A 46,244-nucleotide genomic window follows, 5' to 3' on the forward strand; every position below is an offset into this window, starting at 1 on the left:
CCGCCGATCGACGCCGCAAGGGTGCGCACCTGGGCGGGAGTCTTGGTCTGGGCCAGCTCGCGCGCCGACGGACTGTCGATACCGAGCGACGACAGTCGCGACACGCGGCCACCCTCCTGGTCGACGGTCACCATCAGCGGGAAGGGCTGCGAACGTGACAGTCGGGCGGCGGCGCCGCTGGTCAGGATCGACTTGTCGGTCCAACTCCCGACGAAGATGCCGCCGATGTGCTCACGTTGCACCACCTGCGTGGCGTCGGCGGTTCCCGTGACGCCGACGACGATGAGCTGAGCCAGTTTCTGTCGCAACGTCATTCGTGACAGCTCCGGCGCCCCACACGCATTGGGTGCCACTGCAGGCGACGCCGCGGACGACGCGGGCACGCTCTGTGATGTGGGAGTCGACGCATACGCCGACGTCGCCGACGATCCGCCACCGGACGAACTGGTCTGGCATGCCGTCAGCGTTGCGGCGACAGCGAGCACGACGCCAACCGTCCGGACACGTGTGAAACGTCGTCGATCAAGGCCCATGTACCGAGTCTGGCATGTACGATTCCCCCATGGCTGCGGGGTCGTCACCCTCCCCCACCGGCCCACTTGGCCCCGGTGGCGCTGACCAGCGCGAAAAGATCCAACGTTCCCGTTCCGGCCAGACCCTTCTGATCGCCTACGACGGCTCTCCGAACGCCGATCGCGCCATCCGATACGCAGCACGCTTCCTCCAGGCCCGCGTGGCGCACGTCGTCACCGCGTGGGAGCCCGGTGCGATGAGCGCTCCCCGCGTCTCCTCGTTGGCGGCAGGAATGCAGCCGTACCTGGACACGAGGGCAGAAATCGAAGTCGACGAGGCGCTCGAGCGCGAGGCGACCGAGACCAACGCGCGCGGCGTTGCACTCGCGACCGAGTGGGGCCTGGAGGCCACGGGAACCCTGGTCGAAGCCGATTCGACGGTGTGGGCGGCACTCATCGCGGCCGCCGACTCGCTGGATGCCGACCTGTTGGTGACAGGTACCCGGGGCGCCACCGGCTTCAAAGCGCTCCTTCGCTCATCCGTCGCAGAACGGGTACTCAAGCACTGTCACCGTCCGGTCTTCATCGTCCCCGCCAAGTGCGAGTCCGAGCCACGCCCAGAGATCACCATCTGAGGTTGACCGGCGAAATGGTAGTTTCGTCCGCATGCGCAACAACCGACTGATCGCCGGAGCCGTGGCTGGTATCGCCGGCATCATCGTCGGCCTGGGTGCGGTATTCCTCGGCGGAGCGATCGCGTCGGAGAACAGCCCGTCGACAGACGTCAACAACATCAACCCCAACAGCGGGTTCGTGCAGGGGTCCGTCGACTACGGCTCACGCCAGAACGCCGACGACAAGTGAGCGCACCTCGCATCGGACTTTCTCGCATCGAATCACGCAGCATCTGAGGCTCCGCGACCGCTCAGTTCGTCAGATGCATTCAGCCGGTCAGACGCGCTCTGACGGCCACGCCCTGAGTCGACGCGGCGTCGGCGTCGTCTTCCTCGTGGCGCTGATCGTCAGCCTGCTGCAGTCGCCGGGCCGCATCTCCGCCGACACCAAACTCGACCTCACCGCAGACCCGCTCGGCTTCTTGGCCAGAGCCGCTCACCTGTGGACACCGACCGCTCCGATGGGGCAGGTACAGAATCAGGCGTACGGCTACTTCTTCCCGCACGGCGCGTTCTTTGCCGTCGGCGAGTTGGCGCACATTCCGCCGTGGATCACCCAGCGTCTGTGGTGGGCCATCCTGCTGACCGTCGGATTCGTGGGAATCGTGCGTCTCGCCGAACTGCTGCGGATCGGTTCACCGGGTTCCCGGCTTCTGGCGGCGCTGGTCTTTGTGTTGAGCCCACGAGTGTTGACGACGCTGGGCTCGATCTCGTCGGAGACACTGCCGATGATGCTCGCACCGTGGGTGTTGATCCCGGTGGTGCGGGCGCTCGACGCCGATCGGCCGTCGCCGTATCCGCTGTGGCGCGACGCGTGCCGGTCGGCGGTCGCGGTGGCGCTGATGGGCGCGGTGAACGCCGTGGCCACCCTCGCCGCACTCGGCGTCGCCGCGGTGTGGTGGGTGATTTCGACAAGCTCAATCAGCGGGCGGGGCTCAATCAGCGGGCTGGCCCACCCGCTGGTCGAGCCGGGCGCGAGCGCAGCGAGCACCCGAGTCGAGACCACCCGCCGAGGCCTGCGCTTCGGCGTCGCATGGGCGGGCGCGCTGGTGCTCGCGTGCGCGTGGTGGGTGGTGCCGCTGCTGATCCTGTCGCGCGTGTCGCCCCCGTTCCTCGACTTCATCGAATCCTCGCGTGTGACAACGGAATGGACGTCGCTCACGGAGGTGCTGCGCGGGACCAGCTCGTGGACGCCGTTCGTCTCGCCCGAGCGCGTCGCGGGAGCCGTGCTGACGACGCAACCCGCGGCGGTGCTCGCCACCGGGACACTCGCGGCAGCGGGACTCGCCGGACTCTGCATGCGCCGCATGCCGTTTCGCGGACGCTGGGTCACCATTCTCGTCGTCGGTCTCGTGCTGATGTGCGTGGGCTACGCGGGCGGCCTGGGGTCGCCGATCGCCGAACCGATCCGCGTCTTTCTCGACGGCCCCGGCGCTTTCCTCCGCAACATCCACAAGTTCGAGCCGTTCATCAGAATCCCGTTGGTCCTCGGATTCGCGCATCTGCTCGCCCGAGTTCCTCTTCCGGGCACGGCGTCGGCGCGAGAAACGTTCTCCGCGTTCGCACACCCCGAGCGTTCGCGCCCGGTCGCCGCGACCATGGTCCTCGTCGTCGCCCTGATCGGTGCGGGTTCGCTGGTGTGGACCGGGCAGTTGGCCCCGGACGGTACCTACCGCGCGATCCCCGGGTACTGGCAGCAAACCGCCGACTGGCTGCGCGACCATGCCGACGGAGATGACCCAGACGACAACAACCCCGACGACAACAACGCAGCACATCCCGGTCGGGCGCTCGTCGTGCCCGGTGCCCCGTTCGCCGATCAGCTCTGGGGACTCACCCGCGACGAACCGCTCCAACCACTCTCGACGACGCCGTGGGCGGTGCGTGACGCCATACCGCTGACCCCGCCGGGCGCGATCCGCGCCATGGACTCCGTGCAACGCGACATCGCTGCCGGACGCCCCTCACCAGGACTCTCCGCGACTCTCGCGGGCCAGGGAATCGACTTCGTCGTCCTACGAGCCGATCTCGACCCGGAGACGTCACGGTCGGCCCGCCCCCTGCTTGCCCAGCAGACGCTCACCGGCTCACCCGGTCTTCGTCGTGTTGCGACGTTCGGCCCGCGCGTCGGCCCGCCATCGGCGCGAGGTGTGGTGCGGGACAACGGGTTACGCCCCGACATGCCCGCCATCCAGATCTTCGCGGTCGACCACGGCGGCAACTCCGACGCCGCGTCGTTCCCGGGGACCGGCCCGATGCTGACGGACACCGCGTCGGCAGCCCGCATCTCGGGCGGCCCGGAATCGATTGCCGCGGTGCAGGATCTGCGTGCACGACTCGGCATGGCCCCGCTCGGCCCCTCGATTCTCGAGTCCGACGCCGCGCGCGCCGGTCTCGAAAACGCCCCGCTCGTGGTCACCGACACCCCCGCCGACCGCGAAACCGACTTCGGCCGCGTCGACGACCACAGCTCGGCGATCCGGGCACCCGGCGATGCACGCCGAACCCAGAATGCCGCGCCCGACTACCCGGTCGACGGCCAGCCCCTCGTCGAGGGACAGTGGCTTCTCGACAATGCGCCCGGCGAGGTATCGGTCTCGACGTCGGGCTCGGCGTCGGACGCCACCCAGCCGGGCCAGACGTCGCCCGCGAGTTCACCTGCCGCCGCGTTCGACGGCGACACGTCGACGGCATGGGCGAGCAGCGGACTGTCGTCTGCGGTCGGGCAGTGGATGCGCATCGATTTCACCCGTCCGCGAAGCGATCTCGCCGTCCGCCTGACCACCGCGAAGGCGCTCGGCGAAGACGTGTCGTCGATTCTGGTCACCACCGAGGCGGGCACGACCGTCGCGCAGGGCGTCGAGCCGAACAAGCCCGTGACGGTGACCGCACCCAGTGGTCCGACCCGCTGGATTCAGATTCGTGCCATCAGTACCGAGAATGGTTCTGCCGGAAACCAGTTCGCGCTCGGTGAGGTCGCGCTCACCGATCTCTCGTCCGGCATGCCGCTCACCATCCGCCACCGCGTGGTGCTACCGACGCTGCAGGCAGATACGAAGGTGTCGAGTTGGGTTCTCTCCCAGGAACTCTCGGGTCGGTCGAGCTGTCTACTCGACAACACACCGGGCACTCCGGACACCGATGTCGTGAGATGTGCAGGTGGACTTGGTCTCTCGCCAGAGACACCCGGAGTCATGACGCGCGTGCTGTCGGTGCCGCAACCGACCATCGTCGCACCTGTGATGGTGCTCCGACCGAAACAAGGCGATGCGCTCAACGCACTGCTGGCGCGTCCGGGAGCCGTGACAGCGCGCGGGTCGTCGTCGGTGTCGGACCCGAGGGGCTCGGCACAGGCGGCGGTCGACGGCGATCCGACAACCGTGTGGACCGCCCGCGACGATGGCAAGGACGGCGACAAGAACGATGACAAGCCCGGCCGAAAGTCACGCCCCCGCCTCGACATATCGCTGCCGACGTCGCAGCGTGTCGACCGCCTGCACCTCGTGGTGCCGCACGACTATCCGGCGGCGCCGACCCGCGTGTCGGTCGACCTCGGAACCGGCCCGCAGGAACACACCGTCGGAAGCGACGGCATCGTCGACCTGAATCCCGCAGTCACTGACCATATTTCACTCACAGTACTTGCGCGACAAGACCTCATCGACGTCAACAGCCTGGGATTCACCAGCGTCGCACCCACCGGGATCGCCGAGGTGCAGGTGGAACCCGCCCCGCAGGCACCGCCGCTCGACGATGCACGCCCGATCTCTGTCGGCTGCAACGGCGGTGTGGGAATCACGGTGTCGGGCCAGGTGATCGGCATGCAGATCCAGACGACGGCCGGGGCATTGCGCAGGGGCGAGCCGGTGATCGCACAGCCCTGCACGCCGACCATAGGTCTCGGTGCCGGCGAGCAGGAACTGTCGGCGAATCCGGGCACCGCATTCACCGTCGACACGGTCGGACTCGACGCAGGCGGCGGCTATGGTACAGCAGCAGTGTCGAACGCTTCTGCCACACAACCTAATTCGACGCAGGAGCCACACGTCCTCACCTGGTCGTCGACGTCGCGTTCGGTACAGGTCGACGCCGCCGACGCCGCGCGGCTGCTCGTCGTTCCCGAGAGCGAGAATCCCGGATGGGTTGCGCGACTGGGAGGCACAGGGTCAGGAAGCACTGAGTCGGGAGGCACCGAGCTGCGGCCGGTCGTCGTCAACGGCTGGCAGCAGGGGTGGGAGGTTCCGGCCGGAGCGTCGGGAACCATCTCTCTCGAGTTCCGCTACGACACGCCCTACCGCTGGGCCCTGCTCGTCGGATTCGTCTTGCTCGCAGTGCTTTTCGTTCTTGCGCTATGGCCGATTCGCACACGACGAGACCCCGACACGGCACCCGAGCCGACCGTCGAGTCGTCGACGCCGCTCGCGGCGTGTGCGTGTGCCGGTGCCGGCTGGCTGGCGGCGTCGTGGCTGCTGGCGGGGTGGTGGGGCTTGGCGATCTCCGTCGTCGTCGGCGCAGCCGTTGCGGCGCTGAGTCCGAGAGCGCGGGTGGTACTGACTTTCGTCGCGATGCTGGCGGCGACCGTCGGACTCGCGGCGGCTCCGTGGCATGCCGAGTCCGGATACAACGGATTCGCCTGGTGGGTTCAGCTTCCCGCGTTCGTCGCGGTAGCGAGCACTGTCTGGTCGGCGCTCGTCTCGGCCCTGCCGGAGTCGTCGCGTGACGCGCTCTCCCGCTGGCTGCGCGCGGCAGGCGTCGCTCCTCGACGCCGCGCTTCCCGGGAGCGCAGCCAGTTGCGCGACGGCTCCTCCACGAAGGCGTAACTCGTTGCCGAGATCCCGATGCTGAGGATCGCCGTGATGATCCACACCACCGCGGTGTGGCCGGTGAACGGGACGATCCCGAACAGCCCGAACACCACCGCGAGCACGGCGACGTGCCAGATGAAGATGCCGTACGACCACCGCCCGAGCGCGAGCATAGCCGGCGAGGTCAGGAACGGGAACGGGCGGTCGGACACCCTGGCCAGCACCCCCGCCCGACCATCCGAGCAGATCAGCGGGGCGAGCAGTGTGAACCCGCAGATCGCGCCCAGCGCCATCTTCACGGCGAACTGCCACGGCGCGAGAACTCCCAGTCCCGTCGGGCCCGCGATAGGTGTGCACGCGAGCCCGTACGCGACGACGAACACGACGAGCATCAGCCTGCGTCGAGCGCCGACCGCGGCGACCACCCACGTGAAGCGAGTCGGCTGGCCCAGCTCGTCGGCACCCGCGACCTCGGCGAGCACCAGCCCCGCGACGAACCACGGGAGATGCCCGAGCACCCAGTTGGTCGGTTCGACGCCGTCGGGTGTCGGAAGCAATTCGGCAATCCATCCCCAGCTCAGGCTCACCGCACCGAGCGCGAGCAGCACGGGGATACGGGCCGACACGCTGCGGCCGCGCAGTGCGAACAACGCGAAGCCCAGGATCGGGAGCAGAAGATAGAACGCGACCTCGACCGACAGGCTCCACATCTGGGTCAGCCCCGCGGTCAGCGACAGCGGCACAAAGACCTGCGTGAGCGTCAGGTTGGCGAACCACACCGTCGCGTCGGCACCCTGCGCCTCGGGCAGCAGGGTCAACACGACGACCACGACGACGAGGTAGGCAGGCCAGATGCGCACCACACGGTGCCGCAGATAGCGGCGTATCGGAGGGTGCGCCGCGTGATCCGACCGACCCGCACTCGACCAGCCGTGCGCGCTCGCCACCCACGGCCGCCACAGCAGAAACCCCGACAGCGCGAAGAACAGTGCGACGGCGAGGTCGAGTCTGCCGAGGATCGGGCCGATCACCGGAAGCGCGACGGCACCCGTCTGAAAGGCGACGTGCGTGGTGAGCACCCCGAGCGCAGCCACCGCGCGCATGCCCTCGAGCTGCGGGAAGAACCTGGGCGCCGGGCGACTCGACGACGGGGCGCTCTGCGTCGTCGATGGGTCTGGCATCAGCCCAGGATACGGGCCATCGCGCGGCGCCTACCCGGCCACCAAACAGACACCCGAACCGGCACCCGAGAGGCGAACAACAGCCGAACAGTAGTGTCGTGCCCATGTCGCAGGCCCGGAACCCGAGCCGTTTCAGCACGGCCGACCTCATCGGGCCGACTCTCATCTTTCTCGGCGCCTTCTTGATCGCGGTGACCATCGCGTTGCCGACTCTGTTCGTCGACCGCCTCCGCACCATCCCGCTCAGCACCGACCAGACCACGGTGTCGACGGCAGGCATGTCCGACGACGAGCACGCGCAGATCCTCGACCGCTGCTCGCTGAACACCCCACGCGCACGTGTCCTCGACGCGACCCTCGTGCGCCAGCAACGCGTCGTGGCGGTGCGTCCCGCCGATTCGCGACGGGTCACGCTGCAGGCAGGCGCATCGGTGCAGGCCGACCGCATCTGGCTCGACGGGAAGGAATCCGAGTCCGACGCCGCGCGACCGGGCAGCGAGGTCGCGCCCGCCGAGGGTGCCGACGCGTGCACCTCGCCGACGGTGTCGGCGGTCCGGGACCGCGTCACGCTCAACCGTCACTCCGCGCTGCCCGATCTCGGGGCCGTCGGCGGAACGCGGGGCAACTCCGAGATCCAGTACGACAGCAACTCCGCACCGGTCCAGGCGCCGGATCGTCGTGGCTACACCTACGTGCTGCCGTTCGATCCGCCGACGTCGGGCGCGCGGTACTTCGACGTCACCACGCGTCGCACCGTCCCACTCGTCGACGTCGGGGAGTCACAGGTGGGCGGCCGTACCGCGATCCGGTACCGCGCCGAGATCCCCGACACCGACCTCGCCGCCATCGGCTCCGGAACCCCCTCGGGCACCCCGGCCACGCGCATCACACGACCGGCGTCGTGGTTCGGCATCTCCGACGGTGACCCGAACCGGCAGCTCACCGCGACGCTGCACCATCGGGCGACGTGGGACATCTCGGTCGACGCCGCGACGGGCGTGATCCTCGACGAACGCGTCGACGTCGAACAGACCTACCGCGTCACTGGTTCTGCCGGCGCCGGCAGCCCAGACTCGGGTGGCGCAGACTCGGGTATCGCGCTCACCAACCTGCGCGCGACATTCGGCTTCGACGCCCCGACGCAGCGCACGATGGCCGACGACGCGGCGTCGCTCGCCGGACCCGTCACCATCTGGGGGCGCGTGGTGCCGCTGATCGCGGGCATCGTCGGCGCGCTGGCGCTGATCGCGGGTGCGCTGCTCACGTTCCCTGGTCGGTGGCAGCGTTGGGTCGACGATCACCGGCCGCACCGTCGGAGGCACGACGACCAACCACACCGTCGGCGGCACGACGATCCGGAGTCCGATGCGAAAAACGAAGAGCCACAAGAGTTGTCGTGACCGCAGAGACGGTCGCCGCGACGGCGGCGATCACCGCGAGGCGTATCACGCTGTGCCCGAGGAGAAGGATCGCGGCAGCCTCCATCGCGAGGAAGAGCCAGGCGAGGACCGAGATTCGGGTGCGGTCGTGCGCGATGGCCGCGAGCAGCGCCACCTGGAGCACCGCGAACGCCGCGCCGGTGAAGGCGAACAGTCCGAGCAGGTCGGTGAGCTGGCGGTAGTCGTCGCCGATCAGTACGGGCAGTAGTGGTCCGGCGAGCGCGCCGAGCGCCGTGATCACCAACCCGATTCCGGCGACCACCCCGACCGCCTGCCGCAGTGACCGACCAGACGACGCCGGGTCAGCCAGTTGCGGATAGAACACGACTCCGACGGCTTGCGGCAGCCAGAAAGCGACTTTCGTCGCGATGGCACCGAAGGCGTAGACGCCCGCATCACGCGGGTCGAGGACGGTGCGCGAGAGCAGGACGTCGAGCGAGACCGCGACCACGAGCACCAGCTGCACCTGCGACGCCCGGACGACGGTCGACAGGCCGGCACCCGGCAGTCCGGCACCCGGCGTGCTGCTCCCCGCGGGCATGCGTGCGCCGGCGAGACCCCACACGACAGCGGCGGCCACCGCGGTCCCCACCGTGCCGGCCAGCAGTGCTCCGGTCGGTCCGGCGCCCGCGGCGAGTGCCGCGATCGTCGGAGCAGAGCGAACCACCCCAACCGCCGCGAGGACGACTCCGAGCGTTCGGAAACGTCGACGTCCCTGCAGCACACCCTGACCACCGCCGACGACGGTCAGCAGCGGCGCGGCCGCCAGTCCTGCAGCGGTGAGCGTCCACGACGTCGACGCGACCGCGGAGACCACCGGCACGGCGATGACCGCCAGCACAGCCACGGCAAGTGCACACCGTATGGTGAGAGCACGTATCCGCAGGTCATCGCGGCCGTGAACCACTTCGCGAGCAACCACCGCCTGCAGCGCGAGCGCGGGAACGGTCAGCACCAACTGTGCCGAGAGCGCGACGGCCAGCTCGCCGTACTCCGCGGGCGTCAGCCACCAGCGACCCGCACCGAGATGAACGGCGTAGGCGCAGACGTTGGCGAGCATCGAACCGACGGCAACCCACCCGACCGCATCGAAGATGCCCCCGGGTACGCGGCCGACGACGGGGGAACGCACCATATGGTCAAGTGTGCCTCTCCGATGTGAAACGATAGACAGCGATGTATGACCAGAACACGCAGACCGACGTCGAGAGCACCGACGTCGGCTTTCGCATCGACCCGGTTCTCGCGCGTAGCTGGCTGTTGGTCAACGGCGCCCAGCACAATCGATTCGCACACGCCGCGCGGTCGCGCGCCGACATCGTCGTGCTCGACATCGAGGATGCTGTCGCTCCCAAGGACAAGCTCACCGCGCGCGACAACGTCGTCGGGTGGTTGACCAGCGATCCCGGCACCGGCCCCGACGGCAACCCGCTTCCGGGCGGCGCGGGAGACTGGGTGCGTGTCAACGGCTTCGGCACCCCGTGGTGGGCCGACGACCTCGAGGCGCTCTCGAAGACCCCGATCGGCGGCGTAATGCTCGCGATGGTCGAGTCCGTCGACCACGTCACCGAGACCGCCAAGCGGCTCCCAGACGTGCCGATCGTCGCGCTGGTCGAGACGGCACGCGGACTCGAGCGCATCAGCGAGATCGCGTCGGCGAAGGGCACCTTCCGACTGGCGTTCGGCATCGGCGACTTCCGCCGCGACACTGGCTTCGGCGACAACCCGATGACCCTGGCGTACGCGCGCTCGCGGTTCACCATCGCCGCGAAGGCGGCCCACCTACCGAGCGCCATCGACGGCCCGACGGTCGGCTCGAGTGCACTCAAGCTCAGTGAGGCAACCGCCGTCAGCGTCGAATTCGGTATGACCGGCAAGATCTGTCTGACCCCCGATCAGTGCGCGCCGGTCAACGAGGGCCTCACGCCGTCGATCGACGAGATCACCTGGGCGAAAGAGTTCTTCGCGGAGTTCGAGGCCGAGGGAGGCGAGATCCGCAACGGCTCCGACCTGCCCCGCATCGCCCGCGCGACCAAGATCCTCGACCTCGCCCGCGCGTACGGGGTGACCGGCACGGAGTACGAAGTCGATCCCGGTCACGCCTCCGCGCCGTCGGACACCTACCACTACTGAGTTCGACGGACTCAGAACACCGGACTCAGAACACACGGCACGCCATGTCCCGGTTGCTGCCGACGCTCTGGGTGATCAGCGCGGCGTTGACCGCACTGATCCTCGGTCCGCTGCTGCGCCCGGGATATCTGCTCTACCGCGACGCGGTGTCGACGCCTCGGTCGTATGTCACCGACACGACGTTGGGGATCGGCGATCTACCACCGCGTGCCGTTCCACAGGATTGGGCTGTGGCACTGGGCAGTTCGGTCATCGACGGTGGATTCCTCGTCACGGCAATCCTGTTCGCGGCACTGACCGTAGGCGGTGTCGGATACGGCAGACTCGCAGCGCATCTTGTTCCCGGTGCGGGCCGGACCGGGGCCGTCGCTGCGACGATCGTCTCGCTGTGGAATCCCTTTGTCGCAGAACGACTTCTCCAGGGCCACTGGGGGCTACTCGTCGGATACGGCGCACTGGGGTGGATCACGCTGGCTGCTGCGCACTACGGTTTCACTGCCGCGTTGCGTCACTGGTTGGTGTTGGCGGCACTCCTCGGCGTCGCCGGATTCACGCCGAGCGGTTCACTTTTCGGTCTCGTCGTCGCGGTTGCCTGTGCGCTTGCGGGCGGCGGGTCGCAGGTGGCGCCGTCATCGTGGCAGGCGCGCGCGCGGCGGGTGGCCGGTGTGCTGGTGGCGTGGGCGTTGTCGGCGTTGCCGTGGCTCGTGGCCGCGCTGCTGACCTCTGCGTCGACCTCGACGGACGGCTCGGCGGGCGTGCGCGCCTTCGGGTTACGTTCGGAGCCTGCCCTCGGACCGCTCGGCACGGTGCTTGGCCTCGGCGGTATCTGGAACGCCGACGCTGTGCCCGCGAGCCGCACGTTCTGGTGGGCTGCGGTCGCGACGGTCTGCCTGATCGCAGTCGTCGGGGTCGGGTCGATCACGTTGTGGCGCAGGCGCGAACTGCTTGTCGACGCTCCACTCGTGCGAGCCCTCGCCGTACTCGGTGTGGTGGTGGTTGTTGCACTCACGATCACCGCCTTCGGACCGGGCCGCAGTGCACTCGCCGAGATCGTCAGCACGATCCCGGGCGGTGGCCTGCTGCGCGATTCGTCGAAGTTCGTGGCGTTGGTGATGCCGATCGTCACGGTGGCGAGCGCCGCGGCGGTGTGGAGGTTACGTGACCTCGTCCCTTCGGGTTTCGCGCTCGCGGCAGTGATTCTTCTCGTGGTGGCACCGCTGCCCGACCTCGCGTGGGGAATCGGCGGACGACTCTCGACGGTGCAGTATCCAGACGACTGGGCGCGCGTCGCACAACTCGTGCCGTCCGACGCGGGCGACGTCGCACTCTGGCCGCCCGGCACCGTGCGACAGTACCCCTTCATCGACTCGCCATCGCTCGACCCGGCCGCACGCATGCTGCGCGCGCCTGTCGTCGAATGGGGCGAACTCGTCGTCGACGGCGCGACTGTCGACGAGGCGACGCCGCGTGCACAGCAGGTGACCGAAGCGCTGCGCGCCGGTGGCGATCCGGCAACTCTCGCTCGGCTCGGCGTCGGTTGGGTACTCGTCGAAAACGTCTCGGGCACAGCTCAACCCGACATACCAACCGCACTGGCCGGCCGCGCGGACGTCGTTTTCCGCGGCCACGATCTCGTCCTGTTCCGCATCGACAACCCGGCCGACGTCGGCGGAGCTTCCAGTGCGGCATGGGCGACGGCCTATGCGGCACACCTTGTCTGGGCCGCACTGATCATCTGCGGCGGCGTGGCTGCGCTGTGGTCGCTGCGGCGCCGTCGGGCTCGCAGTGAGGTTCAGCCGCGCGAGGAGTGATCGAAGACCGACATGAAGCCGTCGGCCGTCGCCGACCATGAATAGCGTTGTGCCCGTGTGCGTGCGGCCACACCGAGGCGGTTGCGCTCGGCCGGATTGTCGAGGAGTTTTCGTGTCGCGGAGAGCATCTCGTCGACGCCGTCGACGAGAAGTCCTGTCTCGGCGTCGTCGATCGATTCGGCGAGTCCGGTGGCGTGGCGGTAGCCGATGGTCGGCACACCCATCTGTGCGGCTTCGATGACCGCAAGCCCCCATCCCTCCTTGCGGGACGGCATCAGGTGCACGTCGGCCTCGGCGAGGATCTGATACTTGCGATCGTTCGACACGTGACCATGAAAGGTGACAAGCCGCTCGACGCCGAGTTCTCTTGCTGCCGAACGTAATCGGGACGACCACCAGCCGTCGCCGATGACGTCGAGGTGCACCTCACGCTCGCCCGCGCGGTGCAGGTCGGCAAGAACCCGCAGTGCGTCCTCGACCTGCTTGTGCGGAACGAGGCGCGAGAGCACGCACAGCCTAGCCACGTCGTGATCGCCGGCCCGCGGCACCGCCGACTCAGGCGTCGGGTCGATTCCGTTGTGCACCACGGTGATCCGATCGTCGTCGACGCCGAGTTCGACGAGCTCACGCGCCGACGGCGCCGACACCGTCACGTACCGGTTGCGCCGATGAACCCGCGGCGACACCCGCGACTCGAGGAACCATCCCAGTCTGCCGAGGAGTCGGCCGGCCACCGGCCACTGCTCACGGTGACAGTGATGCACGAGCACGATGGTCGGCGACGACGAGACCAGTGTGGCGAAGAACGGGATGCCGTTCTGCGTGTCCACCGTGGCGACGGGTGAGACTCCCGCGAGCGGGCCCAAGCCCAACCGACCGGCGACGAGCATCGCCAGAATCGCGGGGTACACGGTGATCCGACCCCCTACCCGCACGAAGCGCATGCCGTCGCGATCCTCGGTGCGCAACGCACCCGGGTACGACGAGGTCAGGTAGGTGACGCGCATTCCGCGTCGAGAGAGTTCCGCACCGACCCGCTCGAGGTAGGTTTCGCTGCCCCCACCCTGGGGGTGGCGGGTATCGCGCCAGCACAGCAGCACGACGTCGGACGGGGTGTTCATCGCCGACAATGCTACGCAACCACCCCGGTAGCATCTCCTCTCGTGCCGCGACCGAGAACGACCACAGCCTCCTCGACGACGGGCACGACCACGACACGTGCCGACGCCGCGATGGCTCGACTCGCCACGCTCCGACGCGCGGCGGGGCTGCTCAACGACTTCCGCTACGAGCAGTCCGATCCCGCCCGCTTCTACCGCTCCCTCGCCGACGACACCGCCGACCTCGTGGGCGCCTTCGCCGAGCTCGACGGTGCTGTGGTGCTCGATGTCGGCGGCGGTCCCGGCTACTTCGCCGATGCGTTTCGCCTGCGCGGGGCGTCGTATCTGTCGGTGGAGCCCGACCCGTCCGAAATGCATGCGGGCGGTCTGGAACATCGGGGATCGGTGCGTGCGTCGGGTCAGCAGATACCGTTCGCCGACGGGTCCGTCGACATCTGCATCTCGTCGAACGTCGTCGAACACACGCCTGCGCCATGGGAGATGGCCGATGAGATGCTGCGGGTGACACGTCCCGGCGGCATCGTGATCATCAGTTACACGCTGTGGTGGGGTCCGTTCGGTGGACACGAGATGGGTCTGCGGCACTACTTCGGCGGCGCCCGAGCCGCGCGCTGGTACACGCGACGCCACGGGCATCCGCCGAAGAACCTGTTCGGCACATCGCTGTTTGCCGTGACCGCCGACGACGGTCTGCGGTGGGCTCGCTCCCGACGCGGCCGCGCACGGCTCGTCGCCGCCTTCCCGCGCTACCTGCCGAGCTGGGCGTGGTGGGTGCTGCGCGTGCCGCTGGTGCGCGAGGTGGCCGCCACGAATCTGGTGCTGGTGCTCGAGCCGCGCTGATCTGATGCCGATGCGTGCCTGGGTTCAGAGACCTGCTGCGCAGCGCAGTGTGCCGCCGTTGCTGGTCGCCGAGGCGAGCAGTTCCTCACCGCGAAGGATGTTGCAGGTCACCGGACCGCGCACGACAACGGCGGTGAGTTCGGCATTGTCGCCGGTGATGGTGGCCTGCCGCGACCAGGGAGTGCCGGTCGCCGCGACGATCTCGTAGTCGTTGCCCTTGCGGAACCGCAGTGCGACGACGTCGCCGTTGCCGGTGATCTGGTAGGTCACGGCCCCTGCTGCGGGCGCGGGCGTCGTCGTGGTGGTGGTCTCCTCGGTGGTGGTTTCCTCGGTCGTCGTCGTGGTGGGCGTGGTGGTCACCGTGGTGGTCGCGGGCGCTGTGGTCGCGACCGTGTCGCCGTCGCCTCCCGAACTGCGGATGATCGCGTAGGCAACGACGGCGATCAGCGCGATGACCGCGATGATCGCCACCACCAGGATCGCGGTGCGCTTGCCCCCGCCTGACGAGTCGGGGTCCTGTCCCGGCTGCTGCTCGTTCCCGTAGCCCTGCTGGTCGTAGCCCTGGTTGCCGTACTCCTGCTGCCCGTAGCTCTGCTGGCCGTACTCCTGCTGCCCGTAGCCCTGGTCTGGGTAGCCCCGATCGGCATAGCCCTGCTCCCCGTACCCGTACTGCTGCTGGTCCTCGTACGGCTGCTGGTCCCCGTACGGCTGGTTGGCGTAGGGATCGTGCTGTGAGTAGGCCTCGGTGCGCGCCGTCGGGTCGCCGCCGCCCGAGGGGTCCTCGTTGGGGTCAAATGCCCGGGTCTCCGGGTGCTCGGCCGGGTCGTTCGGGTCCTCGGGTGGTCGCGTCATGGCGCCGATTGTGCCAAACGCGCCGTCGCCACACGTGGGACTGGTCCAAGACCTCGCGGTGGCATAGCCGTTTGTCCCCCAGTGGTCGTCGGGCCAGGGCAGGACGACGGCCCGACCCGCACGGCAGATCGATGCGCTCCCGTACTAGAGCACTCCGCCTGTCCCAGAGAGCGGCTCCAACTCGACGCTCACGCCTCGGCGATCGCCTCGAGTGGTCGGGTGCGGGCGGCGCGGTTGGCGGGCCACAGCGCGGCGAGCACTCCGACGACGCCCGCGCCGATGAGCGTCACGACGATGAGCGTCCACGGCAGGACCGGATCGCCGAGGCCCCAGCGCGCCAGCGTGCGCACCAGCGCCCATCCGACGACCACGCCGATCACCACACCGACGAGCGCACCGTAGATGGCGATGAACACCGACTCGAGGTAGATGCTGCGTCGAACCTGACCGCGCACCATGCCGACCGCGCGGAGCATCCCGATCTCGCGGCGCCGCTCCACCACCGACAGCGCCAGCGTGTTGACGATGCCGAGGATCGCGATGACCAACGCCAACCCGAGCATCGCGTACAGGACGCCGAGCATCTGGTCGATCTGCTGCGACAGACTGCTCTTGAACTGTTCACGATCTTGCACCTGCACGGTGAGGAACGAATTGGTCGCGTTCTCGAGATCTGTTCGGAGCGTTGATGAGTCGACGCCGGGCTTGGCCTTGACGAATACTCCGAAGCTCATCCGCGCGGGCTCCGGCATCAATGACTCGTAGACCTTGCTGCCGACCAGCCACGGCTGCAACGATTCGTTGTCGGCGTACACCCCGTCGACCCGAGCGGGAACCTTGTCGCCGAGCGACGAGGTGAAAGTGACTGTGTCACCACGCTTCCAGCCCTTGTCGTTGCTCGTTCGCTGACTGACGAACATCCCGTTGTCCGGGAGTTGATCCGACGCGCCGTCGAGCATGTCGATGTTGGCGACGGTGCTGATCTGGCCGCCGAGTGGTGCGTAACCACTGGACTTGGTGTCGCCGATCCTCGCCTGCACCACACCGAGGCTCACCGAATCCTCAACGCCCTTCACACCTTTCACGGCCTCGGCGACCGCAGGCGAGATCGGCAGATTGTTGGTGCCGGTCACGATGTAGTCAGCGGTGATTCCCGTATCGACCGCGGTGTCGACGGTGCCCTTGAATGATGTTCCGAGCGTGCCGATCACGGCCACCAGGATCAGACCGAGCGTCAGCGCGAAGGCCGTCGCGGAGCTGCGTCGTGGATTGCGCATCGCGTTGGTCCGGGCCAGGTAGCCGATCGACCCGAAGGGTGCGCCGATGACTCGTCCGAGCACACCGACCACCGGCTGCAGTAGGGCTGGGCCCGCGAGCACGGCCGCCAGAATCGCGGCACCCGCGCCCACACCGACGATGATCGCACGCAGCATGCCCTCCCCCATGGCGCCCCACACGATCGCGACAACGGCGATCACACCGAACACCACTCCTGCGATCGTGCGGTTGCGCAACGACGACGCACGCTCGGCGTCGCTCGCTCGCATGGCTTCGACGGGTGGCACCCGAGCAGCACGCACGGCGGGAACCCACGCGCTGACCATCGTCACCACAACGCCGACGAACAGTGCGGCGAGCACCGCCCACACACTCACGTTGAGCGACGCCTGCGGCAGCCCCGACGTCGACGACGTGATCGCCTTGAGTGCAGCCGCGAGCCCGATGCCGACGCCGAGACCGACGAGTCCACCGATCACCCCGACGATGAACGCCTCGAACAGCACCGACCGCGACACCTGACGCTCGGTGGCACCCACCGCCCGGAGCAGTGCGAGCTCCCGATTACGTTGCGCCACAATCATCGAGAACGTGTTGTAGATGATGAAGGTGCCGACCACCAGGCCGATGGCGGCGAAGGCGAGCAGGATGCCGGTGAAGATCGTGAGGAACTGGTTGACGCGGTCCTTCTCGTCCTGGCGCACCTGATCTCCGGTACGAACCTTGAACGAATCCGACGCGAGGAGGTTCTTGACCCGATCGCGTAGTTCGGTGTCGCTGACGCCGCTGACCGCGGACATGTCGACCGTCGCGACGTGCTCACCGTCGGAGAGCAGTTGGCTTGCCGCGCTACGTTCGAACTGCACGTTCACGTACCCGCCGGTGTCGCCCTTGAGCTGACTGATACCGACGACCGTGACGTCCATCGGTTGACTCGAACCCTGTCCGACAACCACTTTCGTGGTCGACCCGACTTTGAGGTCGCCCTTCTCCGCCGCCGATTGGTTGAGCACCACCTCCTGGTAGCCGGTGGGTGCACGTCCGCCCGGCAGCAGTTTTCCGTCGTCGGGAGACAGCGACTCGTTCGGCGGAATGTACGCGGAGCCCAAGCTCGGCGCACCGCCGGTTTGCAGCGCCTTGCCGCGCGAATCGGCGATGGTCACCAAGCCCGTGTAGTTCGTCGACAGCTTGTCGACGCCGAGCTCCTTCTTCTGCGAGGTCAATTGTTCGACAACAGAATTCGGCACGCCGGCGGAGTTCGAATCCTCCGGGGTCACCTCGACGGACACACCTGGCGCCGCGTTGTCGAAGATCGAGTTGAACGCCTGCGAGATGGTCGACGTGAACACGATCGACCCCGCGACGAACGCGGTACCCAACACGATCGAGAAGACCGTCAGCGCGAGTCGCAGTTTGTGCGCACCCAGATTGCGCAGCGATACCTTCCGCATCACCGAGGAGGAGGCCATGTGTCAGCCCGCCTGCGTCGAATCCGCGTCGGACCCGGCGTCCGCAGCGTGCCGGCCGACGCCGGATTCTGGTGCGACAGAGCCGGATTCGTGCTTGCCGAGCTCTGCACCGCCAGTCGCATCAGCAGTCGCGCCAGCAGTCACACCGGCATCCGAGCCGGAATCGTCTGCGGGAAGGTCGTCGAGGTTCTTCATCATCTCGAACACGTCGTCCGCCGAAGGTCGAGGGAGCTCGCGGACGATCTTGCCGTCGGCGAGAAAGACGACGCGGTCGGCGTACGACGCCGCCCGCGGGTCGTGCGTCACGATGACGACGGTCTGACCGAACTCGTCGGTGGCCGCGCGCAGGATGGACAACACCTCGCCCGACGATCGGGAGTCGAGGTTTCCGGTCGGTTCGTCGCCGAAGATGATCGCAGGCCTGCCGACGAGTGCACGCGCACACGCGACGCGCTGTTGTTGTCCGCCGGAGAGCTCGCTGGGAAGGTGGTCGAGCCGGTCGCCGATACCGAGTCGGCTGATCACCGTGTCGTACCAGTCCTGGTCGACCTTGCGCCCCGCGATGTCCGACGGCAGCGTGATGTTCTCCGCGGCGGTCAAGGTCGGTACGAGGTTGAACGACTGGAACACGAATCCGATCCGGTCGCGTCGCAGAATGGTCATCTTCTTGTCGGACAGACCAGTCAGATCGGTGTCGCCGATGTGGACACGACCGCTGGTCGCGACGTCGAGTCCTGCGAGGCAATGCATCAGGGTCGACTTGCCCGACCCGGATGGCCCCATGATGGCGGTGAACTCGCCGGACCGAAATGACAACGTGACGCCACGCAGTGCGTGGACCTCCGTATCACCTGATCCGTAGGTTTTGACGAGGTCCTCGGCGCTCGCGCTTGCGCCCTGCTCTGATGTCATGGCTCAACGGTGCCATAGATTGATCGCATTGCCATCGGGTGATTCCCCCACTGCGACCACCCCGGCGCCCCTGAGATCTCAGGGTTGCCCCTGCGACGCGTCAGCGGGGCAGTTGGACCTCGAACGAGTGCACCCTGGTCGGCCCTGCGAAGGCGTTGTTCGTCACGACGAACAGGGTGCGCGTGCGGAAGTTCTGCCAGGGCAGATCGGGCTGCCAGTTACCCCATGCCATCGCCGACATGTTGCCCGTCGCGAGTCGGGGCGTGCCGTCGGTGTTGAAGATCGACTGCTTGGGCACCGCCTTCTCGGCACCCGAGAGGTTGGCTCGCCCGCCGACCTGATCGGCGCCACGCGTGGTGGCCCAGTAGATCGCCGTGCTGCGGCCCTTGCCACGCTCGAGCACGAGGAAGTCGGTGTTGTTGACCGCGATGACGTCGGCCGCGCTCTTACCCGGATCGGTGCGATACACGAACTCGGAGTTGGTCTTCCCGAACGTCAACAACCGCGCCGACGTTGCGGGATCCTGGCGGAGACCGCCTGCGGTGATCACACTGATCTGTCCGCGTGGCCCAACAGCGACGCCGGTGAGTCCACGCTGGCCGGCAAGCCCCGACTTCTTCGACGGCCGCCAGGCCGCGGGCAGACCGAGGTCACGAATGTACGTGCCGACCGGTCCTGCACTCTGCAGACGCACGAACTGATGGTCGCCACCACTGACGACGACGTAGCCGCCGCTGGTGGAGCGGATTCCCTCGTACTGCGCCGAACCCGGCAGCGGCGGGATGTTGCCCGGACCCAGCAGTACACCTCCGCCGTCGATTCCGGGATTCGACGTGAAGCCCGCGACGCCCGACGTGTAGCTGAACTGGCTCGTGAAGAAGCGTGCGGGACCGCCTCGACCGACGTCGGTCGAGATCATCGCGAAGCGGTTGGCGCCGATCCGATCGATACCCGAGATCGCTCCGAATGTCGGGACACCGTTGATGTAGGCCGTGTCGGTGTACCGGGCGATGAACGGCGTCGCCGAATGCGCCGTTCCGGCAGACATACCGGAGATACCGAGTAGAACGGACGTACCCAAAAGCGCAGAGACGATCGTTGCCCCCCACGAGCGAAGACTCATAGAGGGCAACGATACCTCAGTTACGGATGGGGCAGAAGGTGAGATCAGCCCAAGCGCTGCTTGAGGGCGTCGAGCTCGTCCTGCAGGCTCGTCGGGAGCTTCTCGCCGACGAACGCGAACAGTTCCTCGATCAGCGGCAGCTCGCGCCGCCACTCGTCGGGATCGACCGCGAGGGCAGCCTCGAGATCCTCTGCGGGCACGTCGAGTCCGGTGACGTCGATCTCCTCGGGCTTCGCGACGATGCCGACCGGCGTCTGCACGCCTTCGTTCTCGCCCTCGATGCGTCCGATGATCCACTTCAGGACGCGACTGTTCTCACCGAATCCCGGCCACAGGAAGCGGCCGTCGTCGCCACGACGGAACCAGTTGACGTAGAAGACCTTCGGGAGCTTCGACGCATCGGCGTTCTTGCCCAGGTTGATCCAGTGCTGGAAGTAGTCGCCGACGTGGTAGCCCATGAACGGCAGCATGGCCATCGGGTCGCGGCGGACGGTGCCCACCTTGCCCTCGGCGGCTGCGGTCTGCTCGGAGCCGACAGTGGCACCCATGAAGACGCCGTTCTGCCAGTCGCGGGCCTCGGTCACCAGGGGAACCGTGGTCTTGCGACGACCGCCGAACAGGATCGCCGAGATCGGCACACCCTGGGGGTCGTCCCACTCCTCGGCCAGCGAGGGGCACTGCGAGATCGGTGTGCAGTAGCGCGAATTCGGGTGTGCGGCAGGCTCATCCGAGTCCGGCGTCCAGCTACGTCCCAGCCAGTCGGTCAGGTGCGCAGGCTTCTCGCCTCCGATTCCCTCCCACCAGATGTCGCCGTCGTCGGTCTCGGCGACGTTGGTGTAGAGGGTGTTTCCGGCGTCGATGGTCTTCATCGCGTTCGGGTTGGAGTCCATGCTGGTGCCCGGTGCCACACCGAAGAACCCGAACTCGGGGTTGATCGCGTAGAGACGACCGTCGTCGCCGAAGCGCATCCAGGCGATGTCGTCGCCGACGGTCTCGGCCTTCCAGCCCGGGATGGTCGGCTGGATCATGGCCAGGTTGGTCTTGCCACACGCACTCGGGAACGCAGCGGCGACGAAGTAGACCTCGTTCTCCGGGCTGGTCAGCTTGAGGATCAGCATGTGCTCGGCCATCCAGCCCTCGTCACGCGCGATCACCGATGCGATCCGCAGCGCGTAGCACTTCTTGCCCAGCAGCGCGTTGCCGCCGTAACCCGATCCGTACGACAGGATCTCGCGGGTCTCGGGGAAGTGGGTGATGTACTTGTTCGGGTTGCACGGCCATGCGACATCTGCCTGACCGGGCTCCAGGGGAGCGCCGACCGAGTGCAGACCCTTGACGAAGAAGCCGTCGTCGCCGAGCAGGCGCAGCACCTCGGGACCCACGCGGGTCATGATCTTCATCGACAGCACGACGTAGGCGGAGTCGGTCAGTTCGACGCCGAGCTTCGGGTCGTCGGAGCCGAGCGGGCCCATGCAGAACGGGATGACGTACATCGTGCGGCCGCGCATGCTGCCGCGGAAGAGGGGCGTGAGGGTGGCGCGCATCTCGTCGGGTGCGACCCAGTTGTTCGTGGGGCCCGCATCCTCTTCACGCTCGGAGCAGATGAAGGTGCGCGACTCGACGCGCGCGACGTCGGCGGGATCGGACTTGGCCAGGTAGGAATTGGGCTTGTGCTCTTCGTTCAGCTTGAGCAGCGTGCCCGACTCGACGAGTTCTGCGGTGAGACGATCCCACTCCTCGTCACTGCCGTCGGACCACACCACGCGGTCGGGCTGAGTGAGCTCGGCGACCTCGGCCACCCATGCCAACAGCGCTTCGTGTTTTGTCGGAGCGGTGCCGGGTTCCAGGCCCGGAATCGTGGCGGCGGTCATATTTCCTCCTCCGAGGTGGCGACCCGCATTGGCCGCCCCGTGTGGGTTGCTTATCCCCAGGATACTGTGACCGAGCGTGCGCTAGGGCCTGGGGCTACGAGATGCGGTATAGGCCACATTCGCACACGTCAGAGGAGGGTTGCAAGGTGACCCATGTCGGATTTCCGAGGACGTGCAACCCACCACCACCAGGACTTTCTGCTCTATGCGAACCCACTCACTCGAGTCGGCCGGAGTCCGTGGCAACCCAGATGCCGGTGTCGCGGTCGAGTGTCTGGGAGGCAAACGAGCCGTCGGAGCCGACCTGTGTGATGCGATCGACCTGACCGTCGTGGTCACTGTCGGTGTACACCGTCAGGCCTTCTGGACCACTGCGAGTCAACGAATCGGCGACTCCGTCGGCGTCGGTGTCGACGTCGGCGGGGCCGAGATCCCAGATGCGGCCGTCGTCGTGCATCAGCAGGTTGTCGGCGGGCGAACCGGGCTGCGCACCCGGCTCTGTGGGGTCGCCCCAGTCCCGGTGCTCCTCACCGGATACGTCTCCGACGTCGAACGAGTCGATATTCACTGCCTACCCCCACTGACTGCCCCGCCTGCTGCGCGGAGCTGTTTGAGACGTTGATCGATCTCGGCGATCTCATCGGCGATTCGACGAGCCTGGCGATCGTATGCGCGCAGCACCTGGCCGCCGATGCGTGATTCCGCCTCGGTGAGCTGCATGGCGACGCGACGCTCGACCCGGGCGCGAACGTCGGCGAGCACGTCGTTGACCCAGGTACGCACCTGCGCGCGCATGGTTGCCGCGCGTCGCATCCGGATCACCCACACCGCCACCGCGAGGCCGAGGAGGAGCGCCGCGGGCATGCTGATCCATTGCAGCGTGTGCACCGATGCCAGCGGCGCGACCGCGAGCCTGCCGATACCGATACCCGTCGACGCGCCGATCAACAACACCATCGCGTCCTCGCCGGTTCGCCGGCCCGACGGCAGATCGCGGCGGGCGCCGATCGGCTCGTCGTCGCGGTGCGCGGGCGGATCGTCGACGTCGAGTCCGACGAGCGTCGACGATGCGACGGCGTCGAGTCGGGTGTGGGTGATGGCGTCCAGGTCTGTGACGAGACGTCCAATCTCGCGGTCGAGCCAGGCGGCGTCGGCATTGAGGTCGGAGTCGGTCGTCGAGGTGCGGCGGTGTTCGGCGCGCGCGACGAGCGCACGGATCCGCGCCGCGATGTCGGCGCTGCTCTGTGCACGCACGCGGACGATTCCCGCGCGAAGCGACGCCAGCCGGTCGGCCCGCCCCCTGTCTCTGAGCGCCAGCAATTGTGCGCGACGGATCGCCAGGGCGTCGGGGTCGACGCGGTCGTCGGAATCCACAGGGGTCGGTGCTTGCGGACTCTTCGGTTGTGGGGCGCGCGCAGTGGGTTCGCTGTTCGGTGTCGCGAACCAGTCGAGCAGATCGCCGATCCCCGACTCGTCGACGGCACCCGCGAGCGCCGCGGCCGCCGACACCGCGAAGACCGGTAACGCTCCGGCGGGATCGAGTTCTGACCGATACCCGCGCACGATCCGCGGCCAATCCCAGAACGACTCGATGCGGCCGCAGACCAGCGCAACGTGCCCCACCACCGAGGTCAACTCCCTCAGCGCGGCGACGTCCTCGTCGTCGACGACCGCCGATGCCGGGTCGATGACCAGCACCGCAGCGTGCGTGCACGCCTGGTCGCGGTCTGGATCGAACACGACGACGTCGATGGTCGGACCCTCTTTCGACGCCCCGACCGCCCGGCACGCCTCCACCAGAGGCTCGACGTCGACACCCTCGGCGGCAGCAACGGCCACCCGATACCGCGGATTCACACCCGCCGCCGAATCGGCGGCGTCGAGCGTCGACAACTCGGAACCCACGTCACACCCCTCCCGTGCACAGGAGCCGTTCGACGCTGTCACGGTCGGCGCCGGCCGCAGCGGCCAGCTCGAGCGATGCGCGTACCTGCGCACCCCGATGCGCGACGACCGCGGGCATGCACGCCGCGAACGCCTCCCGCAGAGCGTCGAATCCGCTCGTCGCCCGCAGATATCCGGTGAGCGTCGACGCGCTGCCGGCCGCTGGATCGGCGACGGCCACAAGGCTCAGCGCACGCGCGACACCGGCCGCGTCGAGGCGTCGAAGCAGGTCGGCGCGCATCTGCGACTGCGCAGGCCGTGCGGGCGCGAGAAAGTGGCCGGACATCGACGGCATCACCTCACCGTCGGCGACAAGTTGGCGGAGGAACTCGAACTCGTCGTCGGACACCGTGGCGCACGCCGACAACTGCGAGACCGCGACGACGGGCCTGCCGAGCGACTCACTCGCGGCGCGGACGAGCCCGGCCACGGCATCGGATGCGCCGGAAACGGCATCGGCTGCGAGCGTGTCGGCCTTTCCGAGGACGACGACGGTCCGTTCGCGTGGCGAGGCGGCGAGCATCTCGTGGTCGGCACGTCGTGGCGCTCCGGCGAGCACATGCACTCGCAGATCGGCGCCGGCGAGCACGCTGGACCCACTCTCGGCCACGAACGCCGCGACACCGAAGCGCTCAGACAACGCACGCGCCATCGTGTCGCGACCCACCCCACGACGACCGACCACCGCAACCGACAGTGGCTGCACGTAGCGCCGGGCGGCGGCGTCGAGCGTGGCAAAAGCGGGCGAATCGGGCGCGACGAGCTGCCCGACCGATCCCGACGACAGTGCGAGCGCGAGCGGACTCCTTGGATCGATCACGCACTCACCCCCACTCAAGACCGGCCCATCTTCCCTGGTGGAAGGGTAGTCGCAGTTGGGCGAGGTAGCGCAGCAGATTGCACAAGCGGGTGTCGAGGTGTGCATGACCGACCCGATGGGCCACGATGGACCGGTGAACTCCTCCCCCGGACCGGCCAACGGCCAAGGCGACGCGTCACGCCTCTACCCACGCGTGACCAGCTTCCGGTTCCGCCGCGGCTCGCTGACGCCGGGCCAGCAGCGCAACTGGGAGACGCTGTGGCCGGTACTCGGCCGCGACCTGGCCACCGACCCGGCCCAGACCCCGGAACCACCCATCGACTTCGACGCCCTCTTCGGGCGCGAGGCACCCCGGGTGCTCGAGATCGGCAGCGGAACCGGCATCTCGACGGCCGCGATGGCCGCCGACGAGCCCGACGTCGACGTGATCGCCGTCGAGGTCTACAAGCCGGGCCTTGCACAGCTCGTCGGTCTCGTCGACCGCGCAGGGCTGACCAATGTGCGCATGATCCGCGGCGACGGCGTCGTCGTGTTGCGTGAGCTCATCCCCTCCGAATCGCTCACCGCGATTCGACTCTTCTTTCCCGACCCCTGGCCCAAAGCGCGCCATCACAAGCGGCGATTCGTCCAACGGGGCACCATCGAACTCATGGCTGACCGACTCCGGCCCGGCGGCGTGCTGCACATCGCCACCGACCATGCGGACTACGCGGAGTGGATCGCCGAGATCCTCGCGACCCAGAATCCCGAGCGCGTCCACGTCGTCCCCGCGACGACGGGGGTACCGATCTCCCTCGAACGTCCGACCACCAAGTTCGAGGGTCGCGCAGAGCGCGAGGGCCGCGAGGTCAACGAGTTCGTGTACGTCCGACCCCGCGAGAAGGGGACGGCGGACGCCCCGGACAACCCCGAAGCTCCAGACACCCCGACAGGCGGCGAAGGCTGATGACCGACACCCGTGGATCGGCCGCACGCTTCGCCGACACGATCTCCGGACAGAGCGGCGCACAGCGCGTCCTCCTGGTCTGGGACGCCCCCAACATGGACATGGGCCTCGGGTCCATCCTCGGCGGACGCCCGACGGCGGCGCACCGACCCCGATTCGACGCACTCGGCCGCTGGTTGCTCCAGCGCACCGCCGACATCTCTGCACAGGCAGCCGTCGCGGCCTACGATCGCTCCGTCGGCGATCACGCCACCGCTGACTACGGCAGTGGCGATGTCGACGGCAGTAGCGATGTCGACGGCAGTAGCGACGACCACAGTGATGTCGACGACATTTCGACGACGTCGGACGGCGCGGTCCAGATCGAACCCGAGGCGACGGTCTTCACCAACATCGTGCCTGGTAGCGCCGACGTCGTGCGGCCGTGGGTGGACGCGTTGCGCAACGTCGGGTACGCGGTGTTCGCCAAGCCGAAACTGTCCGAGGACAGCGACGTGGACCCCGACATGCTCGACCACATCGAACTTCGCAGGCACACTGTTGGGTTAGCCGGGCTGATCGTCGCCTCCGCGGATGGTCAGGCGTTCCGGGATCCGCTGGTCGAGATCGCCGCCGAAGGCGTTCCGGTCACGGTCATCGGTTTCCGCGAACACGTGAGCTGGGCGCTCTCCACGGATGGGCTCGAGTTCGTCGATCTCGAGGAGATTCCCGGCGTCTTCCGGGAGCCACTGCCCCGCATCGGGCTCGACTCACTGCCAGACGACGGCGCGTGGCTCACCCCGTTCCGCCCGCTGCGCGCGCTTCTCCGCTGAGAGAGCGCCCGTCAGCTCGGAGCGGAAACCCCAGCCCCTAGCCTCCAGCCCCATTACCAAACCTCAGCAAGCACTCAGGCACCACTGAAACAATCTCGGCAACTATCTCGGCGAGACTTTCTCGAAAGGAGTCGGCGTGTTCGGAGCCATCGGCACATTCGTCTTCCGGATGCGCTTTGCCGTCATTGCGGTGTTGGTCGCCATCATGGGCGGCCTCGGCCTCTACGGACTCGGGCTCGGCAATCACCTGTCGCAGAGCGGCTGGTTCGATCCGACAGCCCAGTCGTCGAAGGGTTCGGTCGTCGCCGACACCGCCTTCGGCCGCGACCACCGCTCCGACGTCATCCTCCTCATCACCCCGCCGGCAGGCACGCTGGTCGACGACAAGCAGTTCGGAAACAAGGTCGAGCAGGTCGTCGACGATCTTCTGAGGCAACATCCCGATGTGGTGCAGCGCGCCGCGGCTGCTCCCGATTCGACCGATCAGCAGGCCTACGAGAACGCGCTACGCAACAACCAGGAGATCATCGACCCCTTCTATCTGAAGGACGACACGGTCGCCCAGAAGGCCGCGCAGGACACCATCAGGTCGCGGACGTTCACCGCCGACAAGAAGCAGGCCTTCATCAGTATCGGCGTCGCGGGCAACGACGACACCTCGGTACTCGCGAACTACAAGAAGATCGAACCGTTCCTGCAGGGCGTCGTCGACGATCCCGGTAAGTACGGACTCGAAGGCACCCGATTCCAACTCGCAGGCCTGCAACCCGTTGCCGGTGCGATGGCCAGCGGTATGGACGACGACATCCGACGCGCCGAGGTGATCGCGCTCCCACTCGTCGCGGTGATGCTGTTCTTCATCTTCGGCGGTGTCATCGCCGCCTGTCTCCCCGTGTTCATCGGTGGTCTGACGATCGCGGGCTCGCTGGGCATCATGAACATCATCGCCCAGCTCACCGAGCTGAATATCTTTGCGCAATCGGTGGTCACGCTGATCGGCCTCGGCATCGCGATCGACTACGGGCTGTTCATCGTCAGCAGATTCAGAGAAGAACTCGCCGAGGGCTACACCACCAAGGCAGCGGTACGAAGAACAGTGATGACCGCGGGACAAACCGTGGTCTTTTCGGCGACGATCATCGTCGCCGCCATCGCCTGTCTGCTGATGATGCCGCAGGGCTTCTTGAAGTCCGTCGCCTATGGAGCGATCTTCTCGGTGTCGTTGGCCGCGATCCTCTCGATCACCGTGCTGCCGGCCATCCTGAGCATCCTCGGACCGAAAATCGACGCCTTCGGGTTGCCGTTCCTCCGACGCACGAAGACCAAGGCCGAGATCGAGAACGGTTTCTGGGGCCGTCTGTCGGGGTGGGTCATGCGCCATCCCATCGCCACCGCGGTGCCGACCGTCCTGATCCTGCTGATCCTCACCATCCCGATCGGGGGCATCAAGTTCGGCGGCATCAGTGAGGCTTATCTGCCGCCGAACAATCCGAGCCGTGTCGCCCAGGAGGACTTCGACAAGGCGTTCCCGAAGGAACGCACCGAAGAGATCAAGCTCGTCCTCTCCTACGACGTCAACGACCCCGACAGCGGCGCCAAGATCCAGCAGATCGCCGACGAGGCCAACAAGATCCCCGGCTTCACCAAGCAGTTCAGCCCCTCGGCCGACGACGGTGCGCTCACCGGAACCTACGGCTTCAACGGTCCGCAGGTCATCCAGATGTCGGCGGGTCTGGTCAACCGCGATACCGCGGGCGAGGCCGTGAAGGATCTGCGTGCCATCGACAAACCCGCGGGCATCAAGATGTGGGTGGCGGGAACTCCCGCACTGGTGCAGGACTCCATCGATGCCCTGCTCACCCGACTGCCGCTCATGGCGATCCTGCTCGTCCTGGTCACCGGGCTGTTGATGTTCCTCGCCTTCGGCTCCGTGGTCCTGCCGATCAAGGCTGCTCTGATGTCGGCGTTGGGCCTCGGCGCGACGCTGGGCATCATGACGTGGATCTTCGTCGACGGCCACGGCGCGTCGATCGCCAACTTCACGCCGGGACCGTTGTTCGCCGCCGTCCTCGTGCTGATCATCGCGATTGTGTTCGGCCTGTCGACCGACTACGAGATATTCCTGTTGTCCCGCATGGTCGAAGCGAGACAAAAGGGCGCGAGCACCACGGAAGCGATTCGCGTCGGTACCGCGCACACCGGTCGGATCATCACGGCCGCCGCGGCGATCCTCATCGTCGTGACCGGCGCGTTCGGACTGTCCGAGATCGTGATGATGAAGTACATCGCCTACGGCATGATCGCGGCGCTCATTCTCGACGCCACCATCATCCGTATGCTGCTCGTCCCGTCGACGATGAAGCTGCTCGGCGACGACTGCTGGTGGGCACCGCGGTGGATGAAGACCGTCCAACGCAAGATCGGCCTCGGCGAAACGATCCTCGACGACGAGCCCGGCGCGAAACTCGTTGGTGCAGGTGTAGGTGCAGGTGCAGGCACGCAGGGTATGCGTGCGGGCACGTTGATCGCCGAGGTACCGACGACCGCCATGCGAGCGACTCCGCGTGCCGCCGCGACGGTCTCGGCGGGTGCGGCCACACGCTCCACGCGCGCGGGGTCGGCACCCCGGCCGACCACTGCACCCCGGCCTGGCCCCACACCCCAGCCGACACAGCGTCGTGCTGCCCAACCCCCCACTGCCCAGCACCCCACTGCCCAACCCCCTGCTGCCCAACCCCCGGCCGCGCGCACCCGGCCGTCGCAGCCGCCGTCGGATCGACGCCCCGCGCTGCGCGATCAACGTCCCGCGCAGACGCTCGACGAGATCGAGCCGGTACGTACTGCGCGCTCGACTCGCCCGTCGGCACCGCGTCGTCAGAAGTCCGACCGTCCCGACACGGGCGGATGGATGCTCGGCGAGGGCGGCATCCGCCTGAACCAGCCACAGACCGGCGCCGCGAGCCCGTCGCCGCTGGGTCGACGCCCCGATCTCGACAAGACCGGCAAGCGTCCGCTCGTCGCGTCACTGTCGCCGGAGCAGGCGAGGGCGTCGCAACGACGCGCACCCGAGGGTTCGCAGTCGCCGATGGAGCGTGGACTCTCGCCCGACGCGGCGCGCCGAGCGCAGCAACCCGTCGCGCCGAGCGAGGATCACGAGACCCGCACCCCACCGCCGCGGCGTCAGCGCACCGACGACGGACCGAGTCGGTCGTCGGATCGGCACGCGCGCGCAGACGAGAATCCTGGCGAGAACCGCCAGATCAGCGTGCAGGAACTGTTGCGCCGCAGCCGTTCCGGCGAGTAGCGGTCAGCGTCCCGGTGGCCCTACCGCTCACTCGTCGATGCCGTGCTCTATCGCGTATCGCGTGAGTTCGACGCGGTTGCCGAGTTGCAGTTTGCGCAACGTCGACTGCACATGATTCTCGACGGTCCGGTGGCTCAGCGTCAGTTTGCGCGCAATCTGCTTGGCGCTCATACCCTTTGCGACGTAGCGTAGGACCTCGGTTTCGCGCTCGGTGAGCACGGGAGTCTGCGGCGCGCGGTCGGGTTCGGAGGACATACGTCGGAATTCGCCGAGTACGAGACCCGCGAGTCCCGGCGTGAAGACCGCCTGGCCCGCCGCGGTCGCCCGCACCGCGTCGATCAGTTCCTCCTTCGACGCGCTCTTCACCAGATAGCCACTCGCACCGGCCTTTACGGCGTCGAGTACGTCGTCGCGCTCGTCTGATGCGGACAGGACCAACACTCGCGTCCTCGGCGAGACCTCGAGCACGGACGCGGTCGCCTCCGCCCCGTTACCGTCGGGCAGCTGCATGTCCATGAGGACGACGTCGGGTTGCACCGCACCGGCACGACGCCCCGCGGCCCCGACAGAGCCGGCAGTTGCCACGACCTCGAACCCCTCGTCGGAGAGGTCGCGCGCGACGCCATCCCGCCACATCGGATGGTCGTCGACGACCATCACCCGCAGTTGGTTGCCGTCCTGTATCTCGCTCATCTCTTCTCCCGTGTCACCGGTACCGTCAGTTCCCACTCCGTGCCGATACCCTCGTCGGAGTCGAGTAGTGCTCTGCCACCGAGGGATTCGATTCTCCCGACAATCGACTGTGCGACGCCGAGCCTGCCCTGACGACGCGCCTCGTCGAGCCGTCCCGCGGCGATACCGACACCGTCGTCGCGGACACTCACGACAACGGCGTCGCCGAGGTCTTCGAGGAGCACATACGCACGCGCACCCGGTCCCGCGTGATGCGCGACGTTGTCGAGGGCGTTGATCACCGCCGCACTGATCTCGCGTGCCGTCGTCGCGTCGATCTCCACCGGGTCGGCGGGCGCACTCACCGCCACAGCCTCTCCCCCGGCCGCACGCAGCAGTGCGGTCAGATCCGCGGTCCCACAGTCAGATTCGGCCCCGACGTCGACATCTGCGATCAGACGGCGCAGCGCGACCTCCTGCGTTGCCGCTAGGTCGGCGAGTTGCGCTGTGGCGCCGCCGATCTCACGGCCGCGCTTGGAGATGAACGACAGCACCTGGAGCACACCGTCGTGCACCTCACGGGACAGTCGCTCGCGTTCACTTGCGGCCGCCGCCACGCGTGCGGCAGCTGCCAACTCCGCCTGCGCCCGACGGGCATTGACCGCCGCGAGTCCCACCGCGACACCGGCCGCCATCATCACGATGATCGTCGCGTTGCGGCCGAAGTTCAGATCGAGCCAGCCCTTGACGAAAGCGCTTGTGCCGCCGACGACCAGACCCGCGATGAGGCCGACGATCGGCCCCGCGAGCAGTGCCGCCGAGATCACCGAGTTGGTGGCCCACAGCGTCGTCGGCCATGTCTGGTTGTTCAGTGCCCACGACTCGCTGGCGACATACGACGTCGACAACATCAACGCGCAGGCGATCACCAGCTCAGCGCCGACCCAGTACCAATTACGGCCGAAGCCAACGTAATACGCGATACCGCAGGCGACGGTCCACACGGTGAGGAATCCGAACAGCACCCACGTCACGCCCGGGTGCAGCAGGTCGCCGTCGATCGCGATCCGGAACCCGAGCGCGTAGAGGTACGACAACAGTCGCAACACCTGCGCGCCGCGCCAGAGCGGCGTGACCGGATCACTTCTCATGACGACTCGTCGGGGTCCTTCTTGGGCGCGGTGTCGCCGGCCGTGGTGTCATCAGTCGTGCTGTCATCGGCCTTGCTGTCATCGGCCGCGACGTCGTCGGCCACGTCCACGTCGGCACCATCGCCGTCGAGACCCCGCTCGACGTCGGCCTCGGCGTCGGCTTTCGAGACCCCGACACCCTCCTCGACCGCCACGCCCGCCGCCGCGGCCGCGGCGTCGAGATCTCGGTTGTCCCAATGAGGTTCGTCGGCCTCGGCGTAATGATACGAACCTTCTCCACTCGAGATCGGTAGGTTGCGGTGGCCGGCGAGATATCGCACGGCGGTGTTCGCGAAGGCGATGATCGGCACGGCGAAGAGCCCGCCGATGATCCCGGCCCCGACGATGCCCGCGGCGATCGCGAGGATCACCGCGACCGGATGCAGACGCACCGACCTGCCGAGCAGGAAGGGTTGCAGCACATGACCTTCGAGTTGCATCACGCCGATGAGGAGCGCCAACACGATGACCGCGGTCAACCAGCCCTGCGTCACCAACGCGATCACGACGGCGAGCGAGCCGCTGATGAGCGCGCCCACGATCGGGATGAACGAGAAGAGGAAGACCACCGTCGCCAACGGAAGTGCCAACGGAACCCGCAGGATCGCCAACCCGACGCCGATACACACGGCATCGACGAACGCGACGATCACGGTCGCACGTACGTACCCCACCAGGGTGCCGAAGCCCGCGACACCCGCGGCTGCGACCCGACCTCGGGTCTTTCGCGGGATCAGACGGCAGCAGAACTCCCAGATCTGACCGCCGCCGTAGAGGAAGAAGATCGTGAGGAACAACGTCAGTAACGCACCGGTGACCAGTTCGGTCGCCGTCGTCGCGGTCGCAACGGCACCGCCTGCCAGCTTGGCCTGGTTGTGCTCCATCAGGTTGATGATGTTCGACCCGAGGTTGCGCACCTGTGCTTCGTCGACGTCGAGCGGGCCGTCGACCAGCCACTCTCGCGTGCGATCGATGGTGACCGTGATCTCTGCGGTCAGCGCGGGAAACCCATGGACGAACGCCCGACCGACGAAGGTCAGCACCGTCGCGACAACTCCCAGCGCGACCAGCAGCATGATGACAACAGCCAGCGACCTCGGGAGCCCCTTCCGGTCGAGCCAGTCGACGCCGGGAACCAGGAAGGCCGACACCAGGATCGCCAGCGCAACCGGAACGAACACCTCGTCGAACTCGAGAAACAGGCGCCCGAGCACATAGACGGCGAAGACGATCAGCAGGAGTCGCCACACCCACTCGGCTGTGGCCCGAACAAACGGGTGCACCTTGGAGCGGTCGAGCTCGGCCAGCGATCTCACAGACACCCCCGCCTCGGAATCTTCGGGATACTCGTCGGGTCGGGCGGCATGGTCCACGGGAGTCACACTAGCTGTCGTTACCCTTAGCCGTATGACGTCGGATACACCGGCGGTCCACGGTACCGTCCCTCGCTCTCGCTTCTGGTGGGTTCGGTGGATCCTGACGGCCGTCGTGGTGGCCATCCTGGCGGTCGAGGTCGTGCTGATCTGGCCGAAACTCGAGGAAGCAGCGCACCGGATCGGCGATCTCGACTGGGTGTGGCTCGTCGCCTGCGTCGTCGCGGCCCTGCTTTCGATGGACAGTTTCGCGCAGGTACAGCGAGCGCTGCTGCGTTCGGCGGGTGTTCGTGTCTCCGAGTGGAAGTCACTATCGGTGGTCCTCGCCGCGAACTCGGTCAGCCAGACGCTGCCGGGTGGTCAGGTACTCGCACCCGCTTTCACCTACCGCGAGACACGCAAGTGGGGTGCCTCGCCCGTTGTCGCGTCGTGGCAGGTGGTCATGTCCGGGCTGCTCGCCGGTGTCGGACTCGCAGTGCTCGGATTCGGTGGCGCACTGCTCGCGGGCGCCAAGACCAGCCCGTTCTCGGTGGTCTTCTCTGCGGTCGGGTTCATCGCGGTGGCCGTCGTCCTGCAGTATCTCGCCAGCCATCCGGAGTCGCTGCAGTCCACCGGCGAACGCATCCTCGGCTGGATCAACCAGGTGCGCAGCAAGCCGTCGGATCACGGGGTGTCGCGGTTATTGGAGACACTCGAACAGTTGCGCGCGGTCCAACTCACCCGTCGTGACACGAGTGTCGCCTTCGCGTGGAGCCTGTTCAACTGGATCGCCGACGTCGCGTGCCTGATGTTCGCATGCTGGGCGGTCGGAGCCCATCCGAGCGTCTCCGGACTGATGGTCGCCTACGCAGCGGGCAAGGCCGTCGGTACCGCGATTCCACTGCTTCCCGGCGGGATCGGAGTGGTCGACGCCGTGCTCGTCCCAGCGCTGACCAGCGCGGGGATGCCAGCCGCCGACGCACTGACCGCGGTACTCGTCTACCGGATCATCAGTTATGTGTTGGTCGCAGTGATCGGGTGGATCGTCGTGTTCTTCCTCTTCCGGTCGCGAATCCGTACCGACGACTCCATCGGAGAAGAGATCGATCGCGACGTCGAGTCGGGCGATTTCGACCCGGACGCAGCTCCGGAGCGGAGACAATACGGACCTGAACCGCCCCCGGACTGACATTTCATGTCTGTCGCCCGCCACCCGCAGCACGTCATCAACGATGGGTGGCGCTACCGTTGATACCCATGTCGAAGTCTGACGTGAGGGATCCGACCAGCAGTCGGCACACCACGACGTTCCCGCTGGCCGCGGCAGCGCTGTGCGACCTCGTGGCCGTCGTCGTGTTCGTGATGATCGGCAGGGCGAACCACCACGACGGCTTCGCGCTGGTCGGAGTGCTGCAGACCCTCTGGCCGTTCCTTGTCGGTGCCGCCGCCGGCTGGTCGATCGCCTACGTCTATTCACATGTCGGGTCGAGTGAGTGGTTCGGCAGCGACTTCCGGCCCGCACGCATCGTTCCGACCGGTCTGACGATCTGGATCTGCACCGTCGCGATCGGCATGGTGCTGCGCTACCTGCTGCACCAGGGCATCGCGCTGAGCTTCATCATCGTCGCGACCATCGCGCTCGGCCTGTTCATGCTGGGCTGGCGCGCGGTCGTCGCCTACGCGATGCGGAAGTACTTCTGAGCGACCTGTAGTGCAGCGGTCCCCGACTTCTCACCCTCTGTGTAGATCACGATGACCTTGCCGCCCTGAATGCCGATGAACCAGCCGGGACCCTGCGGCCCGTTGGTTCCGACCAGCGCTTTCAGGCCGGGCGCGCGAGTGAGGTCACTGGCGTCGCCGGTCTTGGCTGTTGTCGTCATCGCCGCGAGGATCGGCGCGCTCACCGACTTGTCGATCGCTCCGAGTGAACCGCCGTCGACCTTGGTCGTGGCACCCGAGATGACCGCGGGAGCAACAGAACTCTGAGTGCCCGCGTTGGCCCGCGCCATCGACACACCGAGCGCAGCCATGTTCAGCATGGTCGCCGTTGCCGACTGGGGCCGGTAGTCAATCGTCGCGACACCCGGCTTCGGGGAGGTCGGAGTCGACGCGCCCGGAACCGTGAACGTGACGCCGAGTCCCAGTCGGTCGAGCGCCGTGTCCGACGACTCGTTGTTCGACTCCCGCGAAGACGTGGCCTTGTCGACGGCCGAGAACACGGGATCGAGCGTCGCCCCGACCGGATACTGCTGGTCGACGCTGTTTCCACGCTCGGCGGCGTAATCGTTCTGCGCCAGACCGAGAATCCGACCCGACCCGGCGTCGAGCGCCATGATGGTCGCCGGTTGTCCGACCTCGACGGCCGCGTCACCGAGGGTCAACTGCACCTGCTGGTTGATCGACGTCGCGACGTCGGGACCGGGAGGCCCCTGCTCCCCCGCGAGCTTGCGCGGCGCGAGGCCCGGACCCACCATCTGGACCTGCCAACCGGCGGTCGCATCAACGATCGCCTGCCAGTAATTGGTCAGTGCGGGCTCGAGCGGCGACGAGAGTCGACGGTCGGCCATCACGAGCATGCCGGTCTTGTTGACCGACACTCCTGGAATCGCCGCCGGATCGTTGGTCATCACACCCATGTCGGGATCGCGCAGGGTCACCGCGATGATCGGCTTGCCCGGTGCTGCCGCGAGCTTCGCGTTGATGACGTCCGGCGTGATCAACGGCGCGATCGGTGCCAATGTCCGCGACAGTGCGCGCACCGACGCCCCCTGGTCCTTGGTCTTGGCCGGGTCGAGGACGATCTCGTTGACCGGCGCCAACACCATGAAGGGCTTGCCGGACACGCTGTTGACCGTTGGAGCGGGCCGCGCGTCGGTCCGGACCTCACGGAGGTTGCCGCCGACGGGCATTCCCTGGGCCAGGAGTGCGGGATCCCAGGTGATCTTCCAACCAGAACTCAGGTGTCGGGCAGTGCCCGACGTCGCCGACTCGAACGAGCGGTCCTTGTCCCACCGCCAGGTGGTCTTCAGGTTGAACGACGCGGTGCCGTCGCTGTACTCCTCCGGCTTGTCGACGTCGACGTCGATCGACTGGGGATTCATCGCTGTGACGGTCTGCGTCAGAGCGTCTGCGGCCTGACCGGGGGCAGTGGTGTACGACGCTGCTGCGGTGGCGTCTTTCCTGCTCAGTGCGCTGGCGAACTCGCTGACCGCCGCCGCGGCACCGGTGTCGGGACCACTGGAGAGCATGCGCCAGGTGACAAAACCGCCAGCACCGACGAGGACTACGCAGGCAACAAGAGCTACCCACCGCAAGCAATACTTCATAGTCCCATTGTTCACTCTAGTCACACGAGTCACATCACTGACCTGCTTGCGGTCAGAACTCGGACTAGTCACGATCTCGTCTCGGTCCCCATCAGTCTCACGGTCGGCCGCCCGATCGGGGGCGGCGGCCAGGGACTTCGCGGTGGCCGGGTCGATGAGCTTCTCGCCGTCGGATTCGTCGCCACGAGGAGCGGAGTCGACGAGGAGGTCTGAACCCTCTGCCACGCCGGAGTCGACCTCAGCTGCAGCGCGGTGGCGGCCTGAACTCCGCGTCAGAGCCGATGCCCATAATGGGTCATGGTCTTCACGGTGTTCCGAGCCGGAGTCCGGGAGGTGACGTCGACCGATTGGTTGACCTCCCGTCACTCGTTCTCATTCGGCGATCATTACGATCCATCAAACACCCATCATGGACTTCTCATTGCATGCAATGAAGAAGTTTTACTACCCGGACATGGATTCGATGCCCACCATCATTCGGATTCCGAAATCGTCACGTGGGTGGTCTCCGGCACGTTGGTGCACACGGACTCTGCAGGTCACACCGGCGTCGTCTATCCCGGTCTCGCCCAACGAATGAGCGCCGGCTCCGGCATCGACCACACCGAACGTAACGACCCGTGGCCTGACCTGCACGAATCCGGTTCCGAACCGGTCCACTACATACAGATGTGGCTGGTACCCGACGAGTACGGCATCACGCCGTCGTACGAGCAGCGCGACATCTCCGCAGCACTCGCCGGAGGCGATCTCGTCGCCGTGGCGTCGGGCGACCCCGCTGCCGAAGCCGCGATCACGATCAGCAACCGAGCCGCGACGCTGTTCGCCGCCCGTATCGCGCCGGGCACCTCGGTCGCCATCCCCGACGCTCGGTTCACCCATGTCCTCGTCGTCGACGGCCGGGCCGTGCTGTCCACAACAGATCAGGTCGCCGAGATCACCCTCGCAGCAGGCGACGCTGCGCGCGGCGTCGACACCTCTGGAGCGACGCTGCGATCGGATGCGGGAGACGGGCCGGCCGAGGTTTTGATCTGGGCGATGAACAAAGCACTCGGAGAGCCTTAACTCAACTGCGAGCCCTGACTCAACTGAAGGTCGCGCGGTGGCGTGACAGGATAGACGTCGTGACTGCTTCGAAGACCGATTCCCTTCCTTCCGGCATCGACCTCGAGTGGGTCGACGATGCCGTCCGCGTCCAGGACGACCTGTTCTCCCACGTCAACGGCAAGTGGCTCGATACCCACGAGATCCCCGACGACCGTTCGGTCGACGGAGCATTCCACGTGTTGCGTGATCGTGCGGAGGAGAACGTCCGCGACATCATCACCGCATGTGCCGAGGCCGATCCGCCAAGCGGCTTCGACGCCCAGAAGATCGGCGATCTCTTCGGGTCGTTCATGGACACCGATCACATCGAGGCACTCGGGATCGGTCCGATCCGCGGTGAGATCGAAGCCATCGAAGCGGTCACGTCGACCGACGAACTCTCCGGACGCATCGGCCGTCTGCAGCGCCACGGCGTCGGCGGACTCTTCGGTTTCTACGTCGACACCGACGCCAAGCGATCCGATCGCTACCTCGTGCACGTGGTGCAGTCGGGTCTCGGACTGCCCGACGAGTCGTACTACCGCGACGACAACCACGCGGAAACCCGTGAGGCATACCGCGATCACGTCTCACGCATGTTCGCGCTCGCAGGCTACGACGACGCAGATGAGCGCGCGACCACGGTGCTCAACCTCGAGACCGCCATCGCGGGCCATCACTGGGACGTGGTTCGACGACGCGACGCAGACCTCACCTACAACCTCTTCTCTCTCGGCGAGTTCGGTTCGCTTACTTCGGGTTTCAACATCCACGAGTGGTTCGGCGGCCTCGGGACCGTCGGAGACGTCACCTTCGCAGAGGTCGTGGTCGGTCAGCCTTCGTTCGTCGACGACGTCACCACCCTGTTCGCCGAGTCGCCGCTCGAGCACTGGAAGACGTGGCTGACCTGGCGGCTGCTGCATTCGGCCGCGTCGTATCTGTCGTCGGAGTTCGTCGACGAGAACTTCGCTTTCTACGGCCGCACCCTCACGGGCGCCGAGACCATCCGCGACCGCTGGAAGCGCGGCGTCGGATTCGTAGAGGGCGCAATGGGGTTCGCCGTCGGCAAACTCTACGTCGAGGAGCATTTCCCGCCCGAGGCAAAGGCCCGGATGGACGAGCTGATCGCCAACCTCGTTGCGGCGTACCGCCAGAACATCTCCGACCTCCCGTGGATGACACCGTCGACCCGCGAGCGCGCGCTGGTCAAGCTCGAGAAATTCACCCCCAAGATCGGATACCCGGCGCAGTGGCGTGACTACAGCGCTCTGTCCGTCGACCGTGGTGATCTCATCGGAAACTACGCGCGCGCAGCATCATTCGAGAACGAGCGAGAGTTCTCCAAGATCGGCTCCCCCGTCGACCGCGACGAGTGGTTCATGACGCCGCAGACGGTCAACGCCTACTACAACCCCGGCATGAACGAGATCGTCTTTCCCGCAGCGATTCTGCAGCCGCCGTTCTTCGATCCCGACGCCGACGACGCCGCCAACTACGGCGGGATCGGCGCGGTGATCGGCCACGAGATCGGACACGGATTCGACGACCAGGGCGCCAAGTACGATGGCGACGGCAACCTCGTCGACTGGTGGAGCGATGCCGATCGCACCGAATTCTCCAAGCGCACAAAGGCATTGATCGAACAGTATGGCGAATTCACCCCCGAAGGACTCGACGACAAGTACAAGGTCAACGGCGAGTTCACGATCGGTGAGAACATCGGCGACCTCGGCGGGCTGTCGATCGCACTTGTCGCCTACCGCCTCGCCACCGAGGGCACCGAGCCCCCGGTCATCGACGAATTGACCGGCATCCAGCGTGTGTTCTACAGCTGGGCGCAGATCTGGCGCACCAAGACCCGCGACGCCGAGGCGATTCGTCGACTCTCCATCGATCCCCACTCCCCGCCCGAATTCCGTTGCAACGGTGTCGTTCGCAACATCGACGCCTTCTACGACGCGTTCGACGTCGCCGAGGGCGACGAGTTGTTCCTGCCCGATGTGGACCGTGTCCGCATCTGGTAAGTCCCCGAGTTCCGGCGGCAACTCGGCGATCAGTGGCCCACGCCTCGCGAGCGCACTGCTGCGTCCGGCGCTCGCGGGGTTGGTGCTGCTCGTCGGCTATTTCCTGCTGCCGATCAACCAGGAGAACGACGCCAAGTTCATCGGCCTTGTCGTGGGGGCACTGCTGCTGATCGCGTTCTGCGGCTGGGAGATTCGACATTTCATCCGGTCTCCGTATCCGGTCGCGACAGCCGTCGAGATGATCGCAGCACTCGCAACGTTCTACATCGTCGCCTTCGCCACCACGTACTTCCTGCTCTCCGAGTACGGCACCGACAGCTTCAATCTCCGACTCACGCGGGTCGACGCGCTCTACTTCAGCCTGACGGTGTTCACGACCACCGGCTTCGGCGACATCGCCGCGGCGTCGCAACCAGCGCGCATCGTCGTGTCGATCCAGATGGCGAGCAGCTTCGCCCTGATCGGCCTCGGCATCCGCCTTGTCACGCTGCTCGTCTCGACGAAGCGCTCGTCCGACTGAGCCGTCTCGTCCAGCTGAGCCGCTCGAGTCCCTGACTCAGCCGGGCATTTCGGGCAGCATGCCAAGATAGACGGCATGGCCAGCCCGCGGCGGACCGCGTCGTCGACCTCTCGTCTCCGCTGGCTCATCCCAGCACTCGGCATCCTCGCCTGGATCGTCGTCGGCTCGTTCACCGGACCGTTCGCGGGCAAACTCGCGTCGGTCTCCACCAACGACAACACCGCGTTCCTGCCGGCCTCTGCCGAGTCGACCCGCGTCAACGACGAACTCGCGAAGTTCCAGGACACCAGCTACATCCCCGCGATCGTCGTCGCCGAACGCTCGTCGGGATTCACCGACGCCGACGCGGCGTACCTGACCGACACCATCACACCGCTCGCGGGCACCGAGGGATTCGGCAAAGCATTCTCACCGGCGATCCGCTCCGCCGACGGCAAGGCGGCCGAGCTCATCGTGCCGATCTCGACCGCGGGCGAGCCCGCCGACACCGTCGAGAAGCTCCGCGATCTCCTGGCCAATCCGCCCAACGGACTGAGCGTCTACGTCACCGGCCCAGCCGGCCAGGTCGCCGACCTCGGCGAGGCGTTCGCGGGCATCGACGGCCTCCTGCTGCTGGTGGCGGGCGCGGTGGTGATCGTCATTCTCGTCATCGTCTACCGCAGCCCCATCCTCCCGTTCGTCGTGATCATCTCGGCGGTCTTCGCGCTCGGCCTCGCGTCCGGTGCCGTCTACTTCCTGACAAAGCAGGGCGTGTTCGACCTCAACGGCCAGAGCCAGGGCATCCTGTTCATCCTCGTGTTCGGTGCGGCGACCGACTACGCACTTCTTCTGGTGTCGCGCTTCCGTGAGGAGCTGACACAGACCGCCGACAAGTATCAGGCGATCAAGGTTGCGTGGCGTGCGACGATCGAGCCGGTCGCGGCGTCGGCCGGAACGGTGATCCTCGGCGTGCTGTGCCTGCTGTTCTCCGACCTCAACTCCAACCGCAGCCTCGGCCCGGTCGCGGCGATCGGCATCGTGGCGTCGTTCCTCGCGTCGATGACGTTCCTACCCGCGGTTCTCGCGCTCCTCGGCCGCGCCGCATTCTGGCCCGTCCGACCCCACCTCGCCGAGTCGGGCACCACCACCTCGACGCACCGCTTCTGGCACCGGATCGCCGAGAAGGTCGCGTCCAGACCGCGCGTCATCTGGGCATCCACCCTGATCGTGCTGCTCATCGGAGCCGCATTCGCCCCGATGTTCCGCTCCGACGGCATCGCCCAGACCGACTTCTTCCTCGGCAGCGTCGAGTCCGTCGAGGGCGCCGACGTCCAGGCCCGCCACTTCGACGCCGGCAGCGGCTCACCGACGTGGATCATCGCCGACGCCCCGCAGGCCTCGGCCGTTCTCGACGCTGTGAAGAGCGTCGACGGCGTCGCGCGGGCCGAGGTCTACACCGCGGGCCAGACGCCTGTGGTCCGCGACAACCGCGTGGCCATCGAGGCGACGCTGACCGACAACGCCGACTCACTCGCCGCGCAGGACACCGTCGTGCGCATCCGCGAACGTGTCCATCCGATCGACGACGCGAACGCTGTCGTCGGCGGTACGACCGCCACCGACCTCGATACCCGCACCACAGCCGAGCACGATCGCAATCTGATCATCCCGATCGTGTTGCTCGTGGTGCTCGCGGTGTTGATCCTGCTGCTACGCAGCATCGTCGCGCCGGTCATCCTGCTCGGCACCACCGTGCTGTCGTTCGCGACGACGCTCGGCGTCGGGGCGTTGCTGTTCAACGGACCGTTCGGTTTCCCCGGCGCAGACCCCGTGGTGCCGCTGTTCGCGTTCGTGTTCCTTGTCGCGTTGGGCATCGACTACAACATCTTCCTGATGACACGCGTGCGCGAGGAATCGAAGACTCACGGCACGCGCCAGGGTGTGATCCGCGGGCTGACCGCGACCGGCGGCGTGATCACCTCGGCGGGTGTCGTGCTCGCCGCGACGTTCGCGTCGCTTGCCGTGATCCCGCTGCTGTTCCTCGCCCAGGTGGCGTTCCTCGTGGCGTTCGGAGTCCTGATCGACACGCTCATCGTGCGGACGTTGCTCGTGCCCGCGCTGTCGATCGACATCGGACGACGGATCTGGTGGCCCAGCAAGCTGTCGCGCCGAACCGGTGAGAGTGAGACCGCCGAGCGCGAGACGACCCCCAGCCAGAACGCACTCGCGAACGGCGACGCAAGTGACGCGTGAGTAACCTGAGAGTTCGCGCAATCCAACCGGTCGAGTTCGATCGCGGCGCTAACGTCAGCGTATGAGTCCCGAACGATCGCTGATCGGCGCGCCATGACTCTCGCCGATCGTCAGCCCATCACTCGTCAGGATTTCGCGTCGCTGCGACGCGGCGGCCTCAACTGGCAATCCCTACCGCTGCGCCTGTTCGTCAAGGGCAACGCACGGTTCTGGGATCCCACGGCCATCGACATGTCGCGCGACGCCGCCGACTGGTACGAGCTCGACGCCGAACAACAGCGCAGCGCAACGTTTCTCGTCGCGCAGTTCGTCGCGGGCGAGGAGGCCGTGACCCAGGACATCCAGCCGTTCATGAAGGCGATGGCCGCCGAAGGGCGGTTCGGCGACGAGATGTATCTGTCGCAGTTCTGCTTCGAAGAGGCCAAGCACACCGAGGTCTTCCGGCTCTGGATGGACTCCATCGGCCTCACCGACGACCTCAACCCCTACGTCGCCGACAACCCCTACTACCGGCAGCTGTTCTACGAAGAACTCCCCGAATCGCTTCACCGCCTCGACAACGATCCGTCGCCGCTCAACCAGATCCGCGCCAGCGTCACCTACAACCACGTCATCGAGGGCTCACTCGCCCTGACGGGCTACTACGCCTGGCAACGGATCTGCACCAGGCGCGGCATCCTGCCCGGCATGCAGCGCATCATCAAGTTCATCGGCGACGACGAGCGTCGCCACATGGCGTGGGGCACCTTCACGTGCCGTCGCCACGTCGCGGCCGACGACAGCCTGTGGGATGCGGTCGGCGTTCGGATGGGCGAACTGATGCCGCTCGCGCTCGGGATGATCGAGTGGGTCAACGCCCAATTCGACGAGCCACCGTTCGGAATCGACAACTCCGAGTTCCTCTCCTACGCCGCCGACCGCGCGCAGCGTCGACTCAGCGCCATCGAATCGGCGCGGGGCCGCCCCGTCGAGGAGATCGACGTCGACGTCTCGCCCGAACTGCTCGAAGAGCGCTTCGGCGAAGAGGACGCGGAATCCCTCGGCGCCTGAGCCGCCCAACTCGTGACAAGAAACTAGAACACGTTCTAGTCTGATCATGTGGATGTCACCTACGACGAGACCAGGCGCGAACTGAGCACCGACAACGGCGTGCTGCGCTATCACGAGGCGGGCGACCCCGACGCGCCGCCGCTGATCCTGCTTCACGGCTCCGGCCCCGGAGTCACGGGTTGGCGCAACTATCGCGGCAACCTCGGGGTCTTCGCGCAGACACACCACTGCTTCGTCCTGGAGTTCCCAGGCTTCGGCGTCAGCGATCCCTGGGAGGGCATGCCCGTTCTCACCGCAGGCAAGTCCGTGCTCGCGTTCATGGACGCGCTCGGGATTGCTGCCGCACCGATGATCGGCAACTCGATGGGTGGCGTCGTCGGCGTCAACCTCGCGATCCGCAAACCCGACCGCGTCCAAAAACTCGTCACCATCGGCGGTGTCGGGCCAAACCTGTTCAGCCCGAGCCCAAGTGAAGGACTGCGGCTACTCCAAGAGTTCGCCGACGACCCCGACCGCGACAAGCTGATCCGCTGGCTCCGCGCGATGGTCTACGACAAGGATCTCGTCACCGAGCAACTCATCTCCGAGCGGTGGGAGGCCGCGATGAATCCCGAAGCGCTCGCCACCGGTCGCGCGATGTACGGCTCGGCGTCGTTCGAGATGCAGCAGCAGTTCCTCGCGACCTCCGACATCCCGCCCTACTGGGCGATGATGCACAAGATCTCCTGCCCCACACTGCTCACCTGGGGCCGCGACGACCGCGTGAGTCCACCCGACATGGCCCTCGCCCCCATGCGTCTCATCCCCGACGCCGAGCTACACATCTTCCCCCGCTGCGGACACTGGGTGATGATCGAGGCCAAAGAGGCATTCGAGTCGACGGTCGCCGCGTTCCTCGCGCGCTGACGCGCCCCACGCTGGTTGAGCCGGCGCGAGCTCGCGAGCACCGAAGTCGAAACCACCCCACCCCCACGCGCTGAGCGCACCCCTCCGCTGGTTGAGCCGGCGCGAGCTTGCGAGCACCGAAGTCGAAACCACCCCACCCCAGCCCCAACTCCGCCCAGTAAAACCCGTTGCCCCCGCCCAACCCGCTCTGGCATCGTTACCTCTCGCACGAGAGAGCAGCCGATCCCGGGGTACCGGCGATCATGTTCTGCGCGTTGGACTCTCGAGCACCATTCACGGAAATGGCAGGGCTCCTAAAGCCCGAGGTTCAACTCCTCACCAGACGCCACCCCCGGGAACTCAAGGTCGACGCCGGTCCTGCGGTCGTCCGACGTCTGACTTCGGTCGGTCCGCGGGCGACCCCATCGACGCGATCTCCCGCGGGCGGTGTCGCCTGCCGAACATTCTGCGCCACAACCGAATACACACCTGACAACTACTTGCACACACGACATGCGCGACAAACGAAGGGAGGTTCGCACCATGTCTGCTTTCACCGAACTCCGCCTGGCGACCAAGCCCGCCAAGCGGTGGTTCCCCAAGATCTCCGTACCGATCGGGTACACGGGACTCGAGTACCGCAATGGCGAACTCTCCCTGCACCTTTCGCCCGGCGAGTATCGCAAGCGCAGGGGTGCCGTGTACACGTTCGTCGACATGCGCGAGCGCGTCATGACCCTCGCTCCGCAGGACATCCTGACGTCCGACTCCGTGTCGCTGCGCGTCACGATGGCCGTCCGCGCAACGGTTGTCGACGCGGTCGCATTCACCGAGCGGGCCAGCGACCCGTGGGCGTCGGTCTACCTCGCCGCGCAGGTGGCGTTGCGTGAAGTCTGCGCAGCCGTGACCGTCGATGAGGTGATCACCCGAGCCGACACCGTCGACACCGGGCCGATCATCGCCGCGACCGCACGTGCCGGCCGGGCGGCGGGCATCGAGGTACTCGACGTATTGGTCAAGGATGTAATCCTGCCCACCGAGATCCGGTCGGCAGCAACCGAATTGGTCACTGCCAAGGCACGTGGACTGGCCAAGCTGGAGACCGCACGCGCAGAAACTGCTGCGCTGCGTTCGTTGGCCAACGCCGGTCGCGTGCTCGACGCCCACCCCGCACTGGCGCGCTTGCGTCTGGTGCAGGATGCGCCGTACGGCACCAAGTTCGTGGTGGCGCTCAGCGACGCCGAGTCCGGCACCGACTGAGGCTGGACGATCCCAGGGAGGCCCGTCAGTAGGGTGGCGGGTTCTCTTCGTTCCACTTCTCTTCGGCGCGTGCGACTTTCGCGCGTCGTTGGGCGTGGATGGTGTCGATGGTTCGGCGCGCGGGGTGATCGGGTGGTTTGGTGGGGATGAGTTTGGGGAACAGATCGAGTCCGCCGAAGGCGTTGCCGACAAAGGTGTGTCCGGTGGGGACACGAAAATTGCTGTCTGCAGGTCGAGTTGGTAGTCACGCCATCGACCAAACGTTTTGGTGCGGTGATGAAATCGGCACAGTGGTTTGAGGTTTTCTCGCACGGTCAACCCACCGCTGGACGGGTTGTGGTGGTCAAACGGGGTGCTGTGGTCGACGTCGGCCTGCCACACCGGGTTGGTGCACCCGGGGAACGTGCAGCACAGTTCACCCGAGCGGACCAGCGCGAGGAGCTTCTTGCTGGGCACATAGCGCAGTGCTGCGCGTGCAGCCGCGGCGTGGTCGGGGTGGCGCGGATCCAGAGCGCCGACGCCGGTGTCGAGGTAGTCGAATGTTGCGTCGGCGGCCAACTCGCGGACGGTGTCGGCGTCTATGACTCCGACACCATCGAGGTAGCCGGGCTGATCGTCCTGACCGTCAAGGGTCGATTGATTCGCGACGACATGAATCATCGCGCGCGGACCCACCGGCATTGGCATAGGCGTCGCGGTGGGTTCGGTGGTGTCGACGTCACTGGCGTCGGGGCTGGTGCAGGTGTCGCATCGGCAGGCGAGGTTGGTGTCGCCGTTGGCAAATGCGGTCAGTGCGTCGG

33 protein-coding genes and 2 pseudogenes are annotated in these 46,244 nt (G+C 66.9%); 19 read left to right on the plus strand and 16 right to left on the minus strand.

The genetic code is table 11. The annotated features are described in order from the left end of the window. Positions 1–533: glycoside hydrolase family 3 N-terminal domain-containing protein (locus tag A5766_RS24645; RefSeq protein WP_331710677.1), on the minus strand; the 533-nt coding region annotated here is incomplete at its 3' end. 14 nt (positions 534–547) lie between these two features. Here A5766_RS24645 and A5766_RS04240 point away from each other — a divergent pair. The 3 genes from A5766_RS04240 (at position 548) to A5766_RS25475 (ending at position 6,006) form a co-directional block, all read left to right on the plus strand. Further along, on the plus strand, positions 548–1,147 hold the full coding sequence (locus A5766_RS04240; protein WP_005205436.1) for a universal stress protein: 600 nt from the start codon (positions 548–550) through the stop codon (positions 1,145–1,147). A 31-nt stretch (positions 1,148–1,178) separates the two neighbouring features. Continuing rightward, positions 1,179–1,376 carry a DUF2613 domain-containing protein gene (locus A5766_RS04245; protein WP_005205438.1) on the plus strand — a complete coding sequence of 66 codons (198 nt, stop codon included), beginning with the start codon at positions 1,179–1,181 and terminating at the stop codon, positions 1,374–1,376. A gap of 73 nt (positions 1,377–1,449) precedes the next feature. Then, a complete protein-coding gene (locus A5766_RS25475) occupies positions 1,450–6,006 on the plus strand; it encodes an alpha-(1->3)-arabinofuranosyltransferase (RefSeq protein WP_231894539.1) in 4,557 nt (1,518 codons plus the stop codon). A gap of 17 nt (positions 6,007–6,023) precedes the next feature. On the opposite strand, the pseudogene A5766_RS23725 reads toward A5766_RS25475, so the two are convergent. Continuing rightward, positions 6,024–7,172 (minus strand): annotated as a pseudogene (locus tag A5766_RS23725) (acyltransferase family protein); the annotation flags it as partial. Positions 7,173–7,276: 104 nt separating this feature from the next. Here A5766_RS23725 and A5766_RS04260 point away from each other — a divergent pair. The 3 genes from A5766_RS04260 to A5766_RS04280 all read left to right on the plus strand — a co-directional run bounded on the left by A5766_RS04260 (position 7,277) and on the right by A5766_RS04280 (position 12,555). Further along, positions 7,277–8,572 carry a DUF3068 domain-containing protein gene (locus tag A5766_RS04260; RefSeq protein WP_064903550.1) on the plus strand — a complete coding sequence of 432 codons (1,296 nt, stop codon included), beginning with the start codon at positions 7,277–7,279 and terminating at the stop codon, positions 8,570–8,572. A 1,215-nt stretch (positions 8,573–9,787) separates the two neighbouring features. Then, positions 9,788–10,744 carry an HpcH/HpaI aldolase/citrate lyase family protein gene (locus A5766_RS04275; protein ID WP_064903557.1) on the plus strand — a complete coding sequence of 319 codons (957 nt, stop codon included), beginning with the start codon at positions 9,788–9,790 and terminating at the stop codon, positions 10,742–10,744. Between the two features lie 44 nt (positions 10,745–10,788). After that, the gene (locus tag A5766_RS04280) at positions 10,789–12,555 is read left to right on the plus strand and encodes a hypothetical protein (protein ID WP_064903559.1); all 1,767 of its coding nucleotides are present in this window, start codon (positions 10,789–10,791) and stop codon (positions 12,553–12,555) included. Here the strand turns inward: A5766_RS04280 and A5766_RS04285 are convergent. Continuing rightward, entirely contained in the window at positions 12,537–13,676 is a 1,140-nt protein-coding gene (locus tag A5766_RS04285; RefSeq protein WP_064903562.1) for a glycosyltransferase family 4 protein, read from the minus strand. The genes A5766_RS04280 and A5766_RS04285 overlap by 19 nt on opposite strands. Before the next feature lie 111 nt (positions 13,677–13,787). Between A5766_RS04285 and A5766_RS04290 the strand changes: the two genes are divergently transcribed. Then, the gene (locus tag A5766_RS04290; protein ID WP_064861786.1) at positions 13,788–14,516 is read left to right on the plus strand and encodes a class I SAM-dependent methyltransferase; all 729 of its coding nucleotides are present in this window, start codon (positions 13,788–13,790) and stop codon (positions 14,514–14,516) included. A 24-nt stretch (positions 14,517–14,540) separates the two neighbouring features. Here the strand turns inward: A5766_RS04290 and A5766_RS04295 are convergent, their stop codons facing one another. The 8 genes from A5766_RS04295 to A5766_RS04330 form a co-directional block, all read right to left on the minus strand. Continuing rightward, the gene (locus A5766_RS04295) at positions 14,541–15,368 is read right to left on the minus strand and encodes a hypothetical protein (protein ID WP_064903564.1); all 828 of its coding nucleotides are present in this window, start codon (positions 15,366–15,368) and stop codon (positions 14,541–14,543) included. A 188-nt stretch (positions 15,369–15,556) separates the two neighbouring features. Beyond that, complete coding sequence (locus tag A5766_RS04300; protein WP_005207062.1) at positions 15,557–18,115, minus strand: ABC transporter permease; 2,559 nt, start codon at positions 18,113–18,115, stop codon at positions 15,557–15,559. A gap of 3 nt (positions 18,116–18,118) precedes the next feature. After that, positions 18,119–19,027, minus strand: a complete 909-nt coding sequence (locus A5766_RS04305) for an ABC transporter ATP-binding protein (RefSeq protein WP_005207060.1) — start codon at positions 19,025–19,027, stop codon at positions 18,119–18,121. A gap of 100 nt (positions 19,028–19,127) precedes the next feature. Continuing rightward, positions 19,128–20,150 (minus strand): esterase-like activity of phytase family protein, encoded by a 1,023-nt coding sequence (locus A5766_RS04310; RefSeq protein ID WP_039856082.1) that lies wholly within the window; start codon positions 20,148–20,150, stop codon positions 19,128–19,130. Between the two features lie 44 nt (positions 20,151–20,194). Further along, positions 20,195–22,021 carry a phosphoenolpyruvate carboxykinase (GTP) gene (locus A5766_RS04315; RefSeq protein ID WP_064903567.1) on the minus strand — a complete coding sequence of 609 codons (1,827 nt, stop codon included), beginning with the start codon at positions 22,019–22,021 and terminating at the stop codon, positions 20,195–20,197. Positions 22,022–22,238: 217 nt separating this feature from the next. Continuing rightward, positions 22,239–22,589, minus strand: coding sequence for a DUF6802 family protein (locus A5766_RS04320; RefSeq protein WP_064903570.1), 351 nt, complete (start codon positions 22,587–22,589; stop codon positions 22,239–22,241). After that, entirely contained in the window at positions 22,586–23,926 is a 1,341-nt protein-coding gene (locus A5766_RS04325; RefSeq protein ID WP_064903572.1) for a hypothetical protein, read from the minus strand. The genes A5766_RS04320 and A5766_RS04325 overlap by 4 nt, the downstream gene beginning before the upstream one ends. A gap of 1 nt (position 23,927) precedes the next feature. Continuing rightward, a complete protein-coding gene (locus A5766_RS04330; RefSeq protein WP_064903574.1) occupies positions 23,928–24,785 on the minus strand; it encodes a hypothetical protein in 858 nt (285 codons plus the stop codon). Between the two features lie 115 nt (positions 24,786–24,900). Between A5766_RS04330 and trmB the strand changes: the two genes are divergently transcribed. The 3 genes from trmB (at position 24,901) to A5766_RS04345 (ending at position 29,847) form a co-directional block, all read left to right on the plus strand. After that, positions 24,901–25,731 carry a tRNA (guanosine(46)-N7)-methyltransferase TrmB gene (trmB, locus tag A5766_RS04335; protein WP_231894543.1) on the plus strand — a complete coding sequence of 277 codons (831 nt, stop codon included), beginning with the start codon at positions 24,901–24,903 and terminating at the stop codon, positions 25,729–25,731. Beyond that, positions 25,731–26,543, plus strand: coding sequence for a hypothetical protein (locus tag A5766_RS04340; RefSeq protein WP_064903578.1), 813 nt, complete (start codon positions 25,731–25,733; stop codon positions 26,541–26,543). Before trmB ends, A5766_RS04340 begins: the two co-directional genes overlap by 1 nt. Positions 26,544–26,679: 136 nt before the next feature. Beyond that, the gene (locus A5766_RS04345; RefSeq protein ID WP_064903580.1) at positions 26,680–29,847 is read left to right on the plus strand and encodes an MMPL family transporter; all 3,168 of its coding nucleotides are present in this window, start codon (positions 26,680–26,682) and stop codon (positions 29,845–29,847) included. Positions 29,848–29,874: 27 nt separating this feature from the next. On the opposite strand, the gene A5766_RS04350 is transcribed toward A5766_RS04345, so the two are convergent. The 3 genes from A5766_RS04350 to A5766_RS04360 are packed head-to-tail and all read right to left on the minus strand — an operon-like array spanning position 29,875 to position 33,082. After that, the gene (locus tag A5766_RS04350) at positions 29,875–30,540 is read right to left on the minus strand and encodes a response regulator (RefSeq protein ID WP_064861771.1); all 666 of its coding nucleotides are present in this window, start codon (positions 30,538–30,540) and stop codon (positions 29,875–29,877) included. Next, positions 30,537–31,670 carry a MacS family sensor histidine kinase gene (gene macS / locus A5766_RS04355; RefSeq protein WP_064903582.1) on the minus strand — a complete coding sequence of 378 codons (1,134 nt, stop codon included), beginning with the start codon at positions 31,668–31,670 and terminating at the stop codon, positions 30,537–30,539. Before macS ends, A5766_RS04350 begins: the two co-directional genes overlap by 4 nt. Beyond that, positions 31,667–33,082 carry an AI-2E family transporter gene (locus A5766_RS04360; protein ID WP_082965442.1) on the minus strand — a complete coding sequence of 472 codons (1,416 nt, stop codon included), beginning with the start codon at positions 33,080–33,082 and terminating at the stop codon, positions 31,667–31,669. Before A5766_RS04360 ends, macS begins: the two co-directional genes overlap by 4 nt. Before the next feature lie 34 nt (positions 33,083–33,116). Between A5766_RS04360 and A5766_RS04365 the strand changes: the two genes are divergently transcribed. Together A5766_RS04365 and A5766_RS04370 are read left to right on the plus strand one after the other, a co-directional pair. Then, a complete protein-coding gene (locus tag A5766_RS04365; protein ID WP_064861769.1) occupies positions 33,117–34,250 on the plus strand; it encodes a TIGR00374 family protein in 1,134 nt (377 codons plus the stop codon). Positions 34,251–34,318: 68 nt separating this feature from the next. After that, the gene (locus tag A5766_RS04370) at positions 34,319–34,762 is read left to right on the plus strand and encodes a DUF3054 domain-containing protein (protein ID WP_064861768.1); all 444 of its coding nucleotides are present in this window, start codon (positions 34,319–34,321) and stop codon (positions 34,760–34,762) included. Here the strand turns inward: A5766_RS04370 and A5766_RS04375 are convergent. Further along, positions 34,738–36,387 (minus strand): NTF2-like N-terminal transpeptidase domain-containing protein, encoded by a 1,650-nt coding sequence (locus tag A5766_RS04375; protein WP_231894541.1) that lies wholly within the window; start codon positions 36,385–36,387, stop codon positions 34,738–34,740. The genes A5766_RS04370 and A5766_RS04375 overlap by 25 nt on opposite strands. 297 nt (positions 36,388–36,684) lie before the next feature. Between A5766_RS04375 and A5766_RS04380 the strand changes: the two genes are divergently transcribed. The 7 genes from A5766_RS04380 to A5766_RS04410 all read left to right on the plus strand — a co-directional run bounded on the left by A5766_RS04380 (position 36,685) and on the right by A5766_RS04410 (position 45,444). Continuing rightward, positions 36,685–37,452: a pirin family protein gene (locus A5766_RS04380; protein ID WP_064903587.1), complete on the plus strand. Its 768-nt coding sequence runs from the start codon at positions 36,685–36,687 to the stop codon at positions 37,450–37,452. Between the two features lie 50 nt (positions 37,453–37,502). Beyond that, positions 37,503–39,497 (plus strand): M13 family metallopeptidase, encoded by a 1,995-nt coding sequence (locus tag A5766_RS04385; RefSeq protein WP_064903599.1) that lies wholly within the window; start codon positions 37,503–37,505, stop codon positions 39,495–39,497. Beyond that, entirely contained in the window at positions 39,472–40,017 is a 546-nt protein-coding gene (locus tag A5766_RS04390) for a potassium channel family protein (protein WP_005207034.1), read from the plus strand. The genes A5766_RS04385 and A5766_RS04390 overlap by 26 nt, the downstream gene beginning before the upstream one ends. A 75-nt stretch (positions 40,018–40,092) precedes the next feature. Next, positions 40,093–42,249 (plus strand): MMPL family transporter, encoded by a 2,157-nt coding sequence (locus tag A5766_RS04395; protein WP_064903590.1) that lies wholly within the window; start codon positions 40,093–40,095, stop codon positions 42,247–42,249. A gap of 93 nt (positions 42,250–42,342) precedes the next feature. Next, the gene (locus tag A5766_RS04400) at positions 42,343–43,299 is read left to right on the plus strand and encodes a R2-like ligand-binding oxidase (RefSeq protein WP_005207032.1); all 957 of its coding nucleotides are present in this window, start codon (positions 42,343–42,345) and stop codon (positions 43,297–43,299) included. A 48-nt stretch (positions 43,300–43,347) separates the two neighbouring features. Then, positions 43,348–44,205: an alpha/beta fold hydrolase gene (locus A5766_RS04405; protein ID WP_005207031.1), complete on the plus strand. Its 858-nt coding sequence runs from the start codon at positions 43,348–43,350 to the stop codon at positions 44,203–44,205. A gap of 522 nt (positions 44,206–44,727) precedes the next feature. Then, the gene (locus A5766_RS04410) at positions 44,728–45,444 is read left to right on the plus strand and encodes a slipin family protein (RefSeq protein WP_005207030.1); all 717 of its coding nucleotides are present in this window, start codon (positions 44,728–44,730) and stop codon (positions 45,442–45,444) included. Positions 45,445–45,942: 498 nt separating this feature from the next. On the opposite strand, the pseudogene A5766_RS24865 reads toward A5766_RS04410, so the two are convergent. Further along, a pseudogene (locus A5766_RS24865) lies at positions 45,943–46,236 on the minus strand (DUF222 domain-containing protein); the annotation flags it as partial. Between the last annotated feature and the right edge of the window lie 8 nt (positions 46,237–46,244).

Origin of the sequence: Gordonia sp. 852002-51296_SCH5728562-b (assembly GCF_001665475.1) — a bacterium.
In the GTDB taxonomy this organism is placed as follows: Bacteria; Actinomycetota; Actinomycetes; order Mycobacteriales; family Mycobacteriaceae; genus Gordonia; species Gordonia sputi.

Bases quoted from the DNA above. Each gene is read 5' to 3' on its own strand.
- A5766_RS04380 (WP_064903587.1), top strand. From the start codon at position 36,685: ATGGTCTTCACGGTGTTCCGAGCCGGAGTCCGGGAGGTGACGTCGACC.
- A5766_RS04290 (WP_064861786.1), top strand. From the start codon at position 13,788: ATGGCTCGACTCGCCACGCTCCGACGCGCGGCGGGGCTGCTCAACGAC.
- A5766_RS04285 (WP_064903562.1), bottom strand. From the start codon at position 13,676: ATGAACACCCCGTCCGACGTCGTGCTGCTGTGCTGGCGCGATACCCGC.
- A5766_RS04400 (WP_005207032.1), top strand. From the start codon at position 42,343: ATGACTCTCGCCGATCGTCAGCCCATCACTCGTCAGGATTTCGCGTCG.
- A5766_RS04315 (WP_064903567.1), bottom strand. From the start codon at position 22,021: ATGACCGCCGCCACGATTCCGGGCCTGGAACCCGGCACCGCTCCGACA.
- A5766_RS25475 (WP_231894539.1), top strand. From the start codon at position 1,450: ATGCATTCAGCCGGTCAGACGCGCTCTGACGGCCACGCCCTGAGTCGA.
- A5766_RS04350 (WP_064861771.1), bottom strand. From the start codon at position 30,540: ATGAGCGAGATACAGGACGGCAACCAACTGCGGGTGATGGTCGTCGAC.
- A5766_RS04375 (WP_231894541.1), bottom strand. From the start codon at position 36,387: ATGAAGTATTGCTTGCGGTGGGTAGCTCTTGTTGCCTGCGTAGTCCTC.
- A5766_RS04310 (WP_039856082.1), bottom strand. From the start codon at position 20,150: ATGAGTCTTCGCTCGTGGGGGGCAACGATCGTCTCTGCGCTTTTGGGT.
- A5766_RS04245 (WP_005205438.1), top strand. From the start codon at position 1,179: ATGCGCAACAACCGACTGATCGCCGGAGCCGTGGCTGGTATCGCCGGC.
- A5766_RS04295 (WP_064903564.1), bottom strand. From the start codon at position 15,368: ATGACGCGACCACCCGAGGACCCGAACGACCCGGCCGAGCACCCGGAG.
- A5766_RS04395 (WP_064903590.1), top strand. From the start codon at position 40,093: ATGGCCAGCCCGCGGCGGACCGCGTCGTCGACCTCTCGTCTCCGCTGG.
- A5766_RS04260 (WP_064903550.1), top strand. From the start codon at position 7,277: ATGTCGCAGGCCCGGAACCCGAGCCGTTTCAGCACGGCCGACCTCATC.
- macS (WP_064903582.1), bottom strand. From the start codon at position 31,670: ATGAGAAGTGATCCGGTCACGCCGCTCTGGCGCGGCGCGCAGGTGTTG.
- A5766_RS04365 (WP_064861769.1), top strand. From the start codon at position 33,117: ATGACGTCGGATACACCGGCGGTCCACGGTACCGTCCCTCGCTCTCGC.
- A5766_RS04275 (WP_064903557.1), top strand. From the start codon at position 9,788: ATGTATGACCAGAACACGCAGACCGACGTCGAGAGCACCGACGTCGGC.
- A5766_RS04390 (WP_005207034.1), top strand. From the start codon at position 39,472: ATGTGGACCGTGTCCGCATCTGGTAAGTCCCCGAGTTCCGGCGGCAAC.
- A5766_RS04280 (WP_064903559.1), top strand. From the start codon at position 10,789: ATGTCCCGGTTGCTGCCGACGCTCTGGGTGATCAGCGCGGCGTTGACC.
- A5766_RS04370 (WP_064861768.1), top strand. From the start codon at position 34,319: ATGTCGAAGTCTGACGTGAGGGATCCGACCAGCAGTCGGCACACCACG.
- A5766_RS04410 (WP_005207030.1), top strand. From the start codon at position 44,728: ATGTCTGCTTTCACCGAACTCCGCCTGGCGACCAAGCCCGCCAAGCGG.
- trmB (WP_231894543.1), top strand. From the start codon at position 24,901: ATGGGCCACGATGGACCGGTGAACTCCTCCCCCGGACCGGCCAACGGC.
- A5766_RS04305 (WP_005207060.1), bottom strand. From the start codon at position 19,027: ATGACATCAGAGCAGGGCGCAAGCGCGAGCGCCGAGGACCTCGTCAAA.
- A5766_RS04240 (WP_005205436.1), top strand. From the start codon at position 548: ATGTACGATTCCCCCATGGCTGCGGGGTCGTCACCCTCCCCCACCGGC.
- A5766_RS04300 (WP_005207062.1), bottom strand. From the start codon at position 18,115: ATGGCCTCCTCCTCGGTGATGCGGAAGGTATCGCTGCGCAATCTGGGT.
- A5766_RS04340 (WP_064903578.1), top strand. From the start codon at position 25,731: ATGACCGACACCCGTGGATCGGCCGCACGCTTCGCCGACACGATCTCC.